At 39.7% G+C, this 57,671-nt stretch carries 61 protein-coding genes and 1 tRNA gene (1 of these 62 running past the window's edge); 41 read left to right on the top strand and 21 right to left on the bottom strand.

Going from position 1 to position 57,671, the window contains the following annotated elements:
- The 9 genes from kduI to cgtA form a co-directional block, all read left to right on the top strand.
- Window positions 1–43 carry the end of a 5-dehydro-4-deoxy-D-glucuronate isomerase gene (kduI, locus tag JP36_RS04100; RefSeq protein ID WP_039172229.1) on the top strand. Its footprint begins 800 nt before the window's first position, so only the last 43 of its 843 coding nucleotides appear in the window; the start codon falls outside the window, past its left edge; the stop codon is at window positions 41–43.
- A gap of 48 nt (window positions 44–91) precedes the next feature.
- Entirely contained in the window at window positions 92–1,078 is a 987-nt protein-coding gene (locus JP36_RS04095) for a TRAP transporter substrate-binding protein (protein ID WP_039172225.1), read from the top strand.
- Between the two features lie 53 nt (window positions 1,079–1,131).
- Entirely contained in the window at window positions 1,132–1,617 is a 486-nt protein-coding gene (locus JP36_RS04090; RefSeq protein ID WP_197494784.1) for a TRAP transporter small permease, read from the top strand.
- An 18-nt stretch (window positions 1,618–1,635) separates the two neighbouring features.
- A complete protein-coding gene (locus tag JP36_RS04085; protein ID WP_039172223.1) occupies window positions 1,636–2,943 on the top strand; it encodes a TRAP transporter large permease in 1,308 nt (435 codons plus the stop codon).
- Between the two features lie 31 nt (window positions 2,944–2,974).
- Window positions 2,975–3,499: a YgjV family protein gene (locus JP36_RS04080; protein ID WP_039172220.1), complete on the top strand. Its 525-nt coding sequence runs from the start codon at window positions 2,975–2,977 to the stop codon at window positions 3,497–3,499.
- Between the two features lie 216 nt (window positions 3,500–3,715).
- Window positions 3,716–3,952: a 50S ribosomal protein L28 gene (gene rpmB / locus JP36_RS04075; RefSeq protein ID WP_013746215.1), complete on the top strand. Its 237-nt coding sequence runs from the start codon at window positions 3,716–3,718 to the stop codon at window positions 3,950–3,952.
- Window positions 3,953–3,963: 11 nt separating this feature from the next.
- Window positions 3,964–4,134: a 50S ribosomal protein L33 gene (gene rpmG, locus JP36_RS04070; protein ID WP_005542835.1), complete on the top strand. Its 171-nt coding sequence runs from the start codon at window positions 3,964–3,966 to the stop codon at window positions 4,132–4,134.
- A 256-nt stretch (window positions 4,135–4,390) separates the two neighbouring features.
- Window positions 4,391–5,335, top strand: coding sequence for a DMT family transporter (locus tag JP36_RS04065; protein WP_039172217.1), 945 nt, complete (start codon window positions 4,391–4,393; stop codon window positions 5,333–5,335).
- Between the two features lie 17 nt (window positions 5,336–5,352).
- Window positions 5,353–6,519 (top strand): Obg family GTPase CgtA, encoded by a 1,167-nt coding sequence (cgtA, locus tag JP36_RS04060; RefSeq protein ID WP_039172215.1) that lies wholly within the window; start codon window positions 5,353–5,355, stop codon window positions 6,517–6,519.
- A 57-nt stretch (window positions 6,520–6,576) separates the two neighbouring features.
- On the opposite strand, the gene JP36_RS04055 is transcribed toward cgtA, so the two are convergent.
- Together JP36_RS04055 and proC are read right to left on the bottom strand one after the other, a co-directional pair.
- Window positions 6,577–7,749: a 3-phenylpropionate MFS transporter gene (locus JP36_RS04055; protein ID WP_039172255.1), complete on the bottom strand. Its 1,173-nt coding sequence runs from the start codon at window positions 7,747–7,749 to the stop codon at window positions 6,577–6,579.
- Window positions 7,749–8,564, bottom strand: coding sequence for a pyrroline-5-carboxylate reductase (gene proC / locus JP36_RS04050; protein ID WP_039172213.1), 816 nt, complete (start codon window positions 8,562–8,564; stop codon window positions 7,749–7,751). The genes JP36_RS04055 and proC overlap by 1 nt, the downstream gene beginning before the upstream one ends.
- A 78-nt stretch (window positions 8,565–8,642) precedes the next feature.
- Between proC and rdgC the strand changes: the two genes are divergently transcribed.
- From rdgC to JP36_RS04025, 5 genes are all read left to right on the top strand, one after another.
- Complete coding sequence (rdgC, locus tag JP36_RS04045; RefSeq protein ID WP_039172210.1) at window positions 8,643–9,551, top strand: recombination-associated protein RdgC; 909 nt, start codon at window positions 8,643–8,645, stop codon at window positions 9,549–9,551.
- Between the two features lie 207 nt (window positions 9,552–9,758).
- A complete protein-coding gene (gene pnp / locus JP36_RS04040) occupies window positions 9,759–11,915 on the top strand; it encodes a polyribonucleotide nucleotidyltransferase (protein WP_039172207.1) in 2,157 nt (718 codons plus the stop codon).
- Window positions 11,916–12,001: 86 nt separating this feature from the next.
- Window positions 12,002–12,922, top strand: coding sequence for a lipoprotein NlpI (nlpI, locus tag JP36_RS04035; RefSeq protein WP_039172205.1), 921 nt, complete (start codon window positions 12,002–12,004; stop codon window positions 12,920–12,922).
- A gap of 36 nt (window positions 12,923–12,958) precedes the next feature.
- On the top strand, window positions 12,959–14,746 hold the full coding sequence (locus tag JP36_RS04030) for a DEAD/DEAH box helicase (RefSeq protein ID WP_039172202.1): 1,788 nt from the start codon (window positions 12,959–12,961) through the stop codon (window positions 14,744–14,746).
- Window positions 14,747–14,797: 51 nt separating this feature from the next.
- Window positions 14,798–15,688 (top strand): YgfZ/GcvT domain-containing protein, encoded by an 891-nt coding sequence (locus JP36_RS04025; RefSeq protein WP_039172199.1) that lies wholly within the window; start codon window positions 14,798–14,800, stop codon window positions 15,686–15,688.
- 34 nt (window positions 15,689–15,722) lie between these two features.
- On the opposite strand, the gene JP36_RS04020 is transcribed toward JP36_RS04025, so the two are convergent.
- A complete protein-coding gene (locus JP36_RS04020; protein ID WP_039172197.1) occupies window positions 15,723–16,583 on the bottom strand; it encodes a YicC/YloC family endoribonuclease in 861 nt (286 codons plus the stop codon).
- Between the two features lie 24 nt (window positions 16,584–16,607).
- Window positions 16,608–17,966 (bottom strand): CDP-diacylglycerol--serine O-phosphatidyltransferase, encoded by a 1,359-nt coding sequence (pssA, locus tag JP36_RS04015; protein ID WP_039172252.1) that lies wholly within the window; start codon window positions 17,964–17,966, stop codon window positions 16,608–16,610.
- A 143-nt stretch (window positions 17,967–18,109) separates the two neighbouring features.
- Here pssA and JP36_RS04010 point away from each other — a divergent pair, with 143 nt between their 5' ends.
- The gene (locus JP36_RS04010) at window positions 18,110–19,183 is read left to right on the top strand and encodes a TrmH family RNA methyltransferase (protein ID WP_039172194.1); all 1,074 of its coding nucleotides are present in this window, start codon (window positions 18,110–18,112) and stop codon (window positions 19,181–19,183) included.
- Between the two features lie 97 nt (window positions 19,184–19,280).
- On the opposite strand, the gene dnaE is transcribed toward JP36_RS04010, so the two are convergent.
- The 7 genes from dnaE to JP36_RS03975 all read right to left on the bottom strand — a co-directional run bounded on the left by dnaE (window position 19,281) and on the right by JP36_RS03975 (window position 26,238).
- A complete protein-coding gene (gene dnaE / locus JP36_RS04005; RefSeq protein ID WP_039172190.1) occupies window positions 19,281–22,754 on the bottom strand; it encodes a DNA polymerase III subunit alpha in 3,474 nt (1,157 codons plus the stop codon).
- Between the two features lie 75 nt (window positions 22,755–22,829).
- Window positions 22,830–23,084 (bottom strand): BolA family protein, encoded by a 255-nt coding sequence (locus JP36_RS04000; protein ID WP_039135023.1) that lies wholly within the window; start codon window positions 23,082–23,084, stop codon window positions 22,830–22,832.
- 20 nt (window positions 23,085–23,104) lie between these two features.
- On the bottom strand, window positions 23,105–23,440 hold the full coding sequence (locus JP36_RS03995) for an STAS domain-containing protein (RefSeq protein ID WP_039172187.1): 336 nt from the start codon (window positions 23,438–23,440) through the stop codon (window positions 23,105–23,107).
- Window positions 23,441–23,465: 25 nt separating this feature from the next.
- Window positions 23,466–24,089, bottom strand: coding sequence for a phospholipid-binding protein MlaC (gene mlaC / locus JP36_RS03990; protein WP_231924164.1), 624 nt, complete (start codon window positions 24,087–24,089; stop codon window positions 23,466–23,468).
- Between the two features lie 46 nt (window positions 24,090–24,135).
- On the bottom strand, window positions 24,136–24,645 hold the full coding sequence (mlaD, locus tag JP36_RS03985) for an outer membrane lipid asymmetry maintenance protein MlaD (RefSeq protein ID WP_039172185.1): 510 nt from the start codon (window positions 24,643–24,645) through the stop codon (window positions 24,136–24,138).
- A gap of 16 nt (window positions 24,646–24,661) precedes the next feature.
- The gene (mlaE, locus tag JP36_RS03980) at window positions 24,662–25,423 is read right to left on the bottom strand and encodes a lipid asymmetry maintenance ABC transporter permease subunit MlaE (protein ID WP_039172248.1); all 762 of its coding nucleotides are present in this window, start codon (window positions 25,421–25,423) and stop codon (window positions 24,662–24,664) included.
- A gap of 20 nt (window positions 25,424–25,443) precedes the next feature.
- Entirely contained in the window at window positions 25,444–26,238 is a 795-nt protein-coding gene (locus JP36_RS03975) for an ATP-binding cassette domain-containing protein (RefSeq protein ID WP_039172182.1), read from the bottom strand.
- Window positions 26,239–26,377: 139 nt separating this feature from the next.
- Between JP36_RS03975 and lptC the strand changes: the two genes are divergently transcribed.
- The 8 genes from lptC (at window position 26,378) to JP36_RS03935 (ending at window position 31,145) form a co-directional block, all read left to right on the top strand.
- The gene (lptC, locus tag JP36_RS03970) at window positions 26,378–26,932 is read left to right on the top strand and encodes an LPS export ABC transporter periplasmic protein LptC (protein ID WP_039089141.1); all 555 of its coding nucleotides are present in this window, start codon (window positions 26,378–26,380) and stop codon (window positions 26,930–26,932) included.
- A complete protein-coding gene (lptA, locus tag JP36_RS03965) occupies window positions 26,913–27,431 on the top strand; it encodes a lipopolysaccharide transport periplasmic protein LptA (RefSeq protein ID WP_039172180.1) in 519 nt (172 codons plus the stop codon). The genes lptC and lptA overlap by 20 nt, the downstream gene beginning before the upstream one ends.
- Before the next feature lie 9 nt (window positions 27,432–27,440).
- Window positions 27,441–28,166 (top strand): LPS export ABC transporter ATP-binding protein, encoded by a 726-nt coding sequence (gene lptB, locus JP36_RS03960; RefSeq protein WP_013746238.1) that lies wholly within the window; start codon window positions 27,441–27,443, stop codon window positions 28,164–28,166.
- 14 nt (window positions 28,167–28,180) lie between these two features.
- Window positions 28,181–28,696 (top strand): PTS IIA-like nitrogen regulatory protein PtsN, encoded by a 516-nt coding sequence (ptsN, locus tag JP36_RS03955; RefSeq protein ID WP_039172178.1) that lies wholly within the window; start codon window positions 28,181–28,183, stop codon window positions 28,694–28,696.
- Window positions 28,697–28,729: 33 nt separating this feature from the next.
- Window positions 28,730–29,599 (top strand): RNase adapter RapZ, encoded by an 870-nt coding sequence (gene rapZ, locus JP36_RS03950; protein ID WP_039172175.1) that lies wholly within the window; start codon window positions 28,730–28,732, stop codon window positions 29,597–29,599.
- Window positions 29,600–29,613: 14 nt separating this feature from the next.
- Window positions 29,614–29,690: transfer RNA gene (locus tag JP36_RS03945), tRNA-Arg, on the top strand.
- A gap of 33 nt (window positions 29,691–29,723) precedes the next feature.
- Window positions 29,724–30,209: a tRNA adenosine(34) deaminase TadA gene (gene tadA / locus JP36_RS03940; protein WP_039172172.1), complete on the top strand. Its 486-nt coding sequence runs from the start codon at window positions 29,724–29,726 to the stop codon at window positions 30,207–30,209.
- A gap of 108 nt (window positions 30,210–30,317) precedes the next feature.
- Window positions 30,318–31,145, top strand: coding sequence for a class II glutamine amidotransferase (locus JP36_RS03935; RefSeq protein WP_039172169.1), 828 nt, complete (start codon window positions 30,318–30,320; stop codon window positions 31,143–31,145).
- A 90-nt stretch (window positions 31,146–31,235) separates the two neighbouring features.
- Here the strand turns inward: JP36_RS03935 and JP36_RS03930 are convergent, their stop codons facing one another.
- Both JP36_RS03930 and JP36_RS03925 read right to left on the bottom strand, forming a co-directional pair.
- Window positions 31,236–32,225: an amidohydrolase family protein gene (locus JP36_RS03930; RefSeq protein WP_013746467.1), complete on the bottom strand. Its 990-nt coding sequence runs from the start codon at window positions 32,223–32,225 to the stop codon at window positions 31,236–31,238.
- Window positions 32,226–32,480: 255 nt separating this feature from the next.
- Window positions 32,481–33,806, bottom strand: a complete 1,326-nt coding sequence (locus JP36_RS03925) for a sodium-dependent transporter (RefSeq protein ID WP_039172167.1) — start codon at window positions 33,804–33,806, stop codon at window positions 32,481–32,483.
- Window positions 33,807–33,997: 191 nt separating this feature from the next.
- Between JP36_RS03925 and xerD the strand changes: the two genes are divergently transcribed.
- Entirely contained in the window at window positions 33,998–34,891 is an 894-nt protein-coding gene (gene xerD, locus JP36_RS03920) for a site-specific tyrosine recombinase XerD (protein ID WP_039172165.1), read from the top strand.
- Between the two features lie 50 nt (window positions 34,892–34,941).
- On the opposite strand, the gene trpS is transcribed toward xerD, so the two are convergent.
- From trpS to srmB, 6 genes are all read right to left on the bottom strand, one after another.
- Window positions 34,942–35,940, bottom strand: coding sequence for a tryptophan--tRNA ligase (gene trpS, locus JP36_RS03915; RefSeq protein WP_039172163.1), 999 nt, complete (start codon window positions 35,938–35,940; stop codon window positions 34,942–34,944).
- A 15-nt stretch (window positions 35,941–35,955) separates the two neighbouring features.
- Complete coding sequence (locus tag JP36_RS03910; protein ID WP_039134974.1) at window positions 35,956–36,618, bottom strand: phosphoglycolate phosphatase; 663 nt, start codon at window positions 36,616–36,618, stop codon at window positions 35,956–35,958.
- 12 nt (window positions 36,619–36,630) lie between these two features.
- Window positions 36,631–37,305: a ribulose-phosphate 3-epimerase gene (gene rpe / locus JP36_RS03905; RefSeq protein ID WP_039134972.1), complete on the bottom strand. Its 675-nt coding sequence runs from the start codon at window positions 37,303–37,305 to the stop codon at window positions 36,631–36,633.
- 163 nt (window positions 37,306–37,468) lie between these two features.
- A complete protein-coding gene (locus JP36_RS03900) occupies window positions 37,469–38,611 on the bottom strand; it encodes an N-acetylneuraminate epimerase (protein ID WP_039172161.1) in 1,143 nt (380 codons plus the stop codon).
- Window positions 38,612–38,820: 209 nt separating this feature from the next.
- A complete protein-coding gene (gene glmU / locus JP36_RS03895) occupies window positions 38,821–40,206 on the bottom strand; it encodes a bifunctional UDP-N-acetylglucosamine diphosphorylase/glucosamine-1-phosphate N-acetyltransferase GlmU (RefSeq protein ID WP_039172158.1) in 1,386 nt (461 codons plus the stop codon).
- A 9-nt stretch (window positions 40,207–40,215) separates the two neighbouring features.
- Window positions 40,216–41,559 (bottom strand): ATP-dependent RNA helicase SrmB, encoded by a 1,344-nt coding sequence (srmB, locus tag JP36_RS03890; RefSeq protein ID WP_039172156.1) that lies wholly within the window; start codon window positions 41,557–41,559, stop codon window positions 40,216–40,218.
- Between the two features lie 91 nt (window positions 41,560–41,650).
- Here srmB and JP36_RS03885 point away from each other — a divergent pair, with 91 nt between their 5' ends.
- The 10 genes from JP36_RS03885 (at window position 41,651) to JP36_RS03840 (ending at window position 50,537) form a co-directional block, all read left to right on the top strand.
- Complete coding sequence (locus JP36_RS03885; RefSeq protein WP_026211028.1) at window positions 41,651–42,382, top strand: tRNA1(Val) (adenine(37)-N6)-methyltransferase; 732 nt, start codon at window positions 41,651–41,653, stop codon at window positions 42,380–42,382.
- A 176-nt stretch (window positions 42,383–42,558) separates the two neighbouring features.
- Entirely contained in the window at window positions 42,559–43,395 is an 837-nt protein-coding gene (locus JP36_RS03880; RefSeq protein WP_039172154.1) for an efflux RND transporter periplasmic adaptor subunit, read from the top strand.
- The gene (locus JP36_RS03875) at window positions 43,395–45,116 is read left to right on the top strand and encodes an ATP-binding cassette domain-containing protein (protein WP_039172152.1); all 1,722 of its coding nucleotides are present in this window, start codon (window positions 43,395–43,397) and stop codon (window positions 45,114–45,116) included. Before JP36_RS03880 ends, JP36_RS03875 begins: the two co-directional genes overlap by 1 nt.
- Window positions 45,113–46,219, top strand: coding sequence for an ABC transporter permease (locus tag JP36_RS03870; RefSeq protein WP_039172151.1), 1,107 nt, complete (start codon window positions 45,113–45,115; stop codon window positions 46,217–46,219). The genes JP36_RS03875 and JP36_RS03870 overlap by 4 nt, the downstream gene beginning before the upstream one ends.
- The gene (locus JP36_RS03865) at window positions 46,216–47,331 is read left to right on the top strand and encodes an ABC transporter permease (RefSeq protein ID WP_039172147.1); all 1,116 of its coding nucleotides are present in this window, start codon (window positions 46,216–46,218) and stop codon (window positions 47,329–47,331) included. The genes JP36_RS03870 and JP36_RS03865 overlap by 4 nt, the downstream gene beginning before the upstream one ends.
- 171 nt (window positions 47,332–47,502) lie before the next feature.
- Complete coding sequence (locus JP36_RS03860; protein WP_039172144.1) at window positions 47,503–47,754, top strand: succinate dehydrogenase assembly factor 2; 252 nt, start codon at window positions 47,503–47,505, stop codon at window positions 47,752–47,754.
- 142 nt (window positions 47,755–47,896) lie between these two features.
- Entirely contained in the window at window positions 47,897–48,472 is a 576-nt protein-coding gene (rpoE, locus tag JP36_RS03855; RefSeq protein ID WP_039172141.1) for an RNA polymerase sigma factor RpoE, read from the top strand.
- A gap of 21 nt (window positions 48,473–48,493) precedes the next feature.
- The gene (locus JP36_RS03850) at window positions 48,494–49,057 is read left to right on the top strand and encodes a sigma-E factor negative regulatory protein (RefSeq protein ID WP_039172138.1); all 564 of its coding nucleotides are present in this window, start codon (window positions 48,494–48,496) and stop codon (window positions 49,055–49,057) included.
- A gap of 95 nt (window positions 49,058–49,152) precedes the next feature.
- A complete protein-coding gene (locus JP36_RS03845; protein ID WP_013746446.1) occupies window positions 49,153–50,106 on the top strand; it encodes a MucB/RseB C-terminal domain-containing protein in 954 nt (317 codons plus the stop codon).
- On the top strand, window positions 50,103–50,537 hold the full coding sequence (locus tag JP36_RS03840) for a SoxR reducing system RseC family protein (protein WP_039172130.1): 435 nt from the start codon (window positions 50,103–50,105) through the stop codon (window positions 50,535–50,537). The genes JP36_RS03845 and JP36_RS03840 overlap by 4 nt, the downstream gene beginning before the upstream one ends.
- 40 nt (window positions 50,538–50,577) lie before the next feature.
- Here the strand turns inward: JP36_RS03840 and greB are convergent, their stop codons facing one another.
- The gene (greB, locus tag JP36_RS03835) at window positions 50,578–51,063 is read right to left on the bottom strand and encodes a transcription elongation factor GreB (protein WP_039172127.1); all 486 of its coding nucleotides are present in this window, start codon (window positions 51,061–51,063) and stop codon (window positions 50,578–50,580) included.
- Between the two features lie 3 nt (window positions 51,064–51,066).
- Window positions 51,067–51,474, bottom strand: coding sequence for a ribosome-associated heat shock protein Hsp15 (gene hslR, locus JP36_RS03830; protein WP_039172124.1), 408 nt, complete (start codon window positions 51,472–51,474; stop codon window positions 51,067–51,069).
- 126 nt (window positions 51,475–51,600) lie between these two features.
- On the opposite strand from hslR, the gene nudE reads away from it, so the two are divergent.
- The 7 genes from nudE to gnd all read left to right on the top strand — a co-directional run bounded on the left by nudE (window position 51,601) and on the right by gnd (window position 57,613).
- Window positions 51,601–52,143, top strand: coding sequence for an ADP compounds hydrolase NudE (gene nudE / locus JP36_RS03825; RefSeq protein ID WP_039172121.1), 543 nt, complete (start codon window positions 51,601–51,603; stop codon window positions 52,141–52,143).
- Window positions 52,144–52,153: 10 nt separating this feature from the next.
- Window positions 52,154–52,957 carry a 3'(2'),5'-bisphosphate nucleotidase CysQ gene (gene cysQ, locus JP36_RS03820; RefSeq protein WP_039172118.1) on the top strand — a complete coding sequence of 268 codons (804 nt, stop codon included), beginning with the start codon at window positions 52,154–52,156 and terminating at the stop codon, window positions 52,955–52,957.
- A gap of 183 nt (window positions 52,958–53,140) precedes the next feature.
- The gene (gene zwf, locus JP36_RS03815) at window positions 53,141–54,640 is read left to right on the top strand and encodes a glucose-6-phosphate dehydrogenase (RefSeq protein ID WP_039136953.1); all 1,500 of its coding nucleotides are present in this window, start codon (window positions 53,141–53,143) and stop codon (window positions 54,638–54,640) included.
- Window positions 54,641–54,642: 2 nt separating this feature from the next.
- Entirely contained in the window at window positions 54,643–55,362 is a 720-nt protein-coding gene (gene pgl, locus JP36_RS03810) for a 6-phosphogluconolactonase (protein ID WP_039136951.1), read from the top strand.
- A 7-nt stretch (window positions 55,363–55,369) separates the two neighbouring features.
- Window positions 55,370–55,798: a nucleotidyltransferase substrate binding protein gene (locus JP36_RS03805; protein ID WP_039142127.1), complete on the top strand. Its 429-nt coding sequence runs from the start codon at window positions 55,370–55,372 to the stop codon at window positions 55,796–55,798.
- Complete coding sequence (locus tag JP36_RS03800) at window positions 55,791–56,102, top strand: nucleotidyltransferase family protein (protein WP_039136947.1); 312 nt, start codon at window positions 55,791–55,793, stop codon at window positions 56,100–56,102. Before JP36_RS03805 ends, JP36_RS03800 begins: the two co-directional genes overlap by 8 nt.
- Window positions 56,103–56,158: 56 nt before the next feature.
- On the top strand, window positions 56,159–57,613 hold the full coding sequence (gene gnd / locus JP36_RS03795) for a decarboxylating NADP(+)-dependent phosphogluconate dehydrogenase (protein WP_039172115.1): 1,455 nt from the start codon (window positions 56,159–56,161) through the stop codon (window positions 57,611–57,613).
- The last annotated feature ends 58 nt before the right edge of the window (window positions 57,614–57,671 follow it).

Below are 57,671 nucleotides of genomic sequence, written 5' to 3'. Positions count from 1 at the left end.
TTTCGATGATATGGATTTTGTTCCAATGCAGGATTTACGTTAGCACTATTTTAAAAATTTTATTGAATTACCCATTAATAGGAGAGTAATTATGAAAATCTTCAAATTATCTAAAAAAGTAACTCTTTTTGCGGCTGCTATTACGGCGATTTACTCCTCTTCTGTTCTAGCGGCAACAGAAGTAAAAATTGCTTTTAACCAGTCTGATAAACACCCTCAATATCAAGCATTGCAACAATTTGGAGAAGAACTTTCCAAAGCAACGGACGGTCGTTATAAAGTGAATGTTTTTCCTAATGAATTATTAGGGAATCAGAGAGCTTCATTAGAATTAGTGCAGAATGGAGCTATCCAAATGGCTGTTGTTGCTAATCCTTTAGTGGAAAATTTTGATAAAACCTTTGCGGTATTAGGTATTCCATATGTTTATGCCAATACTGCACATCAAGAGAAAGTGTTTACTTCTGGAATTTTAGATGATTTGTTTGCTTCCACTAAGAAGTTCGGTTTTGAGGTATTAACTGCTTATACTGCAGGCGCGAGGAGCCTTTATACCAAAGGTGGCCCAATTAAATCTAAAGAAGATTTGAAAGGTAAAAAAATTAGAGTATTACAGTCAGATACAATGATTAAAATGTTGTCCTGTATGGGCGGTACCGGAGTTCCAATGAACCAAGGTGAAGTTTATACGGCAATTCAACAAGGGGTATTGGATGGTGCAGAAAATAATGAGATTACCTATGCGGATTTGAAACAATATGAAGTAGCACCGTATTTTTCTCGTACAGGACATTTACGCGTAGCAGATTTATTGGTTGTGAGTGATGCTTTTCTTTCCACTATGACGCCAAAAGATCAGGAAACTTTAAAAAAGCTTGCTAGAGAAAGCACTAAAAAAGAATTTGAGTTATGGAATGATCAAATTAAAACTGCGGAAGCTTTTGCAAAAGAGAAAGGAGCTACTTTCGTTGAAGTAGATACAACACCATTCCAAGAAAGTTGCAAACCACTTCAAGAGGAATTAATCAAAACGCCAGCACAAAAAGCATTGTATGAAAAAATTATTGCATTGAAATAGATGCTTAAAGGATAGGCTGCTTGCCTATCCTTATTTATTTTAGGAGGTGTGTGGTGTTTGATATTTTGTTGTTAATAAAGAAAATTTTAGATAGAGCCATTGAATGGATATGTATTTTTATTGTTGGCTTAATGACGGTATTGATTACTTATCAAGTTGTTGTGCGTTATGTATTTAATAGTCCGAGCGCAGTAAGTGAAATCTTATCTCGTTATTTATTTGTTTGGCTAATTTTATTTGCTGGTGCTTATGTTTTTGGTTTAAGAGAACATATGGAAATCGCTTTTCTGAAAAATAAATTTCCTCCGAAATTACAAGTGGTTGCTGATTCTATCTCTGAAATAGTAATTGCAACGTTTGCTATTGGGGTGATGATTATTGGTGGTTATAGTGCAACTGTTAGACAGATGTTCCAATTAGATTCCGCATTGCAAATTCCGATCGGTGTTATTTATTCAGCAATTCCTATTAGTGGAGCAATTATTGTTTTTTATTCTATTTGTAATTTAGCCACGTTTTATCACTGCACAAAAAAATAAATTTCATGGGAGGAAACTATGGATTTAGCAACGACTGCTGCACTTATTATGTTGGTAGGTACAGTATTTTTCTTAGTGATCGGAACACCGATCAGTATTAGTGTCGGTATATCTTCAGTTGCTGCAATGTTAGCAATACTACCTTTTCAAGGAGGGATGGTCACTTCAGCACAACGTATTTTTGTTGGTTTAGATTCCTTTGCATTATTGGCTATACCATTTTTTATTTTGGCAGGAAATATAATGAATAGTGGTGGTATTGCTATTCGCCTAATCAATTTTGCTAAAATTTTTAGTCATTTTTTACCGGGATCTCTTGCTCAAACAACGATTCTTTCTAATATGTTATTTGGTTCGATTAGTGGTTCTGGTGTTGCTTCAGCGGCGGCAGTTGGTGGCATTATGACTCCAATTGAAAAAAGAGAAGGGTATGATCCCCGATATAGTGCCGCAGTAAATATTGCTTCAGCACCGACAGGAATGTTAATTCCACCAAGTAATACCATCATTGTTTATGCAACTGTAGCTGGAAGTGTGTCTGTTTCTGCTTTATTTATGGCGGGTTATTTACCCGGTATTTTATGGGGCGTTGCGGTAATGATTATTGCAGGATTTATGGCTAAAAAAAGAGGCTATATTACAAAAGAGAAAGTGACTTGCAAAGACAGTGTAAAAATTGCATTGGCAGCTATTCCAAGTTTATCGTTAGTCATTATTGTTATTGGGGGAATACTTGCAGGAGTGTTTACTGCAACAGAAGCATCGGCGATTGCTGTTGTTTATTCATTAATATTGAGTTTGTGTTACAGAACGCTTTCTTTGAAGATGCTACCGCAAATTTTTTTACAAACAGCTAAAATGTCTGCAATTGTTATTTTTATGTTGGCAACCTCTTCTGTAATGTCTTGGGTAATGGCATTTACTCAGATTCCGAATATGATTGCCTCCGGATTATTATCTATTACAGATAATCCAATATTAATTTTATTAATTATAAATTTAATTCTTTTATTGGTAGGAACCTTTATGGATCCCACACCGGCGGTATTAATTTTTACACCGATTTTTTTACCTATTTGTATGTCTTTGGGGATGAGTCCTGTACAATTCGGTATTTTATTAGTATTTAATTTATCATTAGGAACAATTACCCCACCGGTAGGGCCAATTCTATTTACAGGTTGTAAAGTAGGAAATGTTGAAATTGAACGGGTTATAAAAACATTATTGCCGTTTTTCTTTGCGATTTTTATGGTATTAATGTTAGTAACATATCTTCCTTCAATTTCAATGTCTATTCCTGAATTAATGGGATTAGTAAAATAAATTCCTAACTATTTTTTAGGATCAATGCGATATGCTAGAACAGATATTTAACTTACCACAATTTTTAGGTGTACTTGCTTTTATTTTAGGTGTGCTAAGTTTTTATCAACGTAATGATAAAAAATTGAAGATTGTGATGCTGGTGCAGAATCTGACCTATATGTCGCATTTTATTTTATTAGGGTCGTCAGTTTCAGCGTTAAGTTCGTTGTTGTCGGCGTGCCGTACAGCAACATCGATTTATGTTTCTTCAAAATATGTTGCACTTTTCTTTGTTATTATAGGGATTATTTTCGGTTATGTAGTAGCGGACTCCTTGTGGCAGTTTTTCCCGATTTTCGGTACAACCATTGGTACAATTTCTCTCTTTTTATTAAAAGGTATTCCAATGCGTTTGTTGATGCTAGTGGGGTCAGGCTGTTGGCTGACAAATAATATTTTAGTAGGTTCATTTGGCGGAATTTTATTGGAATCTACCGTTATTGTGATGAATGCTATTACCATTTTACGATTAGTGTTACAAAATAGAGAGCAACGGCAATATACAATGAAATAGTCAGAATAATAGGAAATTTTTCTCTTTTTCTGCAGGTATTTTATGATCAGGCTTGAGAAATCAAGATAAAGTGAGTATAATCCACGACCTTTAATATAGTTAGTAGCGGGTCGGGTTTTAATACCTGACGAGGTAGCTAACAAATCTAAACCAATTAGAATGTTGGTAATCCGAGCCGTTGAGCTTAAGCTTTAGTTAATTATTGGAGAATTACAAATGTCCAGAGTCTGTCAAGTAACAGGCAAACGTCCGGCAGTTGGTAATAACCGTTCACACGCAATGAACGCAACTCGTCGTCGTTTTTTACCGAATCTACATACCCATCGTTTTTGGGTTGAAAGTGAAAACCGTTTCGTAACTTTACGCTTAACAGCGAAAGGTATGCGTATTATTGATAAAAAAGGCATCGATGCAGTTTTAGCTGATCTTCGTGCTAAAGGCGAAAAAATCTAAGGAGCTGAACAATGGCAGCAAAAGGTGCACGTGAGAAAATCAGACTAGTTTCAACTGCTGAAACAGGTCATTTCTATACTACAACTAAAAATAAACGTAATATGCCGGAAAAAATGGAAATCAAAAAATTTGATCCAGTTGTTCGTAAGCATGTTATTTATAAAGAAGCGAAAATTAAATAATCGTTTTTTTATAAAAAATTTTTTTAATTCTAACTGCACCCAACGGTTCTTACTGATGGGTGCAGTTTTTTATATTTTAATGTTTGAATTGCCTTGATTTGCAAGAGATTGTTCCTCTCAAATACAAATATTCTGCTGTTCTGAACGGTGTTTCAACTATTTAGGCATTTTGATGAAAAAGTATAGTATTCCTGAATTGAGCCATCAAAAGATTGAGAGTATTCTGAGCAGAAAGATAAACAAGTAAGGAAAAACAATGAAGCAGAAGCAAGTAGAACGACCATTATCGGGGTTTTTATTGGCATTGACGACAGCGATCTGTTGGGGATCTCTGCCGCTTGCATTGCAACGTGTTTTAACTGTTTTAGATAGTTACACCATAGTATGGTTACGTTTTTTGGTAGCGATGCTTGGGCTAGCGATTATCTTGCTGGTGACAGGAAAAATGCCGAAGTTTCGCATTGCGTTTAACCCACGTTTTCGCTGGATCACAATTATTGGTACTTTGGGGTTAGCGATAAACTTTATTTTATTCAACACGTCATTGGAATATATTAATCCTTCGGTTTCACAGGTGCTTGGGCAAGTGTCGCCATTTATTATGATGCTTGCCGGTGTGTTGATTTTTAAGGAAAAATTAAGTTGGAACCAGAAAGTTGGTGCATTGCTTTTATTTATTGGCTTACTGACTTTCTTTAATGCCCGTTTAGTTGAATTGTTCACCAGTTTGACCACTTATACTATGGGGGTGATTATCTGTGTTTCTGCGGCAATTATTTGGGTATCTTATGCGATTGCACAAAAATTATTGTTACGCCGTTTTAATTCGCAGCAGATTTTATTTATTTTTTATATTGGTGCGTCATTAATTTTTACGCCGTTAAGTCATCCGACTAAACTAGTTAATTTGACCTGGCCGATAGCATTATGTTTAGTCTATTGCTGTTTAAATACATTAATTGCTTATGGTGCTTATGCCGAAGCCTTAAACCGTTGGGAAGTGTCCAAAGTGAGTTCAATTCTTACTTTAACGCCATTGTTTACCATTGTGTTTGTTGAAACTTTCCACCGAATCTATCCGGATATTGTGCCGGCTTCTGAATTAAATACTTTGGCGTATATCGGTGCTTTTATCGTTGTATTAGGTGCACTATGTTCAGCATTAGGACATAAATTATTGAAAAAACGTCCTGTGACGTAATAGGAGATTAAAACAAGATGAAATTTATTGATGAAGCCTTAATTCGTGTTGAAGCTGGTGATGGTGGCAATGGTTGTGTCAGTTTTCGCCGAGAGAAATATATTCCGAAAGGTGGGCCTGATGGTGGTGATGGTGGCGATGGTGGTGATGTTTACCTAATTGCTGATGAAAATTTAAATACATTGGTAGATTATCGTTTTGAAAAACGGTTTTCGGCAGGACGAGGCGAGAACGGGCGCAGTTCTAACTGCACCGGACATCGTGGTAATGATATCACGTTACGTGTACCAGTTGGTACGCGTGCGGTTGATAACGATACCAAAGAGGTCATTGGTGACTTAACTGAACATAATATGAAATTATTGGTAGCAAAAGGCGGTTATCACGGTTTGGGGAATACTCGTTTTAAATCATCGGTAAATCGTGCGCCTCGCCAAAAAACTAATGGTACGCCGGGTGAAAAACGAGATTTGCAGTTAGAGTTAATGTTGCTTGCTGATGTTGGAATGTTGGGGTTGCCTAACGCCGGTAAATCGACCTTTATCCGTGCGGTGTCGGCAGCAAAGCCGAAAGTGGCGGATTATCCTTTTACCACATTGGTGCCGAGTTTAGGTGTGGTGAAAGTGGATGCAAACCGTAGTTTCGTTATTGCGGATATCCCGGGATTGATCGAAGGGGCGTCAGAAGGAGCCGGTTTAGGAACTCGTTTCTTAAAACACCTTGAACGTTGTCGAGTGTTGATCCATTTGGTGGATATTCTGCCAATTGATGAGAGTGATCCAGCGGATAATATTGCGATTATCGAAACCGAATTGTTCCAATACAGCGAAAAATTAGCGGATAAGCCACGTTGGCTGGTTTTCAATAAAATGGATACCTTGAGCGATGAGGAAGCGCAACAGCGTGCGGCAGAAATTGCTGAACGTATCGGTTGGGACAGTGATTATTATCTTATTTCCGCTGCAACAGGGCGCAATGTACCGGATTTGGTCAGAGAGGTGATGGACTTTATTGAAGCCAATCCGCGCGAAAAAGTGGTTGTTGCCGAGAATGAAGAAGTGAAATTCAAATGGGAGGACTATCACCAGCAACAGTTGGCAGATGTTGAAGAAGGTGACGACGACTGGGATGATGATTGGTCAGAAGAAGACGAAGAGGGTGTGGAGATTATTTATAAACCATAAACTTTGTCTAAAATACAAATAGAAAGAGGATAGTACGTTTTATACTATCCTTTTTGTTTATTCACGGATTGCAGTGACTTTTCCACAATTTGTTTTTGGTAAAAACAGTAATGCCGATAAGGCAAAAGCTGCCATTGTCCAGAATGCGAAAGTCGGGTTGTAGCTGTAAATAACGCCGGATAATGCGGTCAACAGTGCGACAGCGATACAGTTGCTGATACCGTTATATAACGCCTGTAACTTAGCGATATGTGAATCGGGTTGAGCAGAAATATAGCGAACAGTGGCAAAGTGGCTGACAGCGTAAGTTAATGCGTGAAATAGTTGTAACAAGGTCAACAATGCTAAATTTCCTAATACTGGAAATGCCATCCAGCGGATAGCAGCAGCAATGATGCTTAGCGTAAATAATGTAGTAATATTCCAATGTTTAAATAATTTGGAAGCAAAAAAGAACAAAATCACTTCCGCTACCACAGAAATTCCCCACAATAGGCTAGTGGTTTTCAGATCGATACCCTGTGAAACCCAATAGATGGTACTGTAAGCATAGTAAGCACCGTGTGAGCCTTGAATTAATGAAATGGCGATCAATAAACGGAGAGTATTCGTTTCGGATAATAATTGACGATAACTTATACTTTTCGCTTGGGTTGCTTGCAGATTAGAAATTGGAAGTGTCGCGGGGATTGGCAGTTGGTATAAAATATAGACGATTAATAAACTCAAGATGACCCAAATAATAGAAGAATCGCCAAGATAACTAATTAATGCACCAAAAACTACTACTCCAATCACGAACCCTAATGAACCGATTAAACGTACTCTGCCATAATCTAAGCCGATTTGTCGATTCCAAATACCAGCAAGACTATCCTGCAATGGCATTCCAGCACCGTTGAATAGACTAAACAGAGCAAATAGCACAAAAATTAATAAAAAAGAGTGCCAATACCATGAGCTGATGGCAATCATTAAAATAACTAAAGCAGAGGAAAATGCCAGATTGCGTAACATTGCCGGTAGATAAGCGGTATCTTTAATTTTGCCGGAAAAGAAAATACCGCCCAAGAAACGGAATATGTAGGCAGAAGCTAGCAAAAGAGCAATATTTTCATCACTGTAAGATTGTGATTGTAACCACACTGGAATAAGTGGCACAAACACACCATAGGCACAGAAATAGCCAAAATAATTGAGAATGAGCCAATAATTTGATTTCAGTTTAATCAAAATAATTTCTCCATCTCTTCCGCACGTGCCACTGCCGCTTGCATTGCTTGTGCAATCGTCTGTTCTAGCTGATGTTGTTGGAACACATTAATCGCCGCCGCAGTCGTGCCGCCCTTAGAAGTGACTTGTTGACGTAAGATCTCTAAGGACAAATCTGGATTTTTAATTACCATTTGTGCTACACCCAACGCGGTTTGTTGCACTAATAAACGTGATTGCTGTTCATCCAATCCCATTGCCATCGCAGTTTTTTGCATCGCTTCCATAAAGAGGAAAAAATAAGCTGGGCTACTGCCGGAAGTTGCAATAATAGTATTAATGCTGGATTCTGTTTCCACCCAGCAACTTTGACCAATCGCATTGAAAAGTTCTGTGGCATATTTTTTAAATTCCAAATTAACATTCGGATTGGCATATAAACCGGACATTCCTTCGCCGATCAAAGCAGGTGTGTTCGGCATAACACGTACAATTTGTTTGGCGGAGGGTAGATAACGCTGCAACGTGTCTACGCTGATGCCGGCAGCGATAGAAATCAGCCATTTATGTTGTAAATCATATTGTTGAAATACCTGGCAGGTTTGTTGCATATTTTGTGGTTTAACCGCCAACACAATCACTTCGGCAAATTCAATAGCGCTGGTGGATACCGCTGTGGTTAATATGCCTTTTTCTTCAAAGGCTTGACGTTTGTTTTCGTTATGATCGCAAATCATAATGTGATCTGCTTGATAGCCTTTTGCTAATAATCCCAATGCAATGGCACGTGCCATATTGCCGCCGCCGATAAAGGCGATCTTTTTCAGTTGCATAAGATTTTCTCCATAAATCACGGTACAATAGCGGCTATTGTACCCGACAGCTATGAAGATAACTATAAGGAAACAGCGATGTTTTGGTTTAAGAATATTTTAGTTTACCGTTTAACAAAAAAATTAGACTGGTCTACAGAAAACTTACAGCAGAGTTTAGCATTACAGCAATTTTTCCCTTGCGGCGCAGGTGATAGAACAAAATTAGGTTGGCAAGCACCTTTGATGGATAGTGAAATGTTCTATTTTGAAGTAAGTGGACAAATTCTATTGGTAGCACACAAAGAAGAGAAAATGTTGCCGAGTAATGTGGTTAAAGAAACACTGGAAAACCGAATTAAAGAGATTGAAGCGGCACAGCAACGTAAATTAAAAAAGACAGAGAAACAATCCTTAAAAGATGATGTGATTGCCACGTTATTACCGCGAGCATTTAGCCGTCATCAGCGTACCGCCTTGTGGGTTGATACACAAAACGATTTAATTTATGTTGATGCAGCCTCAAGCAAGAGAGCTGAAGATGTGTTGGCATTATTGCGTAAGTCGCTTGGCTCGTTACCTGTAGTACCATTATCGTTTGCTGAACCGTTATTTATGACAATGACGAACTGGTTATTGACCGATAGCCTGCCTGAATGGCTTTCTTGCTTGGAAGAGGCGGAATTTAAAGATTTGGATACAGGTTCAACGCTACGTTGTAAAAATCAAGACCTCTATGAACAAGATATTCAGGGACACCTTTCTGCCGGTAAGGTTGTAACTAAATTGGCATTGGAATGGGAAGATCATTTTAGTTTTATTTTTAATGAGGATACTTCCTTAAAACGAATAAAATTTGCTGATGTGGTTAAAGAGAAGAATGATGACATTTTAAAAGAGGATGTTGCCCAACGATTTGATGCTGATTTTGTCTTAATGACGGGTGAGTTATCACTGTTTATGCAAAAAATGCTGGAATTATTAGGTGAGAAAAAATTGGGAGAATAAGATTTCCTGAGAAAATAACAATGCGTCTGTTTTAAAATCACGCTATAATAGCACACTTTGTAATACCTCGTTTTGTGTGCGGCTAACAAAAATATTTTTGTTTAGTGGTGTTTTCATTTCTTAATTTTTAGGAAAATATTTTTGCTAGTCGCAAACGGGTCATTACAAATGTCATTAACTTAACATTATTTATAAGAGGATAAAATTGTGACTCCATTTGTGAAACAATTTAAATACGGGCAACATACCGTAACATTAGAAACGGGAGCGATGGCACGCCAAGCGACCGCAGCGGTAATGGCAAGTATGGATGATACTTGTGTATTTGTCACCGTTGTAGCAAAAAAAGATGTGAAAGAGGGACAAGATTTCTTTCCATTAACTGTTAATTATCAAGAACGTAGTTATGCTGCTGGTCGTATTCCGGGTGGTTTTTTTAAACGTGAAGGGCGTCCTTCAGAAGGTGAAACCTTAATTGCACGCTTAATTGATCGTCCGATTCGTCCATTATTTCCGGAAGGTTTTTTAAATGAAATTCAGATTATTGCGACTGTTATGTCTGTTAATCCTCAAATTAGTCCGGATTTAGTCGCAATGATTGGTGCATCTGCGGCACTTTCTTTATCTGGTGTGCCGTTTAATGGTCCAATTGGTGCGGCACGAGTCGGTTTTATTAATGATCAGTTCGTACTTAACCCAACAATATCAGAACAAAAACAGAGTCGTTTGGATTTAGTGGTTGCCGGTACGGATAAAGCAGTATTAATGGTTGAATCTGAAGCGGATATTCTTACCGAAGAACAGATGTTGGCAGCGGTGGTTTTCGGTCATCAACAACAACAGGTTGTGATTGAAGCGATCAAAGAGTTTACGGCAGAAGCTGGTAAACCTCGTTGGGATTGGCAGGCTCCAGCTAAAAATGAAGCTTTAATCAATCGTATTAAAGAACTCTCTGAAGCTCGTTTAGGTGAGGCTTATCGTATTACTGAAAAACAGGCACGTTATGAACAGATTGATGCGATCAAAGCCGATGTGTGTGCTACTGTGTTAGCTGAAAATAGCGAAGATGATAGCATTACCGAAGGTAAAATCATTGATATTATTCACGAATTAGAAAGTGGTGTTGTTCGCAGCCGTATTTTAGCAGGTGAGCCGCGTATTGATGGACGTACCGTTGATACTGTTCGCGCATTGGATATTTGTACTGGCGTTCTGCCTCGTACCCACGGCTCCGCTATTTTCACTCGTGGTGAAACGCAATCTTTAGCGGTGACTACATTAGGTACGGAACGTGATGCTCAAATTATTGATGAATTGACTGGTGAAAGAACCGATCATTTCTTGTTCCACTATAATTTCCCGCCATACTCTGTTGGTGAAACAGGTTTGATTGGCTCACCAAAACGCCGTGAAATAGGTCACGGACGCTTAGCCAAACGTGGCGTTGCTGCAGTAATGCCGACTTTAGAAGAGTTCCCTTATGTGGTGCGTGTGGTGTCTGAAATCACAGAATCAAACGGTTCTTCTTCAATGGCATCTGTTTGTGGTGCATCTTTGTCATTAATGGATGCCGGTGTGCCGATTAAAGCAGCGGTTGCCGGTATTGCAATGGGCTTAGTGAAAGAAGATGATAAATTTGTCGTGTTATCCGATATTCTTGGCGATGAAGATCACCTTGGTGATATGGACTTCAAAGTTGCAGGTACTCGTGCAGGGGTAACCGCATTGCAAATGGATATTAAAATTGAAGGGATCACGCCTGAAATTATGCAGATTGCGCTTAACCAAGCAAAAAGTGCAAGAATGCACATTCTTAATGTAATGGAACAAGCGATTCAAACACCGCGTGCTGATATTTCTGATTTCGCACCTCGTATTCATACAATGAAGATTGATCCGAAGAAAATTAAAGATGTTATCGGAAAAGGTGGCGCGGTGATCCGTAGTTTGACTGAAGAAACAGGCACTTCTATTGATATTGATGATGATGGTACCGTGAAAATTGCCGCAACCGATAACAATGCGGCGAAAGAGGTAATGTCTAGAATCGAAGAGATTGTCGCTGAAGTGGAAGTGAATAAAATCTACCAAGGCAAAGTGACTCGTATCGTTGATTTTGGTGCATTTGTTGCGGTGTTGGGCAACAAAGAAGGATTGGTTCATATCTCACAGATTTCTGATGAGCGTGTAGAGAAAGTCAGTGATTATCTACAAGTTGGTCAGGAAGTGGTAGTTAAAGTGGTTGAAATTGATCGTCAAGGGCGTATTCGTTTGACAATGAAAGACCTTCAACCTAAAACAGTTAATGAGCCTGAAACGACAAATGAAAACAGCGCAATTGAAGATCATTCAATAGACGCGTAAGATATAAGCAATGACGAATAACACCGTGGTTTTGCCACGGTGTTTTTGCCGCAAGTGTTGGGCTAAGTGCTAGTTAAGGCAGTATTATGTGTCGATTGCAGAGAAGAGTTTGTTCATTTTTCTATTTTCCGTTTTTTTCATTATGCTTTTTGTTGATGGGGTGTTCTACTTCACCATTACGTGTTTTAGGAACGGATTCTCAATTAATATTTTCCGATACCAAACCGCAGGAACATATTGATCAGGAAGTAGTTATTGCTAAACTCAGTCAAGTGCTGCAATTAGAAAAAATGAATCGAGAAGATCGTGCTGCATTTTATTTTGAACGCGGTGTTTTATACGATAGTCTTGGTCTTTGGACATTGGCTAGATTTGATTTTTCTCAAGCGATTCAGCTCAAACCAACAATGGCAGATGCTTATAATTATTTAGGGATTTATGCCCTAGTTGAGGGGGATTACGATGCTGCGATTGATTATTTCAATGCCGTGCTGACATTTGATCCTCATTACAGTTATGCTTTCTTTAATCGTGGGTTAAGTTACTATTACTCTAACCGTTTTGCACGAGCGGAAGATGATTTAATTAAATTTTATCAAGAAGATACGACAAACCCTTATCGCGTACTTTGGTTATATTTCAATGAATTGAAACAGAACCCTGATTTGGCGTTTTCTCGTTTGAAACAGCGTGCAAATAAACTTTCCGATCAATATTGGGGAACGAATATTGTACAGTATTATTTAACGCAGATTTCTTTATCCGAATTACAACAACGGATGAAGCAGTATGCAGGCAAATCTTCCTCACAATATTCAGAAGTTTTAACGGAAACCTATTTTTACTTGGCAAAACAGCAATTAATGCAAAATCATCAACAGGATGCGATTACGCTATTTAAATTAGCAATGGTGAATCAAGTTTATAGCTTTGTAGAATATCGTTTTTCATTGTTAGAACTTTTGCGTTTAAGTGAAACTAAAGCCCCAGCACAAAGCAAGCCATAATATTATTAAAACAAAAATTTATACTTTGGTATTTACATGACAGAACAAACAATGACTTTTGCAGATTTAGGTCTGCCGGAAAACCTTTTATCTGCAGTTTCAGACCTAGGTTTTATTAATCCTTCACCAATTCAGCAAGCGTGTATCCCACACTTATTAAATGGTGAAGATGTGCTTGGTATGGCACAAACAGGTAGTGGCAAAACAGCGGCTTTTGCACTGCCATTATTAACAAAAATAGATCTTAATAAAAAATATCCGCAACTTTTGGTAATGGCACCGACGCGTGAATTGGCTATTCAAGTGGCAGATGCGTGTGAACAATTTGCAAAAAATTTACAAGGTATCAATATTGTTACTGTTTATGGCGGACAGCGTTATGATATTCAGCTTCGTGCATTGAAGCAAGGAGCGCAAGTTGTTGTCGGTACTCCTGGAAGGATTTTAGACCATATTCGTCGCAAAACATTAGATTTAAGTGCATTAAAAGCAATTGTGCTTGATGAAGCCGATGAAATGTTGCGTATGGGATTTATTGAAGATGTTGAAACTGTAATGGCAGAATTGCCTGAATTACATCAGACAGCGTTGTTCTCAGCAACGATGCCTGAACCAATTCGTCGTATTACTCGCCGTTTTATGCGTGAACCTCAAGAAATCAAAATTCAATCGACACAACAAACTGCACCGGATATTACACAATCTTTTTGGTTTGTGAATGGCTTTAAAAAAAGTGAAGCATTAGTGCGTTTTCTTGAAGTGGAAGAATTTGATGCTGCTATTGTTTTTACTCGCACTAAAACCGGTACAACTGAAGTTACTGATTTGCTTGAGCGAAATGGTTTTCGTTGTGCTGCATTGAATGGTGATATGACACAACAGTTGCGTGAGCAAACATTGGAGAAATTAAGAAATGGTCGCCTAGACATTGTTGTGGCGACGGATGTAGCGGCGCGCGGTATTGATATTGACCGTATCAGTTTAGTCGTGAATTATGATATTCCACTTGATCCTGAATCTTATGTGCATCGTATCGGTCGTACCGGGCGTGCAGGGCGTGCAGGGCGTGCACTTTTATTTGTAGAAGCAAGGGAAAAACGCTTGTTACGCAACATTGAGCGTTTGATGAAGAAGACTGTTGATGAGGTGCAAATTCCAAATCACGAACAGTTACAACAAGTTAGACGTGATAAATTTCGTCAGCGGATTACAGCACAGTTGGAACATCACGATCTTGATCAATATCGCAGTCTATTGGAAGATATTTTTGCGGCGGATCAATCACAGGAAGATATTGCAGCAGCAATGATGATGTTATTGCAGGGTAAACAGAAATTAATTCTACCGCCTGATCCTGAAATCAAACCGGTACGCCGTGAGAAGAATCGTGATTATAAAGGTCGTGAACGCAGAGAAAACCCTCGTTCGGCGGAACGTCGTGGAGCAAGAAATGAATTGCCGATGGATCTGTATCGCATTGAGGTTGGGCGTGCAGATGGTGTTGAAGTTGGGCATATTGTTGGTGCTATTGCTAATGAAGGTAATATTAGCAGTCGTTATATCGGTCATATTAAATTGTATGATCATTATGCAACAGTGGAGTTACCACTAGATATGCCAAAAGCTTTATTACAACATTTCCAACGCACTTATGTTGTTGGAAAACCAATGAAAATGTCTTTATTAGAAATGGCGAAAGATATAGATAAAGGAAAGCATTCATCACATAAGAAAACTCGTGATGGTGAAGCCTTCTCAAAGAAATCGCATTCTGCTAAAGAGCGAAAATTTAAAGAAAATCGCAAAAAATTTGCACGACATTAATGACGATAGGGCTTGTGTTGCAAGCCCTATCTTTGTGCTAAGGAGAGAAAAATGTCTAGTTTGAATAATATCAACGGGCTTGCAGCCAAATTGGATAATTATTGTGTAATTGAAATTAATGGCATAGACAGCCAGAAATTTCTACAAGGACAATTAACTTGTGATGTGGTTAGTATGGCAGAGAATAGCTCTACTTTAGCGGCGCATTGTGATCCAAAAGGCAAGGTGATTTCTTTGTTCCGATTGATAAAATTTTCTGCACAACAATTTTGGTTTGTATTTGAGAAAAGTTTGTTGCCGTTAGCATTGCTGCAGTTAAAAAAATATGCGGTCTTTTCTAAAGTTACTTTTGTCGAGAAAAATTTGCACATTGCCGCCTTTAGTGAAGATTGTCTGCCGAATGATTTAATCACCGATGCTGAAGTCACTACAACAGCAGATAAAACATTAGTACGCGTTAATGCAGAGAATGATTTTTACCTCTTATTCAGTGAGAGTGAGCAAGCACAGGCGGAGCAGGCAGAACAGTGGAAATGGCTGAATATCGTTAATGGTGAGCCGTTATTTACCGCTATGGCACAAGGTGAATTTATTCCACAGGCATTAAATTTACAACATTTGGAACAGGCAATTTCGTTCACTAAAGGTTGTTATATTGGTCAAGAAACCATTGCGCGTGCTAAGTATCGTGGTGCAAATAAGTTGGCGATGTTTACCTTGGTGGCGGATGAGATTGAGGCGGTTGAAATCGGTTCCAGCGTGCAAATGGCGTTGGAAAACGGTTGGCGAAAAACAGGCACAATCATTAATTTTGCCCATTATCAACAGCAAACGTGGCTACAAGTGGTGTTGAATAAAGATGTGCCACTGGAAACGCCGTTCCGTTTAAAAGAAGATGGCGCAGTTTACCAGCTACTGGAAAATAGATTTGAAGAACAGTAAAAATTAAAGGCAGCTCAAATGAGCTGCCTTTTGCTTATTCGATATTTTGTACCTGCTCACGCATCTGTTCAATTAACACTTTCAACGTGACCGCAGCGTTGGTGATTTCCGTATTAATTGACTTGGATGCCAATGTGTTGGATTCTCGATTCAGCTCCTGCATCATAAAATCTAAACGGCGACCGACAACACCACCTTTGTTGATGATGTTATTAGTTTCTTTGATGTGCATTTCCAAACGATCCAACTCTTCGGCAACGTCAATACGTTGTGCCAACAAAATCATCTCCTGTTCCAAGCGGCTCGGTTCAAGCTGTAACTGCACCTCTTCAAAACGTTGTAATAAGCGTTCACGCTGCCATTGCAACACTTCCGGCATTTTATTACGAACGAATGTCACTTCGGTAGCAATAGCCTGTAAACGGGTACGAATGGCTTCTGCTAATTTTTCACCTTCTCGTGCGCGCATAGCAATAAAATCATCCAATAATGCATTGAAACCGGTGAGTAGCTCCTGACCAAGCTCATCGACGTCAACGCCGGCATCTTCCACTACCCCCGGATAACGCAGAATATCAATCGGATTAATTTGACCATCATTTAATTTAGTTTTAATCCAATACAAAGCTTCCATTACTTGGCGAGCAAACGTTTGATTAAGGTTTAATCCAGATTTTGCTTGATTTAATTCAATCCGTAAACTGCATTCGATTTTACCGCGTGACAAGCGTTGTCTTAATGTTTCTCGCAGTGTATTTTCTAACGCTCTGAACTGCTCAGGTAAACGAAAAAAAGTTTCCAGATAACGTTGATTAACAGAACGAATTTCCCAAACTGCACAACCCCATGCTGCTTGGATTTCGTGGCGTGCAAATGCTGTCATACTATAAATCATTCATCATTTCTCTTATTAGTGAAACTATAAAATCATCTTAACCAAATGATCCGCTTTAATCCGCTCAAAACGGCGTAATATTTTTTGCACCGGTGCTGGATAATCGCTTGGTTTATCCAGTTGTTGATAGCTGTTAAGAATGGTGGTGTAAGTGCGTATTTCAGCTAATTCGGTACAGGTTTGAGCAGTCAGCTTGTGATCCAAATCTTGAATTAGTAAACCGTTTTCTGCATCCAAACGCCAAGCACGTGGATTTAAATTATTTCCGGTGAGCAGAATGTAATTGTCATCAACCCAAACGCCTTTAAGGTGATAACTGTTTTCACCGTCTTTCCATAGGCGGATAGTAAGCTGTTTATTATCGATAAAATCGGCAAATTTTTTTGCAAATTGGCGTAAGTTTTTCTCATAAAGGTAAGGCAATGCCCCAGCCATTTTGAACGGTTCAGATGGCGGAATATAAAAATCGTTTGCAGTTTTGTCGCCAACGATAATTTCAATTTTTTTACCTTCGTGCAGCAAAGTTCTAATTCGTTGTTGCAATGAACGAGGAAAGTTGAAATAGGGCGTACAAATTGTTAATTTCTGTTGAGTAACTATAAATAAAGCTTCAATCACTTTATTCAACAGATTGTTTTTGCCAATCCCGAACAGCGGTGTAATAGTTAGTCTGCCGTCTTCAAGGTGTTGTTTTGTACGACAATGATATTTACCGGTTAAAATTAAATTTCTACGGAAAGAACGAATCGCAGGGCGTAGCTCTTTGGTTGGTTTTCGCGCTTGATCGAGGCGATTTACTGCACAAATATCATTTAAATTTTGTTGGATAAATTCAACCAGACAGTCGGCTAATTGTGGGTTTGTAATTTTTTGATAGCGGTCGTAGCGGTAACGATCCTGTTGATGTAAGTAGACATTATTAATGCTTGCTCCACTATAAAGCACAGTATCGTCAAAGATAAACCCTTTAATATGCAACACGCCGAAAATCTCACGGGTATTGATAGGTACACCATAAACAATGACATCATCAAATCCATATTTCTGACGCATTGCCTCATACCAATCGGCATTGCTACTTTGTTGATCTTCACCGATGCGTCCACGTTGCGCACGATGCCAATCAACGAATATTTTAATATCTAAATCGGGATGATTCTGTTTTGCTTGATAAATGGCCTCAAGAATTTCTTGTCCTGCTTCATCCTTTTCCCAATAAAGTGCAGTAATATAAATACGTTTTTTAGCCTGGCTGATAAGTTCCAGTATCTGCTGTTTAAATGCTTTGGAAGATAGGATAATTTCAACCTGTTGCGCTTCCAGTGTATACGCAGGCAAACGAGCTAATCTTCTTTTCGCACGATCTAATCTTGATAGTAACATAATATAATTATGGTTATGCGCTACCATTATGGCGTTGCGCTTTTCTATAAAATGCCTAAGTTTACAATTATTTGTTAAGACTTCTCAACTGTTTCAGTTATAATGGGCGAAATTTTCCTATTATCCAACCTGAAAATAATCCAATGAATAAAAAACCAGTTTTTCAAGAAAATAAATTCCGTTTTTCTGAAAACAATCGCCGTCAGGATCGCACCGAACGTGATCAGAAAGGCAAATCACGTTTTTCAGATAAACCACGTTTCGGCGATAAAAAACAGGATCGTTTCAATGATGACAAACGATCAGGTTTTTTGAATCAAAATAAATTCCGTCAACCACGCGAACCACGTTCTATTTGGGGAGATAAACAGCAGATTACCGCACATAAAGCAGGTACGCTTGGCGAGGGGAGTGTAACGGTAACCATTAAATCCAATGCACCACAACAAAAAATGAAAAAGAAAGGGGCATTATCACCGCGAGCCCCAGAAAATATCCGCCAAAATCGTGCCGAAGAGGTGAAAGTTTATGGCGAAGCGGCGTGTTTTGCTTTATTTGAACATCGTCCGCAAGATATTGTGCGTTTATGGGTCACGCAGGAATTAACGAAAAAAGCCGGTGAAATGATGAGCTATTTAGCAGAAAATAAAAAGGCTTATCACGTGGTGAAAGGGGACGAATTACAGCTTGTCAGTGGTACAGAACATCATGGTGGCATCTGTTTATTAGTGAAAAAACGTCCACCATTAATGCTAAAAAGTTATTTAGAAACGCCTAGAAAACGAGATTGTCTTGTCGTGTTGGATGGCATCGGCAATGCAGCGAATATTGGTGGAGTATTGAAAACACTCGCATTTTATGGTGTGAAAAATGTAGTAACGGATAAGATTGATGCAGTACAAAGCTCGGCAGCGATGCGTGTTGCTGAAGGTGGTATTGAATATTTGCGTTTATTTGAAGTTGCCCATTCGGCATTAGCGTTAGATCTGTTAAAGCAGGAAGGTTATCAACTGATACGTGCCAGTTTATCCAAACAGGCAATAGCACTAAACAAATTGGAGTTACAGGACAAAGTGGCAATTGTGTTGTCGGAAAATACGATTAAAGATCTCGATCCTGATGTGACTAATGTGGCGTTATCGATAACTAATCCACTTTCAACTGGGCTAAATGTGGCAGTTACTGCAGGTGTTTTGTTGTCTAAATGGTATTTCTAGATTATTGATAAAATACCAAGTGAGTTTTTGTTATAAAATCCGCACCTACATAGTTAATATCAAGAATAATTTTTAAGGTGCGGATTCGTTTTTCTTTTTAGTCAAACTCCAACTCAACTTGCTCTTCGCCGATAAAAGCGGTTAAATCGGAAATGAGATCATCGTGTGGTGTAATACGCCATTCGATACCTAAAGTGAGCATTGCACGACCTTTCGGACTGTCATAATAGATATGAACCGGGATTGTGCCTTGTGCATAAGGGGTTAGGATCTGTTTAAAGCGTTCGATAAAGTCGTTATTTAACTGCTTTTGTTTAATCGCAATCGCTAAACTTTTTACTACACGTTGACGAATCTCTTCTAGTGTATTGAGTTCTCTGGCTATCATTCGGATACCGCCGGTGAAATCGTCAGGAATAACTGATCCGCTAACGATAACAATATGATCTTTTTGGATTTTTTCTTCAAATTGCTCTAAAGCATCAGAGAATAGAGTAATATCCATTCTTGCCGAGCGATCATCTAGAGTTAGAATTCCTAAACGATTACCTCGTTTAGTAACCAGTGATCGGAAATTAACTACTAACCCTGATACGGTGCAGCTTTCGCCACGACGAGTGACACTCACTTCTGATAAACGATTGCCATAGTGTGATAACTCTTTCACATAACGGCTGATTGGATGGCTACTTAAATATAATCCCAATGTTTCTTGTTCACCATCTAACACCATTTTTTCTGTCCATTTAGGGGCATTGGCGTAAGCTTGTTCTACTTGGTTCGGTGAACTTGCCAATACACCGAACATATCTGTTTGTCCTAATGCTTCATCTTTGGCGTGCTGATCGGAGGCTTTGAGGGCATCTTCTAAATTTAGTGCAATTGCAGCACGGTGTGGCCCAAGTTTATCTAATGCGCCAGCTTTAATCAGATTATCAAAGGTGCGCCGATTAATTTTGCGTAAGTCCACTCTAGCACATAGATCAAACAGATCACGAAATAGTCCACCCGATGTTCTAGCTTCAATAATATTTTCAACGGGAGCTTCTCCCACACCTTTAATTGCGCCTAAGCCATAAACGATTTCTCCCTTTTCATTCACACTGAAACCGTATTTTCCGGTATTAATATCGGGGGGAACAACTTTTAAACCCATTCGCAAACTTTCATCGTAGAAATTGACGATCTTTTCCACTTTATACATTTCTGATGTCATTACTGCCGCCATAAATTCAGCAGGAAAGTGAGCTTTTAGCCAAAGTGTCTGGTAGGAAACCAGTGCATATGCGGCAGAATGTGATTTGTTGAAACCGTAACCGGCGAATTTTTCCACCAAATCGAAAATTTTCATTGCTAATTCACCGTCAACACCGTTTTTAATTGCTCCCTCTTTGAAAACAGAACGTTGTTTTGCCATCTCTTCCGGTTTCTTTTTTCCCATTGCTCGGCGTAATAAATCCGCACCACCTAAGGTATAACCAGCAAGCACCTGTGCAATTTGCATTACCTGTTCTTGGTATAAAATAATGCCGTAAGTTGGTTCTAAAATTGGTTTAAGGGATTCGTGCTGATATTCAGCATCTGGATAGGAGATTTCTTCTTCCCCGTGTTTACGGCGAATAAAGTTATCCACCATTCCGGATTGTAATGGTCCCGGACGAAATAGTGCCACTAATGCGATAATATCTTCAAAACAGTCAGGTTTTAAACGACGGATTAAATCTTTCATTCCGCGCGATTCCAGTTGGAATACCGCAGTTGTTTGCGCATCTAGTAGCAATTTAAAGGATTTTTCATCATCCAATGGAATATGGTGAATATTGATTTCCGGTTTACCCTCACGGCGCATACGTTCATTAATCATATCAACCGCCCATTGGATAATAGTGAGCGTGCGTAAGCCTAAAAAGTCGAATTTGACCAAGCCGGCATATTCAACATCACTTTTATCAAAATGAGTAACAGGATGTTTACCTTCGGAATCACAGTAAATTGGCGAAAAGTCGGTAATTTTGCTTGGTGATATAACCACACCACCGGCGTGTTTCCCTGCATTTCGGGTAACTCCCTCTAATTTACGCCCCATATCGATCAGTGCTTTAACCTCTTCATCGCTGTTGTAAACCTCGACTAATTTAGGTTCGGCATCAAATGCTTTTTGTAAAGTCATACCGGGATCAGGGGGAATCAGTTTTGCAATGCGATCAACAAAACCATATGGATGACCAAGCACTCGTCCAACATCTCGAATTACTGCTTTTGCTGCCATAGTACCGAAAGTGATAATTTGCGATACAGCATCCCGTCCATACATTTGTGCCACGTGTTCAATTACGCGGTCGCGACCATCCATACAGAAATCGACATCAAAATCCGGCATTGAAACACGTTCTGGATTTAAGAAACGTTCAAAAAGCAGATCAAATTGCAGCGGATCAAGATCGGTAATTCTAAGGGAATAAGCCACTAAAGAACCGGCACCGGAACCTCGTCCCGGTCCAACCGGAATATTGTTATCTTTTGACCACTGGATAAATTCCATCACGATTAGGAAGTAACCGGGGAATCCCATTTGGTTGATTACTTTTAGTTCCGTTTCCAAGCGTTCATCATATTTTGCACGTTTTTGTTGTCGTTCCTGTTCATCAGGGAAAAGAACAGCTAAACGTTGCTCTAAACCGGTTTTTGCCTGTTGAATTAGGTATTCCTCAGTGCTTAATTTTCCGGTCGGGAATTGAGGTAGAAAATATTGACCTAAGCGAATGGTAACATTGCAACGTTGTGCAATGTAAACACTGTTTTCGAGCGCCTGTGGGAGATCGGCAAATAATTCGCACATCTCCTGTTCACTACGGAAATATTGTTGTGGACTATATTTTTTCGGGCGGTTAGGATCATCTAGCGTATAGCCATCGTGAATAGCGACACGGATTTCGTGAGCTTCAAAATCATCCTCCGTAAGAAACATTACATCATTAGTCGCAACTAGTGGAATTTGGTGTTGCTCCGCTAAGTCGACCGCCTGTTGCAGATAATGTTCTTCATCATTACGACCAGTGCGGCTGATAGAAAGATAAAAATGATCTGAAAAATGACGTTGATAAAAAGCTAGGCAGTTCTCCGCAGAATTTTGATTTCCTCTCACGAGAAACTTACCAACATCACCGTCTTTGCCACCGGAAAGGATAATAACACCTTCAGCGTGTTCAATCAGCCATTCTTTGTCTATCATTGGATACTCACGATAACCGCGCTGATAAGCACGGGAAAGCAATAAAGTGATATTTTGATAGCCGACATTGTTTTTGGCGAGCAGTGTTAGAGAGAACGGTTCATCCGGAAGCTCTTCGCTATTGACTAAAACATCCGCACCAACAATTGGTTTAATGCCTTTACCTAAGGTTGCACCATAAAATTTCACTAAACCACAGAAGTTAGTAAAATCGGTTAATGCCATTGCCACCATTTGTTGCTTTGCACATTCATCAACCAATGTTTTTATTTTGGTTAGCCCATCAATCATTGAGAAATCGCTATGAATGCGCAAATGAACAAATTTCGGTGATGACATAATTTTTCCTAAAGATGATTCTACATTAGAAAGGTGCGAATTCACGCACCTTTCTGCATAAATTAATGAGAAATATTATAGATTAAAAAAGAGCTTTTCACGTTTCCATTTATCAACGGTAAAGGTTTTGATGGTTAATGCGTGAATAGCATTGCTGGCAAGATGCTCCATTAATGGTGCGTAAATCATTTGTTGTTGTTTAACACGTGATAAATCAGCAAACTTATCGCTAACTGCAATCACATCATAATGGGCATTTTCACCACGCACATAAACTTCATCTAAATTAAGTGTTTGTTTTAATAATTGTTCAATTTCTTTTGGATCCATAAATGTTCTCTAATTATTGATTAAATTAAATATTGGTGTAACCATTGATCTAATGAAAATAACGCTGCCAGATTTTTGCATTGTTCCGGTAGATTAATTAATCGCACTTTTTCAGCCGGATTCAATAGCAATAATTCAGTCAGTAAAGCAAAACCGGCGGAATCAATATGGATGATTTGTTGTAAATCCCAGGTTATCTGTTGACAGCTTTGCAAATTAGCATTCTCTTTCAAGCTGAACTGCTGACGTTGTCGCCATAGTTGTGGCACAGTTTCACGATTTAATATGCCGTTTAAGGTAACAATAGCCTGTTGTTCAACCTGCTCCAGTTGCCAGATTAAATTATCATCGCTCATCCAAAATCCCTTAATGGCTGAAATTTTATTTTTTATCTAAAGTTATCGGCATACTTGCTGATTTTGCGATCTGAGCAGTGAGTGCTTCAATACCCTGTTTGCGTAGTACACTACTCCACTCATTTTTCTTAGTTTCAACCATACTCACGCCTTCAACCGCCATATCGTAAGCTTGCCATTGATTAATTTTACTGTTTTTACGCCATTTGAAATCCAATTTAATTGGAGCAGCACCGTTATTTTGTTCAACGGTAACACGAATATTGACAATATTTTTACCGTCAACAGGTTTTTCAGGTTCTATGGTAACTTTTTGTCCATTATAAAAAGTTAAAACTTGAGCATAAGCTTGTTCTATGTAGTTGCCAAAAGTCGTGAAAAATTGCTCACGTTGTTCCGATGTTGTAGTTTTAAAGCTTGAATTGCCTAAAACTAATGAACCGGCATATTTAACGTGAATATAAGGCATTAAATCTTGTTTGACAATAGTACGTAAATAGTTTGGATTTTGCTTAATTTTGTTCTGATTTTGTGTAATATCAGCAAAGAGTTTATCAGATGCTTGATGCATTAGTTGATAAGGATTTTGTTCGGCATTGGCAAGACAACTGACCAACATTAAAGTGGTGGTGATTAATGACCAAGCCATTTTTTTGAGATAGCGTTGTAACATATTTGTTCTCCTTTAAGATAATTTATTCTTTATTTGTTTCGCTTGATTCTGTGGCGGAATCATTGGATTTTTTATCACCATAGATAAATTGCCCGATTAAATCTTCCAGCACCATTGCTGATTTGGTATCAACAATTTTGCTACCGTCTTTCAACATCGGGGTTTCTCCATCATCAAAACCGATATTTAAAGCAATATATTGTTCACCCAATAAACCGGCGGTTTTGATCGATAATGAACTGTTATCCGGAATTTGATTATATTGTCGCTCAATCACTAGCGTTACTTTTGGTAAATAGGTGGTTGGATCCAATTCAATTTTATTGACGCGACCGACAACTACACCACCAATTTTCACCGGCGCTCTTACTTTCAGACCGCCTATATTATCAAAAGTTGCCTCTACACGGTATGTTTGTGATTCACTAAAATTTTGAATATTGGCCACTTTCAAACCTAGGAAAACTAAGGCGGCAATGCCTAATAATAAAAAAAGCCCAACCCAAAATTCATATTTCATTGTGTTTTTCATAAATTGTCCTTTTTGATTAACTTCCGCCGAACATTAATGCAGTTAAAATAAAATCTAATGCCAATACCACTAATGAAGACTGTACTACAGTTTTGGTCGTAGCTTGGCTGATACCTTCTGAAGTTGGTAAAGCATTGTAGCCGTTAAATAATGCGATCCAAACTACGCTGAGTGCAAAACATAAACTTTTAATGATGCCATTACCGATGTCTTTGCCCCAAACAACAGCGCTTTGCATTACCGACCAGAAACTACCGCTGTCAACACCTTTCCAGTCAACGCCGACTAAAGAGCCACCCCATATGCCCACAGCAGTAAAGATTAAGGCAAGTAATGGCATTGCAATCATTCCCGCCCAAAAACGAGGAGCAATAACACGCCTTAAAGGATTGACTGCCATCATTTCTAGTCCGGAAAGTTGTTCTGTTGCTTTCATTAAACCGATTTCCGCCGTCAATGCAGAGCCGGCTCGACCAGCGAAAAGCAATGCTGTTACCACTGGCCCAAGTTCACGTAACAGTGATAAGGCAACGAGTTGCCCTAAGCTGGTTTCAGCAGAAAAATCGACCAAAATAACATAACCCTGTAAACCAAGTACCATCCCGATAAAAAGGCCGGAAAGCACAATAATCAGCAAGGATTGTACGCCTAACACATATAACTGTTTGACAACTAAAGGAAAATTTTTTCTAAACTGAGGGACACCGATTAATGCACCATAAAGCATTAAGGCAGATTTCCCCAACGTGCGCAACCAATGAACGCCACGTTTTCCCATCCACTCAATAATTGTGATTTTCACTGAAATAATTCCTCTTCATAGTTTTGTGCCGGATAGTGGAATTTCACTGGACCATCTGCTTGTCCAGATAAAAATTGAACCACACGTGGATCTTGGCTCTGCCGTAGTTGTTGAGGCATACCTTCCGCAATAATTTTTTGTTCCGCCACGATATAAGCATAATCGGCGATACTTAAAACTTCTGTGACATCGTGCGAAATAACAATAGAAGTTAGATTCAAGGTTTGATTTAATTTTTTGATTAAATCAACAATCACCCCCATACTGATTGGATCCTGCCCGGTGAAAGGTTCATCATACATAATTAAATCTGGATCTAACGCAATTGCACGAGCTAGTGCGGCACGACGAGCCATTCCGCCCGATAACTCATTCGGCATCAAATTTGCTGCGCCGCGCAAACCGACAGTTTCTAATTTCATTAACACCATTTTGCGAATAATGCTTTCCGGCAGTTTGGTATGTTCACGAATAGGAAAAGCTACATTTTCAAAGGTGGTCATATCAGTAAATAATGCACTTGATTGGAATAACATTCCCATCCGTTCCCGAACTTTATAAAGTGCTTTGTCGGATAAATTACAAATACCTTGTCCGTCGAACAGAATTTGACCTTGCTCCGGAATTAATTGACCGCCGATGAGTTTCAATAAAGTCGTTTTACCAATTCCGGAAGGTCCCATAATAGCGGTGATTTTGCCCTGCTCGATTTTTAGGTTTAGACCGTTATAAATCGTTCTTTCACCGCGTTTGAAAATGAGATCTTTCACTTCGATAAGAATATTTTGCATTTATTTTGTGCCTTATGTTCTTGATCGTAAAGTTGCTATTTTAACAGAAGAAAGTGTTTTGTTGAAAAATAACTCATTAATAACGATTTTATGCTATTATTTTGCGGCTAAAAATTTTACTGAAAAAGGTATTTTGTTTATGTCCATTCGTTGGAATATTTTACTTGCGGTGATCGTATTTGCTTTGTTGGCGTGGCTTTATTCGCTACAGCATAATAATGTGCCAACCCTAGTGAAAGATGATTCCGCACCAGAATATATCGCCAAACAGATGACAACAACAGTATTCGGTCCGACAGGATCAATCCAATATCAGGCACAATCAAGTAATGTCGATTATTTTAATAATGATAAGACCGTATTCAGTCAGCCGATACTGTATGTTTATGATGAAAATCAGATAAAAACTTGGCGTTTACAGGCAGATACAGCCACATTGACGGATAAGGATAAATTGACTTTACAAGGCAATGTAAAATTGCAAAGTTTAGTTGAAACTTCAAAATTACAGACGATTGATGCAGAGAGGGCGTTTGTCAATTTAACGACACAGGATATAACATCTGATACAATGGTGACCTTGACTGGGCTGAATTTTACCAGTCAAGGAAAAGCGTTGGATGGCAATTTGAGAAAAGAATCCGCAACATTAAAAGAACAGGTTAAAACATATTATGAAATCCAAAAAAATTAATTTTGCTTTTGCGTTACTCGCTTTATTTGTCAGTTATTCGGCAAATGCGTTGACTGGTGATTCCGAGCAGCCTATTAACATCGAGTCGGATAATCAGTCATTAGATTTAACCAATAATGTTGTGACTTTTGATACCAATGTAGTGATTACGCAAGGTAGTGTCAAAATTGATGCTGATAAAGTGGTGATTACTCGTCCAAATGAGAAAGATAAAGCCAAAAATAAGAAAGAAACCGTAGATGCTTATGGTAAACCAGTTAAATTCCAACAAAAATTGGATAATGGCAAAATGGTTTATGGTAATGCCGATAAAGTACATTATGATTTAGGAAAAGAGTTTTTAACGCTTATCGATAATGCACAGTTGAAGCAAGAAGATAGCTGTATTAATGGCGACATCATCACTTATGATGTGAAAAAACAACAGTTGAAAGCGAATGGTAACGGTAATTCTCGTGTGAAAACCATTTTGATTCCAAACCAATTAAAATCGAATTAGAGCATATTTATGTCAGTTTTATCTGCTGAACAGTTAAGTAAAAGTTATAAAGGTCGTCCGGTGGTTAATGGTGTCAGTTTAACGATTAATTCCGGTGAAATTGTTGGGTTGCTTGGGCCGAATGGTGCGGGTAAAACAACAACTTTTTATATGGTGGTGGGGTTGATTAGCCACGATCAAGGCAAGATCACCATTGATAATCAAGATATCAGCCGTCTGCCGATGCATCAGCGTGCCAAGCAGGGCATTGGTTATTTGCCTCAGGAAGCTTCCATTTTCCGCCGTTTATCCGTGTATGACAATTTGATGGCAGTGCTGGAAATTCGCAAGGATTTAAGTAAAGAACAGCGTGTCGATGAATTGGAACGCTTGTTGGAAGAGTTTCATATTACCCATATTAAAGACAATATCGGTCAATCATTATCCGGTGGTGAACGCCGTCGGGTTGAGATTGCGCGTGCATTGGCAGCAAATCCGAAATTTATTTTGCTGGATGAGCCTTTTGCCGGGGTTGACCCGATTTCCGTATTGGATATTAAAAATATTATCAAAGGGTTGCGTGATCGTGGTTTGGGGGTGCTGATCACCGACCACAATGTGCGTGAAACCTTGGATGTTTGCGAACGTGCTTATATTGTGAGCGCAGGCACGATGATTGCCGATGGCACGCCGCAGCAGGTGTTAGCGGATGAGCACGTAAAACGCGTTTATCTGGGCGAACATTTTAAACTGTAACAAGTGGCTGAAATATGAAAATCACTGATTTTTTACAACCGCAAAATATTCGTACCGGTTTGCTCTGTTCAAGTAAGAAGCGAGCATTCGAGCTGATTTGCAGTTTAATCTCACCACAAACGGAAGAGAGCGAAATCACCTGTTTTGAAGCGTTGTTTAATCGAGAAAAAATGGGCAATACCGGCATCAATAACGGCATTGCCATTCCGCACGCAAAATTAGCGGTGGGTGATAAACCGGTGGCAGTGTTTTTGCAGTTGGATACACCAATAAAATATGAATCAGCCGATCATCGAGATGTTGATTTGATCTTTGCGATTTTAATTCCGGAAAGTTGTTGCTCAATTTGTTCAGCATTACTGCCCTATTTAGCAGAATGTTTTTCAGATAAGAATTTGTGTAAGCAGTTACGTTTGGCAAAAAATCCGGAAGAGGTATGGTCTATTTTTGTTGCTTTTGATCATTTGGAACATCAGGATGATCAGACGGAACAGGTTGAAGAAATCACAGAAAACGCGCAAACTAAATAAATAGGTTTTCGTTAATTGTAGGTGGATTGATTTATGGAACTTGTTATTATTAGCGGTCGTTCTGGAGCTGGAAAATCCGTTGCATTAAAAGCTCTTGAGGATATTGGTTATTATTGTATCGATAATTTGCCGTTGTTTCTTCTTCCTCAATTAATTGAAAAGTTAGGTAGTGGGCAACAGACAGTTGCGATTAGTGTTGATATTCGTAATATTCCGCTTGATTCACAAAAACTAGAATCAATTTTGGAACAACTGCCTCATTCTTGTAATACGAAAATTATCTATCTTGATGCGGATCGTAACAGTTTAATTCGTCGTTATAGTGATACTCGTCGTTTACATCCGTTGTCTAAAGAAAATCTATCGCTAGAAGGTTCGATTGATTTGGAAAAAGAGCGACTTGAACCATTGTTCCAACACGCTAATTTTATTATTGATACTACCAACCTTTCCACTCACCAGTTGGCGGAAAAATTACGGGAATTTGTACGTGGTAATGCCGACAAAGAGTTACAAATTATTATTAAATCTTTTGGTTTTAAATATGGCATTCCACAGGATGCGGATTATATTTTTGATGTTCGATTTTTACCGAATCCGCATTGGGAACCGAAATTGCGCCCTTTAACTGGTTTGGATCAACCGATAATCAATTTTCTACGTCAATATGATGTGGTACGTGAATTTATTTATTCTACCTGTAATTATATTGAAACTTGGTTGCCTTTATTAGAACAGAATAACCGTAGTTATTTGACGATTTGTATTGGTTGTACTGGTGGCAAACATCGTTCTGTTTATATTGCACAACAATTAGCAGAATACTTTAAAGCGAAAGGAAAAAATATTAAAATTCAACACAACTCCTTGATTCGTCAAGAACATAAAAACAGTACGAATTAACTCCTCAATTTTGCGAATGTGTAGCTCAGCTGGATAGAGCAATCCCCTCCTAAGGGATAGGTCGGCGGTTCGAACCCGCCCACGTTCGCCATTTTATTAATTTATCCAATTAAATCAAATAGTTATGTCTAATGAAGATCAGAAGTTTATGCAATATGCGCTAGCATTGGCGGATAAAGCGACGATGATGGGAGAGATTCCTGTCGGTGCAGTGCTGGTGGATGAGCAAGGTAATATTGTGGCGGAAGGCTGGAATCAATCGATCACTTTATCCGACCCGACTGCCCACGCCGAGATTATGGCTTTACGCCAAGCAGGGCAGAAATTGCAGAATTATCGGCTATTGAATTTAACACTTTATGTAACGCTGGAGCCTTGCCCAATGTGTGCCGGTGCTATTTTACATAGCCGCATTAAACGCTTGGTGTTTGGTGCAAGCGACTATAAAACCGGAGCCATCGGTTCACGTTTTCATCTGTTTGAAGATTATCGAATGAATCACATTGTGGAAATTACTGCCGGCGTGTTGGCAGAGGAGTGTAGTGCCAAAATCAGTCAATTCTTTCAAAAAAGGCGAGCTGAACAGAAACAGGCAAAACAAACAAACTAAAGCCTATGTCATATAACAAATTATTATTAATATCCTTACTACTCATATGTGAATTATGATTTATAATGTACAGCCTGAAATTTTAACTTTTCGTATGTAGGTTTGTTTATGTGTCAATTATTGGGAATGAATTGTAATACACCGACCGATATCGTGTTCTCATTTGAAGGGTTTCGCCGTCGTGCCGGTATTACCGATTGCCATTCAGATGGCTTCGGCATTGCGTTTTTTGAAGGCAAAGGTGTGCGCGTTTTCCGTGATGATAAACCGTGCAGCTCTTCACCGATTGCTGATTGCGTGAAGCAATATCATATCAAGTCACTCAATGTGATTGCACATATTCGTAAGGCGACACAGGGCAATGTAAATCTAGAGAATACGCATCCGTTTATGCGTGAAATTTGGGGTGAAAATTGGGTGTTTGCCCATAATGGTAATTTAACCACATTGCCTGATTTATCCGATTGCCGAGCACAACCTATCGGCACCACTGATTCTGAAGCGGCGTTTTGCTATATGACCGAGTTTTTAAAACGTCGTTATTTGCGTAAACCGAGCGAAGATGAAATTTTTGATGCTGTTTACGAAGTTAGCCAAGAGTTGTCAAAACTGGGTACATTTAATTTTATTTTATCCAATGGGCAGTTTATGATTGCGCATTGTTCAACATTTTTGCACTATCTAACACGTAAAGCACCGTTCGGTAAGGCATTCCGTGTGGATGATGACGGCTTTATTGATTTTAATGATTATGCTAAACCGGGTGATAAAGTGACTATTATCTCAACTCAACCGCTTACCAAAAATGAATATTGGACCAAAATGGCACACGGTGGCTTTGTGATGTTCAAGGATGGGGAAAAGGTGAGGGAAATTGTTGGGGTTGAGCAAGAAATTAAGGATGATGGCACGCTTGGTAATATGAAAATTGCTTAAGCGTTGAATTTGTTCCCAATGAAATGTGAAAAGATGGCGTTATATACGCCATCTTTTTTATGCCGGGGAATAGGCATATAGAACAAAATATTAATAGGGATCTAATCCTAATACTTTACGACCGTTGGTGCTGGCGATGTCGACCATCTGTTCTAAATGAGGGAAACGGCAGCCGGCGGTTAAAAGGCTAAGCTCCTGCCACATATCGCCTTCGCATAACGGCACCATATAGTCACAGATATTATCCGTACCGATTGCAACCGTAATCCCTTCCGGAATCATTTCATCCGCCGGCGTTAAGGCATTATGGAACGGCATCAAATCCTCTTTACGGTTGCTGTCAATCCACGCCATTGGACAAGCGATAATCATCATTTTCGCCTGACGCATCTTTTCATACAGTTTATAACGATATTCACGAGAGTGCGCACCGATAGAAATGCCGTGAATCGCCACAACACGCCCTTCCATTCCGTGTTCAATCGATTTATCACATAACTGTTCGGTTTCTTTCTCTTCCGGCGTATTAAATTGGTCAACGTGGACGTGCAACATTTTCCCCAAGGATTTCGCTTTATCCATCAGAATATCCATTGCTTCCAAACCTTTACCGTATTCCAACTCATCACGGTAAGGTAAGCCACCGATAATATCGACCATTTCAGAACCTAAATCGAACCAATGTTTTGCCACCGGATCGATGACGCCTTTCAGTGTTTGATTGGCGAATTTCAATTCAATGTCATTTTTATAGACTTCTCTTGCTTTGTGCGCTGCGATAATGGCGCGATCTTCACAGATAGGATCGATATCTACGAATGTGCCGAAAGCGGTAACGCCTTGCGAAATCATTAACTCGATGGCTTGGCTGAAGCGGGCGTAATAATCTTCAACGCTGGAATTACGTTTCACCTCATCCACCAAATCCCATTTTTGTTGCAGATTGCTGTTGTGATAAATATGCATTTTTTCTGGGGTCATTGTGAATGCGCGGTCTGCGTGAGCATGAGAATTTACCCAACCGCCTTTTTTGATAATTTCGTCACGCACATAGGCTTTAAAAGTACGAATATGGTTCATTGTGTTTGCTCCAGTGTTGATTTATTGGTTGAATGAGTGAAACCTGAATCGCAAGCAAAAAAAAATCCTCAATAAATGAGGATTTTAAAAATAAATAACAAACAACAATGGACTTAATTTTACCACTTGTTGATAAGCTGAGTTTGCCACGCTGTTTGTTTGATAAACTTGCATTTTTGGTTCCAGTCTATAAGCACTGGGGCGGCAGTATAAAGAGTATTCATTGAAAACTCAACCACTTTTAATTAATTATTTTTATGACAGAATTCCTTGTAAGAAAATTGCAAATATTATCAAAGGAATAACAATACCTAATAGTAATCGTAATAGCGTTGTCCAAATAGTATTTGTGGAGCAAATTTGCGATTTGATTTTATCCCAACGCCACCAAGCGACAAATAGTGTTAATAGAATTTCACCCAACGGCATCAATAGATTTTGTGTGGATTTATCCAATGCATCAAAAATATTGTAATTGAAGATTTTATATTCGCTCCAAGAACCTAAAGAGAGGGAAGCGCCAATACCAAGTAAGAAAAAGAGTACGAAAGATATTACACCGGCTTTAAGTCGGTGAAACTTAAATTCATCAATAAGAAAGCTGACTAAAACTTCAAGTAAAGAGATAGAAGAAGTTAATGCGGCTACTAATAACAAAGCAAAGAATAGTACAGCCAACAGATGTCCGAATGGCATACTAGCGAATACTGCCGGCATTGTGATAAAAGTTAAACCTGGGCCGGCACCTGGTTCAAAACCAAAAGCAAAAACTGCGGGCAGTACCATTAAACCGGAAAGAACGCAGGTCAATAATGTAAGCAGAATAACCCAAACGGATGAACTGACCAATTTTGCTTCCGGACCAACATAAGAGCCGTAGGTAATCATAATACCGATTCCCAAAGACAAAGAGAAAAATGCTAAGCCAAGTGCTTCCAACCAAGTTCTACCATCAATTTTGCTGAAATCGGGTAGTAGGAAGAACTTAATGCCTTCTATTGCGCCAGGCAGTGAAACGGCACGACCGATTAATACCAACATTAAAATCAATAAGATTGGCATTAAATATTTTGAGATACGCTCAATTCCTTTTTCCACACCGGACACGACAGTAAATAATGTGAGGAAACCGAAAATAAAGTGGTAAATAAGTGGTTGCAAAGGATCTGTAATAAAAGAGGAAAATAGATTTCCGTTAATAACCGGATCGGTTGAACCTGCAATGTTACCAGTTACTGCTTTTACTAAATAAGCAACTGTCCAACCGCCGACAACACTATAGAAAGAGAGGATAAAAAAGGCAACCAATACGCCCATAATACCGATGATAGACCATTTATTATTGCCTAATTTTCGGAATGCACCTATCGGACCTAAGTGTGTAGCACGCCCGATAGCCATTTCGGTAGCCATTAGAATTAACCCTAAAGTCAGACAGATAAAGAGATAAATTAATAAAAATGCACCTCCGCCTTGTGTGGCGGTAACATAAGGGAATTTCCACACCGCACCTAAGCCGATAGCGGAACCGGCAGATGCCAAAATAAAGCCAAGACGTGACCCCCATTGTGAACGAGCCATAAAATAATCCTCAAATGAAATAAAAAATTTGTATAAAAAGTAATGCCAATAAGTTGAACTGGAATAAGATTTAAACGGTTTATCAAAAAATCACGCTCCAACCTTGCGGCGGAGCGAGAATAGCGATAAAGTCCGTTATTATTGACAATTTTCGGCACATTATACCTGATCACATATTAATTAAAACCTAAATGAAAGACAGCACTTTAATCAATCTTTTTCTAGATGATATTTGGCTAAGTAAAAATCTATCACAGAATACTATCGCCAGTTATCGTTCGGATCTTAAATTTCTCAGTGAATGGTTGGAAAAACATCATTTAACTTTGCAACAGGTTCAATATCTTGATTTACAGGCATTTCTTGGTGAGAGATTGGAGAAAGGATATAAAGCAACAAGTTATTCTAGAATGTTGAGTTCAATGCGAAAATTATTCCAATATCTATATCAGGAAAAATATCGTGAAGACAACCCTTGTTCATTACTTTCTTCACCTAAATTACCGTCACGTTTACCAAAGTATTTAACTGAGAGCCAAGTTACAGACCTTTTAAATACACCGGCAACAGAAAATGCATTGGAATTACGGGATAAAGCAATGTTAGAGTTGTTATATGCTACTGGGTTACGAGTAACAGAATTGGTAACATTAACAGTTGACAACATCAATTTGCAACAGGGCGTTGTTCGGGTTATCGGTAAAGCCGATAAAGAACGATTAGTTCCGATGGGCGAAGAGGCTAATTATTGGATACAACAATTTATCCTTTATGGTAGAACAGAATTGTTAGGTGGGCAGAGCAGTGATATTTTATTTCCAAGCCGACAGGGTAAATTGATGACACGACAGACATTTTGGTATCGTATTAAACATTATGCTAGTTTAGCAAATATTGATGCAGATAAATTATCGCCGCACGTTTTGCGGCACGCTTTTGCTACACATTTAGTTAATCACGGTGCCGATCTGCGTGTAGTACAGATGTTATTGGGGCATAGCGATCTTTCTACAACGCAAATTTATACACACGTTGCCAAAGAACGCTTAAAACAGTTACATAGCAAATTCCATCCTCGTGGATAAATGACAGGAAAAATTCAAGGTGCGATCAGCGCACCTTGAAACAGAGAGAATTATTTTACAAAACCTACAGCTTGGTAAACCTTATCCAAGGTTTCTTTTGCTTTTGCTCTTGCTTTTGCTGCACCTTCGTGCAAGATATTATTTAATAATGTTTCATCATTGCGGAAATGGTAATAACGTTCTTGTAATTGAGTTAACATTGCGCTTACTTCATCTGCAACTGCACCTTTTAGATGACCATACATTTTGCCTTCAAATTCAGCTTCCAATTCTGGAATGGACTTTTCAGTAATCGCCGAGAGAATGCTTAATAAATTGGACACGCCTGGTTTATTTTCAACATCAAATTTTACGCGAGGCGGTTCCTCAGAGTCAGTCACTGCGCGTTTGATTTTTTTCGCCACAGCTTTTGGATCTTCTAATAAACCGATCACATTGTTGCGATTGTCATCTGATTTTGACATTTTTTTATTCGGATCAAGCAATGACATCACTCTTGCTCCAGCTTTCGGAATGAAAACTTCCGGAATAGTGAAAATATCACCATAAAGTGCATTGAAACGTTGGGCAATATCACGAGTGATTTCAAGATGTTGCTTTTGGTCATCACCGACAGGCACTTGTTTTGCTTGATATAACAAAATATCTGCTGCCATCAAAACTGGATAAGTAAACAAACCGACGCTGACATTTCCTTCATAACGTGCGGATTTATCTTTAAATTGTGTCATACGCCCCATTTCACCGAAATAGGTGTAACAGTTTAACACCCAAGCTAATTGAGTATGTTCGGGTACGTGAGATTGTACGAAAATTGTGCTTTTATTCGGATCAATACCACAAGCCAAATAAAGTGCCAAAACATCTAAAGTAGCTTTATGTAAAGCTACAGGATCTTGACGAACAGTAATAGCGTGCAAATCTACCACACAGAATAAACATTCATAATCATCCTGCATTTTAACCCATTGGCGTAAAGCACCGAGATAGTTACCAATCGTCAATTCACCGGAAGGCTGAACGCCGCTAAATACAATAGGTTTACTCATTTTCTTTCCTTCATTCTATTCAACAATAGTTAAAATTTGTGCAAAATCACTAAACACCCAATCAGGATGAGAATTAGCAATCGGAATATTATAGTTGTAACCGTAAGTTAACCCGACCACTGAACAGCCGGCGGCACGAGCAGCTAAAATGTCATTTTTAGAATCACCGACAAATAATAATTCTTTAGGCAAAATCCCGAATTTACCACATAGATAAAATAATGGTGCAGGGTGAGGCTTAATTGCTGGTAATGATTGACCGCCCAATGTTTCGGAGAACAGATGCTCAATACCGAATGCTTTCAACACCGGAATGACGTGTTGGGTCGGTTTGTTGGTGACTACCGCTAGAATAAACCCTTTCTGTTTTAATTGTTCTAAAGTCTGTTTTACATTTGGAAATAACTGACTTTTATTACAAATATTTTCACCGTAATAGTAGTTAAAACGGGATTTAATCTGCATTAACTGCTCAGTATTCGGAGAAAAATTTGCCCATTCCAATGCACGTGCTAATAAAATATCTGCGCCATTACCAATCCAAGTTAACACTAACTCTTCATTGGGTGTTGGTAAATTTAATTCCTTTAATGTATTGCTAACGGCTAAAGCGAGATCCGGTAAACTGTTAACCAATGTTCCATCTAGATCAAAACCGATAGCTTTAAATTGACTCATAGTTTTTCCTTATTATTTATGGGCGTGAGCAAGTTGCTCACGCATTGCTTGAATAACCTGTTGATAATCAGGCTGACCGAAAATTGCCGATCCGGCAACAAACATATCCGCACCGGCACGAGCAATTTCAGCGATGTTATCCACTTTAACACCACCATCTACTTCTAAACGAATATCTCGGTTGCTTGAAGTAATGCGTTGACGGGCTTGACGCAATTTATCTAATGCGTGTGGAATAAAAGATTGTCCGCCGAACCCAGGATTAACTGACATAATTAAAATAATGTCAAGTTTATCCATAACGTGATCTAAATAATGTAACGGTGTGGCTGGATTAAAAACTAACCCTGCTTGACAGCCGAGATCTTTGATTAATTGTAATGAGCGATCGATATGTTCACTTGCTTCAGGATGAAATGTGATTGAAGTAGCTCCGGCTTTGGCAAAATCGGGAATTAAACGATCAACCGGCTTCACCATTAAATGCACATCAATAGGAGCGGTAATGCCGTCATCGCGTAAAGCCTGACAAACTGCAGGTCCGAAAGTTAAATTCGGCACATAATGGTTGTCCATCACATCAAAATGGATAACATCAGCTCCGGCAGATAGCACCTTTTTTACATCATCGCCAAGATGAGCAAGATTGGCGGATAAAATAGATGGTGCAATAAGATAAGGTTTCATAGTCAGCTCCCAATAGTCAACTCAATAAACGCAAGTAGTGTACTACTTAATCAGTATTTTTAATAGCGGAAGTTTCTAATTGGTACTATTGAAATAATATGGCAGATACAAAAAAGCACGGCATTTGCCGTGCTGATGTTGATTAACTCAAGAGGAGGGAGGGTTATTCAACGGTGAGTTTTTTGCCGTCAAAGCTTAACTCTTGAACGGAAGTTAATGCTTTACCGCCATCAGTTTCACCACCGATGAGTAGTACTTTGTTACCGTAAGATACGCTGACGCCATAGCCTGCACCTGCCGGTAAGTTGCCGACCACTTTCCATTTGCCTTTATCCAAACTGTAGACTGCGGTTTGATAGGCTTTTTTCAAACCTTGATGAGCAAAGAGTTTGCCTTCTTTGAACTGTTTGGTTGCACCTGGGAAGTTAGCACCGCCGGTGACTAAAAGGTGACCGTTACTATAACCGGCATATGCACCTGCTAAACCGTCTTGTGCTGTGCCTTTTTGCGGTTCAGGTAAGTTAGGTAAATTTTTCCAATCGACAGTGCCGTGTTTATTGAATTTACCTTGCTCTGTTTCTGCTGTTCTTAAGCCCGGTTTGATTTCACCGTTAATTACAGTGAGTACATCGCCGTTTACGGTAACCGCCGCACCGGCACGTCCTGAAAATGGAAGCTGTCCTTCATTACGCCATTTATTGGTTGATGGTTGATAGCTGAAGAATGTGGTATTGAAGAAGTAATCTTGTGGACGTTGATTGAAATAGGCTGCCATTACTGCATCTTTCTTCGCCTGATCATCACCGGCTGCGGTGTAATCTTGGAAATAGCCGTTGAAAATAGAGAGGTTTGAACCGCCGATAACGTAAACTTTATCGCCATAATTTACACCTGTTGCACCGACTAAGCCAAGCGGTGCGCGAGTTGGTAATTTGCTCCAAGTGTTGTCTTGCGGATTGTAGCTATAAGCGTCATTAACAAGTTGTAATTCGCCTTTTTCATTTTTTTGTAAGCCGCCGAAAACATAGAGTTTGCCGTCAACGGCACTGACCACAGGTTGTGAACGGTCACCACCAGGGAATGCGGCGATCTCTTTCCAACCGGCTTTCGCATCTTTCAAATTAAGGGCATAAAACTTATCTGCACCTGAACCTAACCCGACATAAACAGTGTCACCGATTAATGCGCCGCCGCCGCTTTTAATCCCGACCGGAAGATCAGGGTATTGTCCGGCTTGTGCTGCAAAAGCGGCTAATGAAAGACCGGCAACGATCATTGAATGAAGAACGGTTTTTTGTAATTTCATAAGATCACCTCTGAGTTTGTGAATAGACCATTCTAAATACGACACTGAATGGGTTAAAAGATAGACTAATGATAAGACTACTCCATTATATTTGTAAATATGGAGGATACCTTTAATTTTCAGAAGTTTGGACGAGATCACAAAAATAACAAAATGCAGCGTTGTTTTCGCTGCATTTTGTCTAAATTTTAAGCTTTAATGGTGTTTAATTATGCTTTTTTCTTGGTAGGGCGTTGCCAACCTTGGATATGTTTTTGTGGCACACGCGTAATCACCAATTCATTTTCGGCAATATCTTTGGTGATGGTAGAACCGGCACCGATGGTTGCACCATCTGCGACAGAAACCGGTGCAACCAGCTGTACATCGGAACCCACGAAAACGTTATCACCGATCGTGGTTTGGAATTTATTGGCACCGTCATAGTTGCAAGTGATGACACCGGCACCAAGGTTGCAATCTTTACCGATCACGGCATCACCGACATAGGTTAAGTGGTTCACTTTGGAGCCGACACCGACAGTCGCTTTTTTGATTTCCACAAAGTTACCGACGTGAACATTATCCGCCAATACCGCACCCGGACGTAATCGGGAGAATGGCCCGACCTGAGCACCTTTTCCGATAACGGCATCTTCAAAAACGGAATAAGGTTTAATTTCCACATCATCTGCGACTTCAACATTTTTCAATACGCAACCTGCTCCGATTTTGACACGATCACCGAGTTTAACGTTGCCTTCAATAATGACATTAATATCAATTTCGACATCTTTACCGTGGATTAATTCGCCACGAAGATCAAAACGGTTCGGATCCGCTAGCATTACTCCTTCCAATAAAAGGCGTTCCGCATTTTTTTGTTGGTAATAACGCTCCAAGCGAGCCAATTGTAACCGATTGTTGACTCCCTCTACTTCCATTGGATCTTGCGGATGAACGGAAACTACTTTGCAACCGTCGTGGTGTGCCATAGCGATAATGTCAGTGATGTAATACTCTTTTTGAGCATTATTGTTAGTTAATTGTGATAACCATTTTTTCAAATTCTTGCCATCACAAGCGAGTAATCCGGTGTTAATTTCTTGAATTTTTAACTGTTCAGGCGAAGCATCTTTTTGTTCAATTATACCGACAATATTGCCGTCTGCTTGATTGTTTTCTCGTAAAATACGTCCGTAACCGGTTGGATCGTCCAATTTAACGGTTAATAGTGCAATGCCGTTTTCCGGTTTTGCAGCAATTAATTGCTGGATAGTTTCTGCACTGATCAAAGGACCATCACCAAATAACATTACAATGGTTTCGTTATCATTAAAATAAGGTGCTGCCTGTTGCATTGCGTGACCGGTGCCGAGTTGTTGTGCCTGCAATACCCAATTTACTTTTTCGTTGGCAAGACGTTGTTGCAGCAATTCTGCACCGTGTCCATAGACTAAATGGATCTGATTGGCTCCAAGTTTGGCTACGGTATCAATCACGTGTTTAACCATCGGTTTACCGGCGATAGGGTGCAACACCTTCGGCAAATCGGAGTACATACGAGTGCCTTTACCGGCAGCTAAAATCACGACACTAAATGGAAGAGATGACATAAATTCTCCTTACTGTTCAGAATTATTTTGTTGCGCCATACGCAATGCGGTAGGAACTCGACGTTTACCGATATTTTTACTATCACGATGACGTAATTTCACTTTTTTCTTGCTGGTTTGTTCTTTGGCTTGTTGCCGTTTTTGTTTTAAATGGGCTTTCTTTTTCTTGATGACTTTTTTGATTTCATTCACTTTCGGTGCTTTTGTACGAGGCGCAAGATCTTCAATCACTCTGGCTTTCAGAATTTCACCGGTGTAACGGCAAATTTTACCAAGCAAGGGATAATCGTGCGCTTCAACAAAAGAGATCGCACAACCTTTTTTACCGGCACGAGCAGTGCGCCCGATACGGTGCAAATAAACATCGGCATTATAAGGCAGATCGAAATTGAAAACGTGCGATATGTCGTCAATATCAATACCACGAGCAGCCACATTGGTTGCGACCAAAATTGTTACTACGCCATCACGCAATTTCTCAATTGCATTATTGCGTTGTGTTTGTGCCATTTCACCTTCTAAATAGGTGCTACGGATGCCTCGTTTACGCAAAATCTCAGCCAGTTCACGCACTTCTTCACGATGGCGTACGAATACAATACCTCTGCTTACTTTTTCGTCAATAATGACACGAGCCAACAATTTGATTTTGTGTTCTTTGCTGTCGGCGTGGTAATACCATTGTTGAATCTTTTTACGTTCACGGCGGCTCGGTTCTGCATTCACCTCAACCGGATTATCCAATAAACGTTGTGCAAAATTGTTTAACTCTTCGCCTTCAAGTGTGGCGGAGAAGAGCATTGTCTGCTTGCGCCAACGGGTTTCAGCGGCAATACGCTCAGCATCCTGACCGAAGCCCATTTGCAACATTCGATCGGCTTCATCAAAAATTAAGATTTCTACCGCACGACAATCAAAATTTTCTTCCTGAATATACTGGAGCAAACGTCCGGGGGTAGCGATGACCATATCTTGATTTTTATTGAAAATTTCGCCGTGATTTTGATAGGCGACGCCGCCGGTGATGGTGGCAATACTTAAGGAAGTAAATTGTGCTAATTGCTGTGCCTGTTCAGCAACCTGCATTGCCAATTCTCTGGTTGGTGTCAGCACTAAAACGCGTGGTGCGCCCGGTTTACAGCGAGGGAAATCCAATAGATGCTGAATAGCCGGTAATAAAAAAGCAATGGTTTTTCCGGTGCCGGTCGGCGAAGAGCCCAACACATCGTGCCCATCCATTGCCGCAGGGATTGCCTCAATCTGGATAGCAGTTGGACGATTCAAGCCTTTTTTGGCTAATGCTTTGAGCAGCTGTGGATCAAGATCAAATTCATCAAAATTAGAAATGGTCATAAAAATTCTCGAAAATAAAAAATCAGCCTCGAATTATAGCGAAATTTTATTAAAATATCGCTATTCAATCCCGATTAGAGCGATTTTAGCAATGGCGAAAGCAGCCTGTTTTCAATTTAAGCAATTTAAAATTTACCACGACCGCTGTGCAATGAAAGTAGGCACAGACGGGGTTTTGCTTGGCGCGTGGGCAGATGTCGCCGGTGCAAATCGGATCTTGGATTTAGGTTGCGGTACCGGATTGATTGCGTTGATGCTGGCACAAAGAAGTGCGGCGGATTGTCAAATTGTCGGCGTGGAAATTGAAGAAAATGCCTATTGTCAGGCACTTGATAATGTAGCGATTTCACCGTGGTCGGCGCGCGTTACGATTTATCATCAATCGATGCAGCAATTTTGTCGGCAAAGCTCGCAGCGTTTTGATCTTATTGTGGCAAATCCGCCCTATTTTGAAAGTGCCAGCCAGTGTCGGGATCAATCCAGAGAAACCGCGCGTTATGTTGGCGATTTATCCCATTTGGATTGGCTACTCGCTGCCGAAAATTGTTTAAGTGTAAAGGGCAAAATCCAATTTGTGTTGCCGTTTCAAGCAGGTATCTGTTTGCAACAGCAATTGTCGGCAACTTCCTCAAAACTGTGTTGTACGGAGGTTTGTCACGTTATTACCAAAGAGGGAAAAATGCCGCAGAGAATGTTATTAACCTTTGCTTTTTTAGCCAACAAAACATCACCGAAACAGAGCGAATTAACCATTTATGATCAGCAACATTGCTACCATTCGGATGTCATTCCAATGTTTAAACCTTTCTATTTGAAGTTATAAAGAACAGTTTTGCCTGTTAATCAATAGTTTCTTTAGTGATTATCCGCTATATCATTATCATTTAGCACTATTTTCTGTTTAATGTCACAGTTTCAGGACGCAGTGGATGAAGATCCTTGCCGAGAGGAGTATGATCAAACAGTAGACAATGCAACGGAATGGTTAAGGATTGTGCTATGAAAAAAAGTCTTATTTTTTTACTCCTCATTATTATCGGATTAAGCGGTTATTATCTTTTCCAACAACACCAACGACAAGCCGTGAATGAAAGCGAAATTAGGTTGTACGGCAATGTTGATATTCGCGATGTCAACCTTGGTTTTAAAGTTGCCGGTAAAGTTGAACAGCTATTGGTGGATGAAGGCGATCAAGTGAAAGCCGGTGATTTGTTGGCGACATTAGAACAGAAAACCTTTCAGGATGAACTTATTTTAGCTAAAGCCAAATTGGCGGATGCGGAAGCTGCGTTGGTGCAAGCAGAAAAACTTTATCAACGTGTGCAAGGCTTAATCAAGAAAAATGCGGTGTCCGATGCGGACTATGATGATGTGGTAGCATCTCGTGATCGAGCTTTGGCACAAGTGGATATTTCCAAATCATTGGTTTCGATTGCTGAAACGCGTTTGGCGGATACCAAATTGATTGCGCCGAGTGACGGCGTGGTGTTAACCCGAGTGCGAGAAAAAGGCAGCGTGGTGAATGCCGGCTTACCGATCTATTCCATTTCATTACAAAAACCGGTGTGGGTGCGTGCTTATGTGGATGAACCAAATTTGGGCAATCTTTATCAAGGGCAAAAAGTGACTGTCGTTACCGATAGCGGCGCACAATATACCGGGCAGATCGGTTTTATTTCACCTCAAGCGGAATTCACGCCCAAAAATGTGGAAAGCGAACAGTTAAGAACGGAATTGGTTTATCGTTTCAAAGTTATGGTCGAAAACAGTGATAACGGTTTACGCCAAGGTATGCCGGTGACGTTATTGATTGAAAAACAGGCTGAGGATAAATAATGTCACAAGCAATGGTGGTTATCGATAAGGTGACCAAACATTTCAAAGGAATGGATAAACCGGCACTTGATGTTGTATCGGCACAGATTTTTCCCGGCAAAATGACCGGTTTGGTTGGGCCGGACGGTGCAGGTAAAACGACCTTAATTCGTCATATTATCGGTTTAATGCAGGCAGATAGTGGCACGATTACGGTCGATCAACTCAATGTCAATGATGACGCTGAAACCATTCATCAAATCAGTGGTTATATGCCGCAGAAATTTGGTTTGTATGAAGATTTAACGGTTATCGAAAATCTGAATTTATATGCGGATTTGCGTTTAATCAGCGGTGCTTCCAGAAAAGAGAAGTTTGACAAATTGTTGGCTTTTACTGATTTGGCAGCGTTTCAACAGCGTTTAGCCGGTAAGCTTTCCGGCGGAATGAAACAAAAATTGGGTTTGGCGTGTGCATTGGTCGGCGATCCGAAACTGTTATTACTGGATGAACCAAGTGTCGGCGTTGATCCGATTTCACGGCGTGAATTGTGGAAATTGGTGCAAGCGTTAGTACAGCAAGGAATGGCAGTGTTGTGGTCAACCGCTTATTTGGATGAAGCGGAAAAATGCGATAGTGTCATTTTGCTGAATGAAGGCAAAAAATTGTATGACGGTGCGCCACAAGGCTTGTTGGAATCGGTGCAAGGCCGTGTTTTTCAAGTAAGCGATATTCCGGTGGCAGACAGGCGTGCCAGTCTGATTCATTTATTGCAACAACATCAGGTGATGGACGGCATTATTCAAGGCAGTAATTTGCGGATTGTGTTGAAACCGGAAGCGGCAAAACCACAGTTATCGCAAGGTAAGTGGCAGCCCGTTAATCCCTGTTTTGAAGATGCCTTTATTAATCGTTTGGGTGGCGGTCCCGGTGGAAATTCAGCATTGGCAGCGCAGATTGAAGCCAAGCAGGATGATGGCAAACCGGTGATTGATGCGAAAGGATTAACCAAAAAATTCGGCGATTTTGTCGCGGTTAAAGATAATACCTTTTCGATTAAACGTGGTGAGATTTTTGGCTTATTAGGACCGAACGGTGCCGGTAAATCGACCACATTTAAAATGATGTGCGGTTTGTTGCAGCCGACTGCCGGAGAATGTTTCGTTACCGGTTTGAATTTACGTTATGCCACCTCACAGGCACGCAGCAGAATCGGCTATATGGCACAACGTTTTTCACTGTACGGCAATTTAGATGTGTTACAAAATTTACGTTTTTTTGCCGGTTTATATGGCGTTACCGGCAAAGCACAACGTGAACGTATTGAAATGATGATCGATATTTTTGATTTTAAACCTTATTTGAAAATGAATGCCGGCGATTTGCCGTTAGGGTTTAAACAGCGGTTATCACTTGCTTGTGCTGTGATTCATCAGCCGGATATTCTGTTTTTGGATGAGCCGACTTCGGGGGTTGATCCGATTACCAGACGTGAATTTTGGCTGCATATCAATGCGATGGTGGGCAAAGGTGTTACGGTGATGGTCACCACGCATTTTATGGATGAAGCGGAGTATTGTGATCGTATCGGTTTGATTTATCACGGTGAAAATATTGCGACCGGCACACCGGATGAATTAAAGCAGCAGGCAGTGCAGCTGGCGGGCTTGCAGGCACCTACATTGGAAGACGCTTTTATTGCATTGGTGCAGGCGAAGGATCAGGCTAAGGGGGCAATATGAAACGATTGTGGGCGTTAGTTTATAAAGAGATGTTGCAGATTATTCGCGATCCCTCTTCTATTCTGATTGCTTTTGTATTGCCTTTTATTCTGTTGTTTATTTTTGGTTACGGCATCAATTTGGACAGCAACAAAGTCAATATCGGCGTGGTTAATCAATCTTCATCACCATTGGCTACGGAATTAGTTGACGCATTCCGTCATTCACGCTTTTTAGACAGCCGTTTTGCGGATGATCGCCGTGCTTTATATCAGGATTTGATCGCTGGCGATATTAAAGGCATTGTGGTGATTCCGCCGCAATTTAGCCGACAATTATTACAGCAACAACCGGCGCAAATTCAGGTGTTAACCGATGGCTCGCAGCCGAATACAGCAATGTTCGTTAACGGTTATACCAGCGGTGTCATTCAGAATTGGTTACAACAACAAAATACCATTGATGAGGCGAGTGGCGGCATTGGCTTGCAGGAACGTTATCTGTTTAACCCTGAATTAAAAAGCCGTCATTTTTTATTGCCGGGTTCAATGGCGATTACAATGACTTTGATTGGTACATTATTAACAGCCCTAGTGGTTGCACGAGAATGGGAACGTGGCACGATGGAAGCAATGATGGCGACACCGGTAACCATTACTCAAATTTTATTAGGAAAATTAATCCCTTATTATATTTTGGGTATCGGTTCAATGTTGATCTGTTTTTTGGTAACAACGCTTTATTATGATGTGCCGTTTAGAGGATCGCTGTTGGTATTGTTTATTGCCACCTCTGTTTTCCTGATTTGTGCGTTAGGGCAAGGATTGTTGATCTCTTCGCTTTCAAAGGATCAATTTGTTGCTTCACAAATTGCAATTTTATTTGCTTTTTTGCCCGCTTTTATGTTGTCCGGTTTTGTGTTTGAAATCAGCTCAATGCCGTTGCCGATACAGTGGCTGACCTATCTATTTAGCGTGCGTTATTATGTGACTATTTTGCAAACGTTATTTTTATCTGGCAATGTATGGGGATTATTGGCGCAAGCGATCTGCATAATGTTGATTATCGGCATTTTGACTTTTCTTTTTACGAAACGCAAAACACATAAAAGGATCGATGTATGATTTTCAATGGACGTATTTGGGCATTAATCATCAAAGAGTTATTGGCGCTGTTTCGTGATCCGCGTAGCAGATTGGTGTTGATTGGGCCGCCATTGTTGCAACTTTTCCTTTTCTCTTATTCTGCCACATTGGAGGTGAAAAATATTTCTGTGGCGGTCTATAACCAAGATCACGGCGTTTATAGCACCGAAGTGATTCAACGCATTGCAGCTTCACCCACCTTTACCGAGTTGCAATATGTGCAGAGCGAGCAGCAGTTACAACAGCAGTTGGCAAATAAAAACGTGTTGATGGCAATCCAGTTTCCGGCAGATTTCAGTCAAAAACTGTTGTCGGGGCAGGCGGCAAATATTCAGCTGTTGTTAGATGGGAGAAATTCCAATTCGGCACAAATTATCCATAACTATGTAGCGCAAATTATTCTGCAATACAATACCGAATTGGCATTGCAACAGGGTAAACAGGGTTTGCCGGTCGTGGTGTTGACCAGAAATTGGTTCAATGAAAATTTGCAGCACTTGTGGTACACGGTGCCGGCATTGGTCGGTATTTTAGCTGGATTAGTGGCTTTGATGGTTACTGCACTTTCCGTTGCTAGAGAACGAGAGTTGGGAACTTTTGATCAGATCTTGGTTTCACCGCTAACCCCAGCGGAGATTCTGTTAGGGAAGACTATTCCGGCAGTGATGGTCGGTTTAGCGGAAGGACTGATTATTTTTGTATTGGTATTGACCGTTTTCAAAGTGCCGTTTGTAGGATCTTTCTGGTTGTTGTTTGCGGCAATTTTTGTATTTATTTTGGCAATGGTCGGTGTAGGTTTATTTATTTCTGCAATTTCTAAAACACAGCAACAAGCGATTTTGGGTACGTTTATTTTTTTAGTGCCAGCAGTGGCACTTTCTGGTTATGCTTCACCAGTAGAAAATATGCCGAATTGGTTGCAATGGGTGGTGGAAATCAACCCGATTAAGCATTTCTTGATTATTGTAAACGGGCTGTTTTTGAAAGATATGTCCGCTGCATTGGTGTGGATCAACTTGTATCCGATGCTGATTATTGCCGCGTGTACTTTAGTAGTGGCAAGTTGGTTATTTAATCAACGTTTGGAATAATTGGTAGTGTTCAGTGATGTAAAGTTTTATGCAAAAGAGCGAAAAGATAAACTCTATTCCAAATAATCATTTTTGCAAAAATCATAATTCTTTACTAATTCTTCTTCGTTATTCTTGATAAAAATTGATAAGATACAGCTTTGATGATTAACACAATTAAAGAAGCATAAGATGAAACACTATAATAAATTAAGGATTGAATGGGACTGTCGTCGGGGAATGTTGGAACTGGATAAAATGATAATGCCATTTTATAAAAAAGAGTTTGATCATTTATCTGATGAGCAGAAAGACACTTTTTTGGAATTGCTTACCTTTACTGACCCGCAGTTATTCCGATGGTTAATGAATCAAGAAAAAGCACCTACCGATAAATTGCAACAGATGGTGAACTTGATAAAAGTGAAACTGACCGCATCTTGAGAAGCTCTAAAAACTTTTTGTTTAAATTTTTGAACTTTTATTAAATTTTGAACTCTAACAGTTCAATGCATTGCTTGCTGTGTAACTTACAGACCGTTTTGGGAAGCTGTTAGATAAAGATAAAAATGGAGATTTCACTTAGATGAGTGAACAACTAACAGATCAAATTTTGGTGGAAAGAGCGCAGCAAGGCGATAAAAAAGCATTTAATTTGTTGGTTGCACGTTATCAAAATAAAGTCGCTGGATTATTGACTCGTTACGTATCAGCTAATGATATTCCGGATGTTGCTCAAGAAACGTTTATTAAAGCGTATCGTTCTTTGGATACATTCCGCGGTGAGAGTGCTTTTTATACATGGCTTTACCGTATTGCCGTGAATACAGCAAAAAATTACTTGATGACACAAGGGCGTCGTCCACCAACGGAAGATGTTTTGGCGGAAGATGCGGAAAGTTTTGATGCTGGAGCGAAGTTACGTAATATTGATACGCCGGAGCATTTGATTCTATCTGATGAATTGAAAGAGATCGTGTTTAAAACTATCAATGAATTACCAGATGAATTAAAAACCGCGATCACGTTACGAGAACTTGAAGGAATGAGTTACGAAGAGATCGCAGATGTGATGGATTGCCCAGTCGGTACAGTGCGTTCTCGAATTTTTAGAGCAAGAGAATTTATTGAAAATCAATTAGCACCGTTGGTGAAACATTAATTGAATGGAAAGGCGGAAATTATGCAAAATAAAGAACAACTTTCAGCTTATATGGATGGTGAAGACGTAGAACGTGGCTTTGTCGAAAGTCTTTGTCAAGATAAAGTGTTACAGCAGACGTGGTCAACTTTACATATTGCACGTTCAGTGATGCGCAATGAAAGTGAAGTCATACTTGATACTTCTTTTACAGAAAGAATGGCAGTATTAATTGAACAAGAGACAACCGTTCAGTTGCAAGAACAGCCGAAACCAGAAACTGCGGCAATGCCGAAAGTTTCTTTCTGGGCTAAAGCGAAAAAATATGTCGTTCCTGTTGTGCAAACCGCAGTGGCTGCAAGTGTTTGTTTAATCGCTGTGTTTAGCATCCAGAATTTGAATAAAGGTTCTGAAACAGAAACTACCGTTTCTCCAGCGTTACAAACTTTGCCGTTTACACAATCGGTTCAAGAAGTTAGCTATAATGTTTCGCATAAAAATGTGCCGAGCAAAGAACAGTTGGAACAGCAAAATAAACGTTTAAATGAAATTTTGCAGAATTACCAATTACAACGTCGTTTATATTCTGACTTAAAATCTGAATAAAAATTTCCGAAATTTCCCGACATCACCACCATTTTGGTGGTGATGTTGTTTTATAATAGGCATCTTGATTTACGCCATAGGCACAGGTTTATTATATGTTTAAGAAGTTATTCCTCACCTCAGTGTTCTGGATTGCTAACAGCTTCGCTACTGCATATGCCTCCTCACCGATTGATCAAATTATTGCTGATCTGAACCACATGAAAACCGCATTTCAGCAGCAAAATTACACAATGTTGTTTACTTATGGTGAGGATAATCTTCATTTTTCATTGAACTATCGACACGCATATGCCGACCATAAACATTATGCACAGCTGCTTTATTTAGATGGACCTAGAACAGAAATTTGGCAGCGTGATAATACAATCAGTTATTTTTCTGCTAATTATGCGCCGTTTAGTATTCGCAGTGATAAAATTATTGATTCATTACCAAATATTGTTTATAGCGATTTCAAGCAGTTAGCACAGTATTACGATTTCGTACCGTTAGGTAAGGACAGAATCGCTAATCGTATAGCCAATGTGATTAAACTAATGCCGAAAGATGAATTTCGCTATGCTTATACGATCTGGATTGATGAGCAAAACAGCCTGCCATTGCGAGGAGAAATTGTTGATCGTAGCGGCAATGCGTTATCGCAGTTTAAAGTGATTGATCTTTCTATGTTGGAAGATACAACAAGTTTAACTGAATCGGCGGATAAAATGATTCAGCCACCGGCAATTACCATATATAGCCCGAATACCACCGACTATAACTGGAAACCGTCGTGGTTGCCGAAAGGTTTTAAATTGGTGAAATTTCATTCTGATGGGTTATCGCCATCTATCCAAACACAGCTTTATAGTGACGGTTTATTCTCTTTCTCGCTCTATCTATTGGAACAGAAAGATATGCCGATTAATGAATCGTGGCGACAAGGTGTAGAAACGCTTTATACCGAAGTGGTCAATGGTAAAACCGTGGTGTTGGTCGGCGAAATTCCATTAACAACGGCACGTCGAATTGTGCAGGACATTGAGTTTAAACAGGATAACAAATGATTACAGAAAAAGCGGTGGTAATTGCTTATCAATCAGGTGAAGTGACAGTTGAGTGTCAAGCAAATCAAGCGTGCGGCGGTTGTGCATCCAAAGCAAGTTGCGGTACAGCGGCACTGAGTGAATTAACCGGAAAATCAAGCCGTTATCTTTTTACTTTCCCTTGCTCCAGACCGATGAGGATCGGGGAAACGGTGGAAATCGGGCTGCCGGAACAATCCTTACTGAAATTAGCGTTTATTGCTTATACCATCCCATTATTTGTGTTAATTTTCAGTGTGTTATTGGGAAATTATCTGTTTGTTGAAGAGTGGCAGAATATCGTTTTTACATCAGCGATGACCGTACTGGCATTTGTGATCGTAAAATTATTGAACCACCATTTGCAGCGACAGAAAAAATACCAACCGATTTTAATTGAGCGGATTATTTAAATCTTGAAAAGAAAATGAAAGCTAACTAGAAAGCGGAAAATTAGATTCCGCTTTTGTCATACCAAATCTTATTTACATAGAAAATTATTTTTCCGGATGGGGTATCGACTTTCACTTCATCATCAATGCTTTTGCCGATTAAGGCACGTGCTACGGGAGAGTCTATAGAGATCCAGTTTTTCGCTGGATCGAATTCATCACAACCAACAATGCGGTACTGTTTTAAATCACCGTTTTCAGTTTCCAATTCTACCCACGCACCGAAAAAGATTTTTCCCTCTTGGTGAGGATGATAATCAACGATTTGCAGCACTTCCAAACGTTTGGTGAGAAAACGGACACGGCGATCGATTTCTCTTAAACGTCGTTTTCCATAAATGTATTCTGCATTTTCACTGCGATCACCCAATGCTGCTGCATCAGAAACCGCCTGTGTTACTTGTGGACGCTCCACTTTCCATAAATATTTCAACTCTTGATCCAGCGTATTCCAGCCAGTACGAGTAATATAGTTTGATTTTGCCATAAATTATTGTTGATATTTGAATTTTAATAAATCACGACGCTCTTTTTTATTTGGACGACGCTCCGGATTCGGCATTGATAAGGCATTCGCTTTCCTTGCCCACGCCAACTGTTCTCGTCTTTTAATGCTCTCTTCCGTTTCCTGATAAAGTTGTTGTGCCAGTGGAGCAGCCTTGCGTAGATTGGAGAGTGCTAACACCTGTACCTCTTTTTCGTCATTACCTTGACGTAATTTGATCATTGCGCCTATTTCTACTTCTTTGCTTGGTTTAGTGCGTTGCCCGTTGTAATGTACTTTACCACCGTCAACCATTTCACGGGCTAAAGTACGGGTTTTATAAAAACGTGCTGCCCACAACCATTTGTCAAGGCGATAATTTTCCTGTTCCTGTTGATGTTTATCTTTTGCCATAATCAATAAAAATTAGTTGTCTAAGCGTTCGAATAATTCGGTTAAGTATGGTATCGTTACTATCGTTTTTTGTAAAACAAAGCACAGTAATTATGACAACAAAAAAGTGCGGAGGTGAATTTTTTTATGAAAAAACCGGAAATTTTGGCAATTAATACAGCCGCTAAATCGCGACTTTTTGAAATTCAAGCAGTGGATTTACGTTTTTCTAATGGTGAGTTGCGGACTTATGAGCGTTTTAAGCCCTCGACACGCAGTGCAGTGATGATTTTAGCAATTGATGCCCAACAAAATCTATTATTGACTTATGAATATGCAGTCGGAACGGATCAGTATGAACTTGGTTTTCCGAAAGGGTTGATGGAACTCGGTGAAACGCCACAACAGAGTGCGAATCGTGAATTGCAGGAAGAGATTGGTTTTAAAGCGGAATGTTTGACTTTATTACGCACCTTAATTTCATCTCCTGGTTATATGAATAACCCAATGCATATTTTATTGGCAGAGTCATTATCACCAAGTAAATTAGAGGGCGATGAACCTGAGCCATTGCAACTGGTACGTTATCCTTTAGCAAATATTGATCAATTGATTGAAGATCCGAATTTTAATGAGGCAAGAAATTTAGCAGCATTGTTCTTGCTGAAAAAATATCTGACACAACGTTAATGAGGTTGAAATGAAAACATTAACCACTTTGTTGGAACAGGCATTAACTATTGCCTATCAGGCAGGCGAACAGCTAACAGCGTTTTATCATCAGAATGTCCATATTAAAATCAAAGCTGATCAAACGCCTGTAACGGAGGCGGATATTGCGGTAAGTCGGTTTTTAGTCAAGGCGTTAAGTGAATTAGAGCCGACTATTCCGGTGTTATCAGAAGAAAATTGCGCCATTCCGTTAGCGGATCGTCAACAATGGCAGCGTTATTGGTTGATTGACCCGTTAGACGGCACGCAACAGTTTATCGATCGCACCGATCAATTTTCCGTATTGATCGCTTTGGTGGAAAATCACCAACCTGTTATCGGTATTATTCACGCACCGGTGTTGGCACAGACCTTTTATGCGGTAAAAGGCGAAGGTGCATTTTTCGTGGAAAACGGGCAAAAAACAGGCTTATTGTATCAAAAGCAGTTTGATAGAGAACAACCAATTAAGATTGCAGTTGGTAGAAGTGCTAATCAACAAAAAATGTTATCTCTATTAAATCCAGCGTTTCAATATCAATTTATCACTTACGGTTCTAGCGGTTTGAAAAGTACTTTGGTAGCGCGCCAACAGTGTGATTGCTATATTCGTTTGGGTGATACCGGTGAATGGGATACTGCTGCAGCACAGGTGATTTTGCAGGAGAGTGGTGGTGATATTTTTACGATACAACATCAACCGTTGAGTTATAACCGGCGAGAAACATTTGTTAACCCACATTTTATAGTGGTTGGTAACCGTAATTGGGATTGGCATAAGATCCTTTTGTAATCGGGTTATCGCTACTTTAGGTAAAACCGATTAGCGTTATCTTAATTCACGGCGGTAGAATGTACCTCATTTAGCAGAGGTGTAACCTCTTTCATAGCAGGGCAATTTATATATTGCCTGTAATGTAAATTGAAACATCCATAATATGGACAGCAGTAAAAATAAGTTGTAGGAATAAAAAGTATGCAAAAACCAGATAATAATACCATTGTTATTTTTGGAGCTTCCGGTGATTTGACTCACCGTAAACTGATTCCAGCGTTATACCAACTCTTTGAAAATGAAAAGCTATCTGAAGATTTTGCCATTTTAGGCGTAAGTCGCACAGAATTCAGCGATCAGGCGTTTCGCGATAAATTGCGTCAAAGTCTAATTGATAATGAAAAAGTGAACGAAGGCATTTTAGAAGTCTTTTTACAACATATCTATTATCAAGCAATTGATACTAAAAATGTCAATGATTATGCCAAAATTAAAAACCGTTTAGACGATATTAATGCACGTCATCACTGTCAAGATAATGTGCTTTATTATCTTTCTACACCACCAAGCTTATATGGTGTGATTCCTGAATGTTTAGCGGCACACGGTTTGAATGATGAAGCGAAAGGTTGGAAACGTTTAATTGTTGAAAAACCGTTCGGTTATGATTTGAACTCATCTATCGAATTGGATGATAAAATTCACCGCTCTTTTGCAGAACACCAAATTTATCGTATCGACCACTATTTAGGTAAAGAAACGGTACAAAATCTATTAGTGTTGCGTTTCTCGAACGGATTATTTGAACCGCTTTGGAACCGAAATTATATCGATTATGTGGAGATCACAGGTGCGGAAGCATTGGGTGTGGAAGAGCGTGGCGGCTATTATGACGGTTCGGGAGCAATGCGAGATATGTTTCAAAACCATTTATTACAGGTGTTGTCATTGGTGGCGATGGAAAGTCCGGCGGTCATTAATGCAAAATCAATGCGTGATGAAGTGGTAAAAGTGTTGCAAAGTTTACACCCATTAACTGCGGAAACTATCGAAGAGAATTTAGTGCTTGGTCAGTATACTCGTTCAAAAGTAAGAGGTATGGAATTACCGGGATATCGTGAAGAGAAAGGCGTTGATCCACAATCTCGTACGGAAACTTATATAGCATTGCGTTTGAATATTGATAACTGGCGTTGGAGTGGCGTGCCATTCTATGTCCGTAGCGGTAAAAGAATGCCGACTCGTGTTACAGAGATCGTGATTCATTTCAAGAAAACACCACATCCGGTGTTTAATATGAATGCACCGGAAAATAAATTAATTATTCGTATTCAACCGGATGAAGGCATTGTGATGAGCTTTGGTTTAAAACAGCCGGGTTCAGGTTTCAAAGCGAAAGAAGTCGCGATGGATTTCCATTATGATTCAATTGCAGAAGGGCATTTATTCTCTGCCTATGAACGTTTATTATTGGATGCCTTAAATGGTGATGCAACGCTATTTACTCGTAGTGATGCGGTACAGGCTGCGTGGAAATTCGTTCAACCTATTTTAGATTATAAAGCTGGTAATCCTAAAATTCACGGTTATGCTTGTGGCACTTGGGGGCCTGAAGCGGCAAATAAATTAATGAGTCGTAGCAATCGTGAATGGCGTTTCCCGTGTAAAAACTTAACTGATACTAACTATTGTGAGTTATAAAAATGAATTATAAGATTTTTCCGACTGCCCAAGCGGTAGTCGAGCAGATTGCTCGGGAATTTAAACGTTACAGCCAATTAGGTAAAGCTGTGCATATCTCGCTTTCTGGTGGTAGTACCCCTAAATTGTTGTTTCAGACATTAGCAAAAGCACCTTATAGCCAAGAGATTCAATGGCAAAATCTACATTTTTGGTGGGGAGATGATCGAATGGTTGATCCGAGCGATGTCGAAAGTAATTATGGTGAAGTGCAACGTTTATTATTCGATCATATTGTCATTCCGGCTGAAAATATTCATCGTATTTATGGGGAATTAACACCGCAACAGGCGTTGGAAAAGTTCAAGCAGGATTTGCAACAGATCGAAGATAAACAAAATGGAATGCCGGTATTTGACTGGATTATTTTAGGAATGGGAGCGGATGGACACACTGCGTCGCTGTTTCCAAATGCGACTGATTTTTCAGATTCGCATTGGGCTGTAATTGCACAACATCCAGAAAGTGGGCAGTATCGTGTTTCCAAAACGGCAGCTTTAATTGAGAATGCTAAACGGGTGACCTATTTGGTGACCGGTGCGGCTAAAGCAGAAATCTTAAAAGAGATCGACACCACGCCGGCGGAAGATCTGCCTTATCCGGCAGCCAGAATTAAAGCGAAGTACGGCATAACGGAATGGTATTTAGATCAGGATGCGGCACAGTTGTTGTCTAAAAAATAGGTAAAATATGGAACGGCTTGATCTTTCGGCATTAGAGAATGCATTTACTTCTTTAGCATTAACCATTGCAAAATTGGCGGATAAACAGTGGTTTACACAGCAGGATGCGATTGTTCAGGATACCTTAATTGCCGGTGCGATTCAGAAATTTGAATTTGTCTATGAACTCAGTATCAAAATGATGAAGCGCCAGTTGAAATTGCTTGCCGCTGTGCCGGAAGAGATTGATAGCAGCGATTTCCGAGATATTTTGCGTTTAAGTGCCAGAGCAGGGTTGATTGATACGGTCGAAGATTGGTTGTTATATCGCAAAATGCGCAATGTCACCTCTCATACTTATGATCAGGACAAAGCGCAGCAGATTTATCAACAAATTTCCGACTTTTTACAATCAGCACAATTTTTACTTAATCAACTGAAGCAACATAATGTGTAAGCTTGACATCCAACCACAACATTTTGAGATCGTAAAACAGATTTTACGTACTTACTTGCCGGATTACGAAGTGCGAGCATTCGGTTCGAGAGTAAAGCAAACCGCAACCACATTTTCTGATTTGGATTTGGCGGTAATGAGTGAGAAAGCGCTTTCATTAAGGCAATTATGTGAAGTGGAACAGGCATTTAGCGACAGCGATTTGCCTTGGAAAGTGGATGTAGTGGACTGGGCGACCACTACGCCGGCGTTTCAAGCGATTATTATGCAGAAGTCGATCGTGATTCAGCAAAAGCCGGCATAATTTAGTGATTTAACTATTTAGGTGATCTGTTTCACCTCATTTAACAGGAGAAAAATATGAGCCAAAAAGGTGATATCGGCGTTATCGGTTTAGCGGTAATGGGGCAAAATTTAATTTTGAATATGAATGACCACGGTTTTAAAGTAGTGGCGTATAACCGTACTACTTCAAAAGTGGATGAATTTTTACAAGGAGCAGCCAAAGGCACGAATATTATCGGTGCTTATTCATTGCAAGATTTAGTCGATAAACTTGAAAAACCACGTAAAGTGATGTTAATGGTGCGTGCTGGTGAAGTGGTGGATAAATTTATCGATAGCCTAGTGCCATATTTGGAACAAGGCGACATTATTATTGATGGCGGTAACTCAAACTATCCAGACACCAACCGCCGTGTTGCAGCATTAAGAGAAAAAGGTATCCGTTTTGTCGGTGCAGGCGTTTCAGGTGGTGAAGAAGGTGCAAGACGAGGTCCATCTATTATGCCGGGTGGAAATGAAGAAGCGTGGCCATATGTAAAACCGATTCTACAAGCGATTGCTGCTAAAACACCGGCTGGCGAGCCTTGCTGTGATTGGGTTGGAAAAGATGGTGCCGGTCATTTTGTAAAAATGGTACACAATGGTATTGAATATGGTGATATGCAATTAATCTGTGAAGCATATCAATTTTTAAAAGAGGGCTTAGGATTAAGTTATGATGAAATGCAAGCCATCTTTACAGAATGGAAAAAAACAGAATTAAACAGCTATTTGATCGATATCACTGCTGATATTCTTGGTTACAAGGACACTGATGGTCAGCCGCTAGTCGAAAAAATTCTTGATACTGCTGGACAGAAGGGAACAGGTAAATGGACGGGTATTAATGCATTAGATCTTGGCATTCCATTAACTTTAATTAGCGAAGCGGTTTTTGCACGTTGTGTTTCTTCTTTCAAAGAACAGCGTTTAGCGGCAGCCAAACTTTTCAATAACAAAATTGAAGTGGTTAGCGGTGATAAAAAAGCGTGGATTGAGGCAGTACGTCAAGCATTATTGGCATCAAAAATCATCTCTTATGCACAAGGTTTTATGTTAATTCGTGAAGCTTCTGAAACTTATCATTGGGATCTTAACTATGGTAACACCGCATTATTATGGCGTGAAGGTTGTATTATCCGCAGTGCATTCTTAGGTAATATTCGAGATGCTTACGAAAATAATCCTGATCTTGTATTCTTAGGCTCAGATCCATATTTCAACAATATTTTGAAAGATTGTTTGCCTTCTTGGCGTAAAGTGGTGGCAAAAGCGATTGAAATCGGGTTACCAATGCCTTGTATGGCATCTGCTCTTACTTTCTTAGACGGTTATACCACAGCTCGTCTTCCAGCAAACTTGCTACAAGCACAACGTGACTATTTTGGCGCACATACTTACGAACGTACTGATAAACCTCGTGGAGAATTTTTCCACACTAACTGGACTGGTCACGGTGGTAATACTGCATCAACTACATATGATGTTTAATTAGTAGCTTGATTAGATTTTTAGCTAAACCCTGCCTATATGATCTGCACCCCAAAAG

The organism is Gallibacterium genomosp. 1 (assembly GCF_000771875.1).
Lineage (GTDB): Bacteria > Pseudomonadota > Gammaproteobacteria > Enterobacterales > Pasteurellaceae > Gallibacterium.
Note: the sequence above shows the minus strand (reverse complement) of the source record. Positions and strands in the feature narration are given on the sequence as shown.

Coding starts and splice junctions, on each gene's coding strand:
- hslR (WP_039172124.1), bottom strand. CDS start 51,474: ATGGCAAAAGATAAACATCAACAGGAACAGGAAAATTATCGCCTTGAC.
- mlaD (WP_039172185.1), bottom strand. CDS start 24,645: ATGAAAAACACAATGAAATATGAATTTTGGGTTGGGCTTTTTTTATTA.
- lptA (WP_039172180.1), top strand. CDS start 26,913: ATGAAATCCAAAAAAATTAATTTTGCTTTTGCGTTACTCGCTTTATTT.
- srmB (WP_039172156.1), bottom strand. CDS start 41,559: ATGACCATTTCTAATTTTGATGAATTTGATCTTGATCCACAGCTGCTC.
- JP36_RS03930 (WP_013746467.1), bottom strand. CDS start 32,225: ATGAACCATATTCGTACTTTTAAAGCCTATGTGCGTGACGAAATTATC.
- nlpI (WP_039172205.1), top strand. CDS start 12,002: ATGTGTCGATTGCAGAGAAGAGTTTGTTCATTTTTCTATTTTCCGTTT.
- JP36_RS03925 (WP_039172167.1), bottom strand. CDS start 33,806: ATGGCTCGTTCACAATGGGGGTCACGTCTTGGCTTTATTTTGGCATCT.
- JP36_RS04020 (WP_039172197.1), bottom strand. CDS start 16,583: ATGATTTATAGTATGACAGCATTTGCACGCCACGAAATCCAAGCAGCA.
- dnaE (WP_039172190.1), bottom strand. CDS start 22,754: ATGTCATCACCGAAATTTGTTCATTTGCGCATTCATAGCGATTTCTCA.
- JP36_RS03875 (WP_039172152.1), top strand. CDS start 43,395: ATGTCACAAGCAATGGTGGTTATCGATAAGGTGACCAAACATTTCAAA.
- mlaC (WP_231924164.1), bottom strand. CDS start 24,089: ATGGCTTGGTCATTAATCACCACCACTTTAATGTTGGTCAGTTGTCTT.
- ptsN (WP_039172178.1), top strand. CDS start 28,181: ATGAAAATCACTGATTTTTTACAACCGCAAAATATTCGTACCGGTTTG.
- JP36_RS03845 (WP_013746446.1), top strand. CDS start 49,153: ATGTTTAAGAAGTTATTCCTCACCTCAGTGTTCTGGATTGCTAACAGC.
- nudE (WP_039172121.1), top strand. CDS start 51,601: ATGAAAAAACCGGAAATTTTGGCAATTAATACAGCCGCTAAATCGCGA.
- JP36_RS03840 (WP_039172130.1), top strand. CDS start 50,103: ATGATTACAGAAAAAGCGGTGGTAATTGCTTATCAATCAGGTGAAGTG.
- lptB (WP_013746238.1), top strand. CDS start 27,441: ATGTCAGTTTTATCTGCTGAACAGTTAAGTAAAAGTTATAAAGGTCGT.
- rpmB (WP_013746215.1), top strand. CDS start 3,716: ATGTCCAGAGTCTGTCAAGTAACAGGCAAACGTCCGGCAGTTGGTAAT.
- greB (WP_039172127.1), bottom strand. CDS start 51,063: ATGGCAAAATCAAACTATATTACTCGTACTGGCTGGAATACGCTGGAT.
- JP36_RS04000 (WP_039135023.1), bottom strand. CDS start 23,084: ATGGATCCAAAAGAAATTGAACAATTATTAAAACAAACACTTAATTTA.
- JP36_RS04065 (WP_039172217.1), top strand. CDS start 4,391: ATGAAGCAGAAGCAAGTAGAACGACCATTATCGGGGTTTTTATTGGCA.
- JP36_RS03880 (WP_039172154.1), top strand. CDS start 42,559: ATGAAAAAAAGTCTTATTTTTTTACTCCTCATTATTATCGGATTAAGC.
- zwf (WP_039136953.1), top strand. CDS start 53,141: ATGCAAAAACCAGATAATAATACCATTGTTATTTTTGGAGCTTCCGGT.
- gnd (WP_039172115.1), top strand. CDS start 56,159: ATGAGCCAAAAAGGTGATATCGGCGTTATCGGTTTAGCGGTAATGGGG.
- JP36_RS03885 (WP_026211028.1), top strand. CDS start 41,651: ATGGCGAAAGCAGCCTGTTTTCAATTTAAGCAATTTAAAATTTACCAC.
- mlaE (WP_039172248.1), bottom strand. CDS start 25,423: ATGGGAAAACGTGGCGTTCATTGGTTGCGCACGTTGGGGAAATCTGCC.
- JP36_RS04095 (WP_039172225.1), top strand. CDS start 92: ATGAAAATCTTCAAATTATCTAAAAAAGTAACTCTTTTTGCGGCTGCT.
- JP36_RS04085 (WP_039172223.1), top strand. CDS start 1,636: ATGGATTTAGCAACGACTGCTGCACTTATTATGTTGGTAGGTACAGTA.
- pgl (WP_039136951.1), top strand. CDS start 54,643: ATGAATTATAAGATTTTTCCGACTGCCCAAGCGGTAGTCGAGCAGATT.
- proC (WP_039172213.1), bottom strand. CDS start 8,564: ATGCAACTGAAAAAGATCGCCTTTATCGGCGGCGGCAATATGGCACGT.
- JP36_RS03805 (WP_039142127.1), top strand. CDS start 55,370: ATGGAACGGCTTGATCTTTCGGCATTAGAGAATGCATTTACTTCTTTA.
- rpmG (WP_005542835.1), top strand. CDS start 3,964: ATGGCAGCAAAAGGTGCACGTGAGAAAATCAGACTAGTTTCAACTGCT.
- JP36_RS03800 (WP_039136947.1), top strand. CDS start 55,791: ATGTGTAAGCTTGACATCCAACCACAACATTTTGAGATCGTAAAACAG.
- JP36_RS04080 (WP_039172220.1), top strand. CDS start 2,975: ATGCTAGAACAGATATTTAACTTACCACAATTTTTAGGTGTACTTGCT.
- cgtA (WP_039172215.1), top strand. CDS start 5,353: ATGAAATTTATTGATGAAGCCTTAATTCGTGTTGAAGCTGGTGATGGT.
- JP36_RS03975 (WP_039172182.1), bottom strand. CDS start 26,238: ATGCAAAATATTCTTATCGAAGTGAAAGATCTCATTTTCAAACGCGGT.
- glmU (WP_039172158.1), bottom strand. CDS start 40,206: ATGTCATCTCTTCCATTTAGTGTCGTGATTTTAGCTGCCGGTAAAGGC.
- JP36_RS03865 (WP_039172147.1), top strand. CDS start 46,216: ATGATTTTCAATGGACGTATTTGGGCATTAATCATCAAAGAGTTATTG.
- JP36_RS03910 (WP_039134974.1), bottom strand. CDS start 36,618: ATGAGTCAATTTAAAGCTATCGGTTTTGATCTAGATGGAACATTGGTT.
- rpe (WP_039134972.1), bottom strand. CDS start 37,305: ATGAAACCTTATCTTATTGCACCATCTATTTTATCCGCCAATCTTGCT.
- rapZ (WP_039172175.1), top strand. CDS start 28,730: ATGGAACTTGTTATTATTAGCGGTCGTTCTGGAGCTGGAAAATCCGTT.
- rpoE (WP_039172141.1), top strand. CDS start 47,897: ATGAGTGAACAACTAACAGATCAAATTTTGGTGGAAAGAGCGCAGCAA.
- JP36_RS03870 (WP_039172151.1), top strand. CDS start 45,113: ATGAAACGATTGTGGGCGTTAGTTTATAAAGAGATGTTGCAGATTATT.
- JP36_RS04010 (WP_039172194.1), top strand. CDS start 18,110: ATGAATAAAAAACCAGTTTTTCAAGAAAATAAATTCCGTTTTTCTGAA.
- cysQ (WP_039172118.1), top strand. CDS start 52,154: ATGAAAACATTAACCACTTTGTTGGAACAGGCATTAACTATTGCCTAT.
- tadA (WP_039172172.1), top strand. CDS start 29,724: ATGTCTAATGAAGATCAGAAGTTTATGCAATATGCGCTAGCATTGGCG.
- lptC (WP_039089141.1), top strand. CDS start 26,378: ATGTCCATTCGTTGGAATATTTTACTTGCGGTGATCGTATTTGCTTTG.
- JP36_RS03860 (WP_039172144.1), top strand. CDS start 47,503: ATGAAACACTATAATAAATTAAGGATTGAATGGGACTGTCGTCGGGGA.
- trpS (WP_039172163.1), bottom strand. CDS start 35,940: ATGAGTAAACCTATTGTATTTAGCGGCGTTCAGCCTTCCGGTGAATTG.
- pssA (WP_039172252.1), bottom strand. CDS start 17,966: ATGTTACTATCAAGATTAGATCGTGCGAAAAGAAGATTAGCTCGTTTG.
- JP36_RS03935 (WP_039172169.1), top strand. CDS start 30,318: ATGTGTCAATTATTGGGAATGAATTGTAATACACCGACCGATATCGTG.
- JP36_RS03850 (WP_039172138.1), top strand. CDS start 48,494: ATGCAAAATAAAGAACAACTTTCAGCTTATATGGATGGTGAAGACGTA.
- JP36_RS03900 (WP_039172161.1), bottom strand. CDS start 38,611: ATGAAATTACAAAAAACCGTTCTTCATTCAATGATCGTTGCCGGTCTT.
- JP36_RS04025 (WP_039172199.1), top strand. CDS start 14,798: ATGTCTAGTTTGAATAATATCAACGGGCTTGCAGCCAAATTGGATAAT.
- xerD (WP_039172165.1), top strand. CDS start 33,998: ATGAAAGACAGCACTTTAATCAATCTTTTTCTAGATGATATTTGGCTA.
- JP36_RS03995 (WP_039172187.1), bottom strand. CDS start 23,440: ATGAGCGATGATAATTTAATCTGGCAACTGGAGCAGGTTGAACAACAG.
- rdgC (WP_039172210.1), top strand. CDS start 8,643: ATGTTTTGGTTTAAGAATATTTTAGTTTACCGTTTAACAAAAAAATTA.
- JP36_RS04030 (WP_039172202.1), top strand. CDS start 12,959: ATGACAGAACAAACAATGACTTTTGCAGATTTAGGTCTGCCGGAAAAC.